Origin of the sequence: Paenibacillus crassostreae (genome assembly GCF_001857945.1) — a bacterium.
GTDB lineage: Bacteria > Bacillota > Bacilli > Paenibacillales > Paenibacillaceae > Paenibacillus_AQ > Paenibacillus_AQ crassostreae.
Genome location: NZ_CP017770.1, coordinates 1557134 through 1614804 on the forward strand (window position 1 = coordinate 1557134; position 57671 = coordinate 1614804).

The window sequence follows — 57671 nt, forward strand, 5'->3', positions numbered from 1 at the left end:
CAGCCCCTATGCCTGTACCAACGGTAACATATATACAACTATCCAGGCCTTGTCCAGCACCCCATAAATGTTCACCCAAGGCTGCACCATTCACATCTGTATCGAATCCTATGGGTACATTAAATTTTGATTTCATAAATTCCACAATATTATATTGACTCCAAAAAGGCTTGGGTGTTGTTGTTATACATCCATATGTAGGGCTACTTTTAATCGGATCAATGGGTCCAAATGAACCTACACCAATAGCATCTATTTCTTGTCCAGTAAAGAAAGATTCCACTTGAGCCATCGTCTCATCAGGTGTTGTTGTTGGAAAACTGATTCTTTCTTTAATTTTACCATCTTTCGTACCTATCCCACAGACAAATTTAGTTCCACCAGCTTCAATCGCTCCTAATAACCCCATGGTTTATGCATCCCCTTTTATTTAACTATGAACTACCTCCAGTTTTACCAAAAACCAACGTATTGCTCAACAAACGCCCGGCTGGGGTCAATACTTTCCCGCCTCCATAAAGTGCTGAAGAAGCTCCTCCATCTAAGTTCATGGCATGTTTAGCTCCCATCTTTAACATTACATCTGCCCACTGCTTCATTGTTGCCCCTTGGACAGTGGCAATGATAACTGAACCATCTGGCATAATGGCGATTCCGCTTCGCGCAGCCGTACTGCTTAGAATTTTCTGATCTTTGAAACCTTCACTGGCTGGAGATAATGCAACCTTTCCATCCTTCACAAGTCTAGGTCCCGCTCCCACTGCTGTAGTAACATCTTCCCAAGCTATAGCTTGTCCCTTGTCATTTTCATAAGTAATATTCATCTCGACAACCGCTCCAACCTCGAAACGTTCTGTCATCGATTTCATGGTACCAAGACATACTAGAACATATCCATTCTTCGGAATAAGGACATTATCATTCACTATCTTTTTCACCACGATACCGTTCTCTACCACAACAGCAATACCACCCTTAAACCCAACTCGACTTCCACGATTTTCGGTATAAAGAATGCTTACATTAGCATTAACTGCAGGAGTACGATTTACAAAAGTTACATACCATCCGCTCGGACTCCCCTTTGATCTTGTTACTTTACCCTTAATACTCATTCTAAGATGATCCATAAGTGCGGTCCCATCAGCTTTAAAACCAATAGTCGTTCCATAATGTCCCACATGAGCAACTTTTCCATCTACAATAAGGTTACCATATGGATCTGGTGGCCCACCATAAGCTTCAAAGAAAGTTCCGTTTATTGCAGCTTCCGCACGATATGACTTTACAATCGCATTAAAGTCCTGCGTCAATCCAACGTCTCCCTTGGCAAGACCAACGCTTACTGGTGTCCCCTTCGGAATAGCAACAGTATTCACATTAAAACTTCGTCCACTGACCGTTACCTTTTTAACACTATTTTTGATAATAGGTTCAGTTGATGCATAAGATGTATTCAAATTCCCTGTCGTAATATAAGATACTGATATTACGAAGACTAGTAAGCCAATAATGAAGTGTCTTTTCTTTGATTTAATCCATAACATACTCACTTAAACCACCGCAACTCCCATCAACTGACATAAACTCTTCATCTCTAGTTCTTCAAATTTAGAAGATACTCGATCATTATCCAATTCAAATAGACAGCCCTCGATTGAGCATTCGACAGGTACACTGCAATGAATCTCTGCGAGCTTACGTGATAAATGTAGCATATCCAGATCATTCTCTATCTTCGTACGTACACTTGTGGAGAGGCAATCTAAGTTATCAAGAATTCCCTCAATAGACCCATACTCCTGCACAAGCTTCAACGCCGTCTTCTCTCCTATCCCACGAACACCAGGATAATTATCGCTTGTATCTCCCATAAGAGCCTTTACTTCAATAATTTGGCGAGGGTTGAGCTGTTTTTCTTCGTATAAAGATTCTGGCGTATATACTTTATAATTGCCCTGTCCCTTTTTCATAATAATAACACTTGTAGATGGACTCACGAGTTGGAGCATATCATGATCTCCAGTTAGTATCATGACATTCATTTTTTGACTGATTTGGGTAGCTAAGGTTCCGATACAATCATCTGCTTCGAAGCCTTGATAGCTAATATTAGGTATTCCAAAACTCTCTATGACATCTCGAATTAATGTGAATTGAGGTATAAGATCATCTGGTGCTTCTGAACGGTTCCCTTTATATGCTGAATATTCCTTTGCACGAAAAGTAGGACCACCTAAATCCCAACAACAAATAACATGGCTTGGATCATAGGTCTGTACAGCATCCCAAAAATAACGCACAAATCCATAGATAGCATTCGTAGGTACGCCATCTTTGGTTCGACGTATATAGCCACTGGTAGCCGACGCGAAATATGCTCTAAATAATAGAGCCATCCCATCTACTAGCATTACAGATTGTTGATTATTGCTATTCACTCTTTTACCGCTCCTTATATAACCTGACTTCCGCGAAATTGGCGCAGATACCACTAGTATATCATAACTCTACAATAGCCTTATTAACTATTAGTTACCCCACACTTCGGCATATTGCTCTTCTTTATATCCTACGGTCACATGCTCTCCGTTACTTACAATAGGGCGCTTAATCAATCTACCATTCGATGATAGCAAAGCAATTTGTTCATCTCGACTCATATTCTGTAGCTTATCCTTCAATCCCATTTCCTTATATACTTCTCCACTAACATTAAAAAATTTCTTCAAATCAAGGCTACTCTTCTCGATTAATACAGTTAATTCAGAGACAGTTGGAGGTTCCTCAAAAATATTGCGCATCTCTAGTTCATGTCCCTTAGATTGTAACCATTTCACTGCATTTCGGCATGTCCCACATTTCGGGTACTGATATATTAAAAGCTTACTCATGTATATTATTCCTCCTTAATCGAATCACCACGTAACTGATTACGAAGTATTTCCATATCCAATGGTAGTGGTGCAGTAAAGGTCATTGACTCATGCAGAATAGGATGTATAAATGTTAATTCATATGCATGTAATGCCTGACGCCCTATACTCCTATCCAGTATCACTACTTCATCATCACAATGATCTTCCAGTTCGATATCAAGCATATTGTAGATAGGATGCCGATAAAATGAATCTCCAATCAATGGACATCCAATCGAGGTCATATGAACACGGATCTGATGAGTTCGACCACTTTCTAACTTCAATCGAACCAAACTTGCTTGTTGATATTTCTCTAATAACCAATACCGTGTCAGAGAACTATAACCTGTTGGCGTAACGATTCTCCGATGAGGTTCTGTAGGATCTCTATCAATAGGACCATCGATCAATCCCTCAGAGAGACTTGGAATATTATGAACTAATGCTAAGTAGTTCTTATCCACTGTACCTGCGATCATCTGCTCAGATATATGCTGATGCACATATGGATTCTTCGCAATCACCAAGACCCCGGTTGTCTCTCGATCCAATCTATGAACGGGTCGGAAGCGATATGCCTTCCCTTGCTCTAGCCAATAATGAACAACTCCATTCGCAAGCGTATCCACATAATGACCATGCGTAGGGTGTACAATTCTCCCAGCTTCTTTATTCACAACTAATAAATGATCGTCCTCAAATACAATTTCAAATGGAATAGCCTGTGGCAGGATATCTTCTGAAGATTCCTGCTCCATCCGAATTTCAACCACATCCCCATTCCTTACGGGTACGCTAATATAAACTCTCTCCCCGTTCACCATGATTCCCTTCTCGGTATATTTCAACCTTGATAGCAATTTACGGGAAATGTTTAACTTTTTCTGTAATAGTTTTTTTAGGATCCATCCGTCTTCTTCAATGGTAACTACGTGTGTAATTGGATTATAATATTGGCTCATATTTTATCTTTTGAATACCTTAGCACTACGAACATATTCAATGTCCGCTACTTCCTTGCGTGCATTAACCGTTCTAGCAATCACGAAGAAATAATCAGATAACCGATTTAAATACTTACGTACACTGGGGTTAATATCCTTCTCCTTACCTAAAGTAACTGTTCTGCGCTCTGCCCTGCGACATACTGTACGGCATACGTGGAGTGTAGAAGATAGTATATGCCCCCCAGGTAAAATAAAGCGTTCTACCGGTGGATTTTCCTTCTCACAAGTGTCCACCCATAACTCCAATCGCTCAACTAATTCAGGAGTTACTTTATATTTACTTTCGCTTAAATTCACGAAAGCCAAATCTGCACCACAATCAAATAACTCATGTTGAATTTCTAACAATTGTTCCCTTAGGTCAGCGAATATCTGATCATCACCCATGAAACTGATTGCTTGTCCAACAAAACAATTCAGTTCATCTATCGTTCCATAAGCCTCTACCTGGTTATCATCCTTAGCTACGCGTCCTCCAATTACAGAAGTTTGACCCTTATCCCCAGTTCGTGTATATACTTTCACGCTTTTCAGCTCCTTCATATTATAAGAAGTTAGACTTATTCATTTTACTATATTTCTCTAAGTGATGTTTCGAATGAACAATCTATTCTATCATCGCTTTCAGCAATTTAATAGAGTCCTCCATGGAATCTGTTGACACAGGAATCGTAGCATACATAACTTCTCGTGTGTAATTCAAATCTTGAAATACTTTCATTTCAGAAATAGGTATAGCGAATAAATGCGTCTCCATAGCCACATCATCAGTGTTCGAATCTAGGACACCCGCTTCAAATACTCCTGTTGGGTACTTTTCAGCGTCAAAATTCTGATCAAGCACGACATGAGTTCCATCCATTGCATATAACTTCATTACATCTTCTGGGAGAATAAAAATCTCATGTTCACGAGCTGCATATTCAATCAATATTTTTTGTTCATTGTATATCGGTGATGTAGATACCTTGATATTAAACTCTTCACCAAGCTTTTCTTGTAATTTCTGTGTTAAAGGCTCTCTAATTTCAGAAGGATCTAAGAAGTCATCTGTTATAAATATGGAGACACTCGAATTATCCTTTCCACAACCTGCTAATACCATCAAGGCCATTCCAATCAATAGTATTTTTCCAATCAATTTCATTATGTCCTCTCCCATCTCTAATTTATTCAATATATCATATTGGGTCGATAGATCAAAAAAAGAGGCTCTTTTAAAAAGAGTCTCTTTTTTTGATCAGTCTATTTTTTGGATGAGAAGTATCTCATATATTCATTGATTTTCAAATCTAGTAAACTACTAATGTTGATGACAATATCTGAAGTGAACGATTGCTCTTGAACGAATAGTTGTTCCATCTGTTTACGGAGAAGACTAATCTCATCTTTCAACGTAAACTCTCTTTCTAAAGAGTCAATCGTTTCGCATGACCATTTATTACGGTTCCCTTCGGCGATATTACTTCCCCGATATGTGGGTATGTCATAATCAGCACAAAACAATTCAAATCCCTCCTTAGATAGTTCATATTTGCTTACAAAGGGAAATTATAGCATATCTCATTGTTAGAAACAGTGATTTTTTTGTAAAAATAAAAAATAATATTTTATATGGTTCTATCCCTTTTTCAAGTGATCAACAAAACCGCCTATTCTTTCTAATGCTTCGCTTAGTTGAGCTACTGATGTTGCGTATGAGCAACGAAGAAAACCTTCGCCTCCAAGTCCAAAAACATTGCCTGGAACAGCTGCAACTTTAGCTTCGACGAGCAATCTTTGTGCGAATTCATCGGATGAGAGCCCTGTTTCTTGAATACTAGGGAATGCATAAAAAGCCCCTTGTGGTTCATGACAATCTAGTCCAATATCACGGAAACCTTGAACAATCAGTCGTCTGCGTTGGTTGTAGGATTCTACCATGCGATCTTTTTCCCTTAATCCATTGGTCAAAGCTTCTAAAGCTGCCACTTGGCCCATCACAGGAGCACACATAACTGTATATTGATGTATTTTCAACATAGCTGCAATAAAGTCCTCATGTGCACATACATAACCCATTCTCCAGCCTGTCATAGCAAAGGCTTTAGAGAATCCACTCACCAGTAAAGTACGTTCTTTCATTCCCGGAATGGAGGAGAAACTAACATGTTTACTGTCACTATACGTAAGCTCTGCATAAATTTCATCTGAAATAACAATGAGATCATGTTTCTCAATCACTTTAGCAATAGGCAACCAATCCTCATATGTCATGATTGCTCCTGTCGGATTGCTTGGATAACATAACATTAATATCTTCGATTTCGGAGTTATCTTCGCTTCTAGCCCCTCGGCTGTTAGTTTAAATCCATTCTCAGCATTTGTCTCAATACCAATAGGGATTCCCCCACCGATAGTTGTGATCGGCGAATAGGAAATATAACATGGCTCTGGAATAAGTATCTCATCACCTGGGACAATCAATGCCCTAAGAGCTAGATCTATTGCTTCACTCCCCCCTACGGTGACTAATATCTGGTTGGAGGGCTCATATGCGACATTAAAACTATCATATAAATATTGACCAATAGCTTCTCGAAGTTCAGGTGTTCCTGCATTAGATGTATATCCGGTCCGTCCCCGCTCTAATGAATACACACAAGCTTCACGTACATGCCATGGTGTCACAAAGTCAGGCTCACCTACACCCAGTGTAATAATATCTTTATTTGCAGATACAAGGTCAAAAAACTTACGAATGCCCGAGGGAGCGATATCTCTAACGAGCGGTGCTAAATAAGACTCCATTGATTTCTTCTGCACTTGTGCACCCTCTTCATTCAAGATCATCACATTCACTCCTTCATGGTGAGATCATAAGACGGGGTTCAACTTCTTGATCCTCGTATATAATCCCAGCTTGTTTATATTTTTTTAGAATAAAGTTAGTTTTCGTAGAAAGAACTGAATCGATTGTCGAAAGTTTCTCGGATACGAAGTTCGCTACTTCTCTTAAGTCATGTCCTTCAACTTCAACTAGCAAATCATACGCGCCAGACATTAAATAAACAGATTTCACTTGAGGATATAAATATATTCGTTCAGCAATTCCCTCAAACCCACGTCCACGTTCAGGGGTAATCTGAACCTCAATTAACGCTGTCACTTTCTCATCTTCGACCTTGCTCCAATTTACAACGGCAGCATATTTCACAATGACATGATCACTTTCAAGTTCATTTATCGCTGTTACGATTTCTGCCTCAGTAGCACCTATCATCGTAGCCATCAAAATCGGTGTTCTTCTAGCATCTTCTTTCAACAGGTCCAATACCTTTAACTTTAAGTCATTAAGTTCCTTCATAAGTCAGCCTCCAGTGCTTGCTTTTCGTGGGCACTGATAATGTTACAATGGATATACCCGCAGAAAAGAGATTAATACATATATTACAATATTTTTATGTTTATGCATAGATAAACCGCTCCACCTAAGCTTGTACGAAATAAATCAATTAATATCCTACTTACTTAACCCTTCAATGAGTCTTAAACGGTCTGCTTCACATAGTGTATTATGGACATGAAAACAACCAGAACATACATAGATATCTACTGTAAAAGGTGGTTGCAGGACAGCTGACTGGAGAAAGGATACCTTAGTCGGTTGGAAATTAGAATCCGTTATCTGCTGCTGACCCGTAAGCAACATATATTCGTGACAGATAGGGCATTCTGGAACTTCTTCTTGTTGGTCTAATACCTTTTCAACCATCTCTTCATAATTCATCAAATCATGACTGCTCTCATATTTATCAAGTGCACGAAATGCTACAGGAGCATTGATGATATCCTGCTCCCAGAATGGTTCGATCGACGTTGGTTCATCATACGTATGAGACAATTTAGGTGTAGCTAACTCATCCTCTTCTGTATCAATATCTATATTGAGTGTACGATATTCATTCAATTCATTCTGGCAATGCGGACATTCAGATTCAGGACCTAATTCTTCATCCCATACAATTTCCGTCTGACACCACGGGCATACTGTTGTTTCCATGTTATTGTCCCCCTAGCTATTCTTCAAATAAATAATACCCGCTACAAAAAACAGAACAGCAGCGACAAATAATATGCGCGCCAAATTTTTCATAGGCATAATCCTCCTACTGCTGTGTATTAATGCAACTCAGCTACCGTTACACCATTCCCACCTTCACCATAATTACCTAAACGATAGTTTTTGACATGTTTATGTTTACGAAGATACTCTTGAATACCACTTCTTAATATCCCTGTACCCTTACCATGAATAATATAGACCTGACCTAGATTCCCTAAGAAAGCTTCATCAATGAAACGATCTACCTCCATCAACGCTTCTTCCAGATTGTCCCCTCGTAGATCCAATTCTGTTCGTACATTCTCATCTCGAGTACGCTTAACCATTGTAACTTGCTTCTTGATTTGCGGTTTATCAGACTTGTTAGCACTTAAGAGTTCTAAATCATCTAGACTTACCTTCATTTTCATTATTCCTAATTGTACAAGTGCTTCTTTGTTTCCAGTTAGCTCTACAACATGTCCCTTTTGATTGAGGCTATATACCCTTACCTCGTCCCCGGCCTCAATTGTTCGAACTTTAATTTGATTCTTTGCTGTGCTTTTCTTTCGCTGTTTGGGTTCCGCATCATCCAATTGTTTACGCGCTGCGATCAACTTATGTTCTTTGACCGAGGCACCTTCAGCCATCGCAAGCTCCCGTAATTCAGAAATAATTCTTTCTGCCTCTAAACGAGCTTTATCAATTATTTCTTGGGCATTAATTTCCGCTTTCTCCAGAAGCTTATCACGCGATTGTTCCAACTTCGCAAGTTCCCGTTGATGCGTACTTCTTAATACTTCCATTTCCATTCGTAGCTTCTCAGCTTCTACTCGTTCATCCTCAGCACGGTGTCGATTCTCTTCTAAAGAGGCAATCATATGCTCGACCCGCATATCTTCTTCCTTCACTTCACCCCGAGCGTAGTCTAATATATTCTGCGGTAATCCTAATCGTTCACCAATAGCGAATGCATTACTCCTGCCGGGTACGCCAACGAGTAAACGGTAAGTTGGGCTCAACGTAGTTACGTCAAATTCCATACTCGCATTAATAATACCTTTACGTTCATAAGCATAAGCCTTTAACTCACTGTAATGTGTCGTGGCGACCATCCTACAGTTATATCGATGGATATGCTCTAGAATAGAAATTGCAAGAGCTGATCCTTCCGCTGGATCTGTCCCAGCACCTACTTCATCAAGTAAAATAAGGCTCTTGGGTGTCATCTGCTTCAATATCCGAATTATGTTAGTCATATGACTAGAAAATGTACTCAAATTCTGTTCGATACTTTGTTCATCACCAATATCTGCAAAGATGGCATCAAATACACATAACTGGCTTTCTTCTTCTGTTGGTACAAATAATCCTGACATTGCCATCAAACTTAATAGTCCAATTGTCTTCAATGTCACAGTCTTCCCGCCTGTATTAGGGCCTGTCACGATAATTGAAGTATGCGAATTACCTAACTCCACATCAATGGGTACAACTTGATCCATAGGAATGAGTGGGTGTCTTCCCTTTCTCAACTTCAAGTATCCACGATCATTCATTGTTGGCATCGTTGCTTTCATTACATGAGCTAATCGCGCTTTAGCAAATATGAAATCCAGTTGACCTACCAGATCGATATCGATAATTAATAGGTCCGCCTGATCACCAACAAGGGCTGTTAATTTCTGCAGGATTACTTCAATTTCACGCTCTTCTCGCATATGTAGTTCTTTCAGTTTATTGTTCATTGCCACAATAACCTCTGGTTCAATAAAGAGTGTTGCACCCGAACCCGATTGATCATGAACAATTCCACCGAAATGAGACCGGTACTCTGCCTTAACAGGTATAACGAACCGATCCCCACGTATCGTCACAAGTTGGTCCTGAAGCATCTTAGAGACTGACGACGAACGAATCATCGAGTCCAATTTCTCACGAATACGAATCTCACCAGATCTCAGCTCTCTTCGTACTTGTGCGAGTTCTGAACTTGCTGAGTCCATAACTTCGGCACTATCATCTATGCATAACTTAATGGCATCTTCAAGAACTTTCTGTTCTGAAATTCCTTCACTAAGTGCATTCAGAATATTCACTTCTTCATCTTCGTGGATGTTCGTAATGAAGCGTTTAATTCTTCTAGATCCATAAGTTGTATTACTCACAGCAAGTAATTCATGAGGATTCAAAGTCCCTCCTAACTGTGCTCGCTTCACGGCATCTGAAATATTGGTAATCCCACCAAATGGAGGTGTCCCCTTTAACCGATCTACCGTATAGGCTTCATCTGTAGCTTTCAATAGTTGTATTACTGCTTCTATATTCGTCACAGGCTTAAGTTCTTCAACCATCTGTTTACCCATGCTTGTCTGAGTGTAACCTGAACATTTATTTAATACCTTGCGATATTCCAATTTCTGTAAAATCTTGTCATCCAAGAGTGTTCACTACTCCTTTCAATCTTCACTTTATTATAACGAAAGCACTTCAAATTCGCTATTCATGAATCTTCATATGAATAAGTTCCCCATAATTGAACACAATAACTCTTGCATAACAATGAGATCATGTGTAAAGGAGGCCGTTACATGCATTTCCTGGGTCATGTCGTTAGATTCATTGTAGCCGCAATTGTATTAATGATTGTGGGTTGGATCGTTCCACAATTTTCAATTGGAGGGTTCTGGAGCGCTCTTGTACTCGCTCTAGTAATCGCCTTGTTAAGCTGGGTTATCGAGGGAATATTCGGTAAACGAATAAATCCGTTCGGTCGAGGAATCGTTGGATTTCTAGTGAGTGCTGTGGTCATTTATATTGCCCAGTTCATCGTTGGCGGGGTCGAAGTAACCGTACTAGGTGCCTTACTCGCTGCGCTGGTCATTGGAATTATCGACCTTTTCATACCGGTTGCAACGCCTTATGATGCAGCTCGCGAGAATAGATAATTCCTTTATCAAGTGTGACCCTCATTTATCGATTCTTTATTTCGATCTTGAGAATCCATTCCAGATTAGCCCCTGTTTATAACAGGGGCTTTCCTGTATTAAGAAAACAATATAAAAATCTATAATAAACTTTCATTCTTTTATACGTTTTGTTCACTAAACATTCAAATCAAAATGTGCAAATATAGTTTATATAAGCTATGATATTACTATATTTGTCACATTATTGTCTTTGAAGGAGAACGGAATATGAGAAAAGCACTTGTATTTATTATGAGTTGTGTATTACTGATTGCCTTGACTGCTTGCGGCGGTGGAAAAGAAACCTCCACAAATTCCTCTAATGATGCGGTTACTGACACTGGAATTGCTCCAGCTGAGGAAATAGTTATAAAGGCCGTAAATTATAACTTCGACCAACAAGAATATCACATTAAAAAAGGTGTACCTGTAAAGATCGTATTCGAGAATGAAGAAGGTAATCATGGAGTAATGATTCCTGGATTGAATCTTCAACTATCCACTAAAAAAGCTTCTGCAGTTATCACACCCAATGAAACAGGTGAATATGAAATCATCTGCTCCGTATTTTGCGGAACCGGCCACGGTGGTATGGTATCTAAATTAATCGTAGAATAAAATACTACAATCCCCCATGATTAGTCCTTCCTTCACATGGGGGATCTTATTTATGTCTTTATCACTATTAATCTTGTTCAATCAGTTCAATCCACTCATTATATTCCGTTTGCAATTTTCTATACTCTTCATCAAGCTTGGAATGATCTTCTTTAAACTGTTTTGCCTGTTCTAGTTGCATATCATATTCCACCTGTAAAAGTCGATATTGATGAGCCATTAACTCAAAGGATTCTCCAATTTCACGCAATTCTAGATCGACGGTTTCTTTTCCTGAACGAAGTTCTTCTTTCTTCTGCTCTGTGGCTGCGATCTCCTGTTGCCAAAGTTCGAGTTCCTCCTTCAGCTTCTGTTCCTCTTCGACCCATCCTAAACGTTGACTTTCCATTTGCTGATATTGTTCCTTATAGTTCTCAAGAGAACGCCGCACGGCATTAAGCTCTTCTTGTTTCGTTGCTTCGAGTACAGCTGTTTCTGTTACTTTCACCTGTAACTCATTCAATAATCGTTCCCTCTCTGCCTTTTCCTCGGTCAACATAACAATCTCTAATCTAGCGTCCTCGTCACGCTTCTGTGTATTACGATACGCCTCTTGTACTTCCTCGTACTGTTGCTGAAGATGCAGTAATTCACTCTCAGCTGACTGACGGCTATTAAGTTCTAACACAACTTGCTCTTTCATGATGCTTAATTCATCATGAAGTTGTTTCATCCCAACTTCAAGTGTCTCATTCTGTTCATTCGTCTCTACAATACGTTGTTCTAAATCAGCAATTTCTTTGTTCCTTGTATCTGCTAACATCTTCCATGATTTCACTTCTGCCAGTAACTTATTTACTTCTCCTTCAAGTTTACGGGACGAAGCCGTTTGCTCATCAAGAGACTTTTGAATACTCTGGCATTTCGTTTCCGATTGCGTTAAGTTTGCTTGCAACGTATTAACATCATGATTTAATTTGACAACCTGATTTTGTAGGGTAGCTTGTTCATCCTTCGAAGTTTGTTCTCTTTGAAGGGATTGTTTATGTTTCTCATTCAATTGTACATGAGTTTCTTGGGCATCTTTCAGGCCCTTCTCGGCTTGACTCAACTTCGATTGTAGTTGAGCATTGCTATTTCGAAGGTCGTTTAATTTCTTCTCCACATCCTGAAGGGATTGTTTGTGCTTATTCTCTTGATTATTATGGTTGTCTGTTAGTTGTTGATTCTTAAGTGTCTCTTGACTAAGCAAAGACTTGTTATGATCAAGTTGTTTCTCTAATTCAGATTTCACACGCATGAACTCGGCTTGAAGTTCCTCTTTATCCTTCATCGCTATAGCGAACTGCTCTTGCTGACTAATAAGTTGCTTCCCCTGTTCAGCACGACTCTCTTGAAGTTGTACAATCTCCGATTTCAGTTCGCTCCGCTCACCAGTAAGCATCTTTAACTCATTGCGGACTTCCTGCATTTGGATAGCTTCTTCAGCCATATGTACAGCAGCGAGAACCGCAATTTTTGGCGTATCCAACCGGGAGTGATTCTTAGAAATAGTATTCATTCGTTCGTCGACATATAACGCAATCTTTTTCATATAGTCAGAACTACTTCCAACAATTTTATAAGAAGTCCCGTAGATTTCCACGGTAACGCTATTACGATCGGGTAAATTCACTGTTGTTCCCTCCTTCATATGTGTGTTGACTCTTAGATGTCTTATTTATTTTGAAATGTAAGAAAGTATAAGTTTTACGCTATACTTTATGACTTATATTTCTCGCTTAAACACTTACCGTCCTTATAAGGACGTCGAAGGCGTTTATGCTTGATGAAGCAAGTAAATTTTATCAGTTTTCCTTCAGGAAAAAAAGTCACATCAAATCTTTATGTCTAAGGATTCGATGTGACTATGTTCTATTCCTTCTATTTTCTTAATTCCGCAGCAAAAGATTGTTCCAATGCCGTTACTACTGTAGCATGCACCGTCGTAATTTCTTCATCGGTTAATGTACGCTCTTGATGGCGGTATACAAGTGAAATGGCGATACTCTTCTTGTTCTCACCTAATTTGCTTCCTGTGAATACATCAAATACCTGTACAGTCTGTAGTAATCCACCTGCTACTTCGCGGATCTTCGATAGAAGTGCTCCTGCTTCAATATTAGCCTCTACAACTACAGCTATATCACGCTCCACAGAGGGGTATCTCGGTAATTCCTGATATTTCACCTCATAATTAGTGTAATCATACAGAGGTTGTAGCAAGATTTCAGCAACATACGTATCTTCTAAATCACGATCAAGTTGTAATTGAGGATGCACCTGACCTAGTGAACCTAATAAGATTTTCCCACCACTATTGTTCTCTAGATAGATTGATGCTGAACGTCCGGGATGATAACCTTCAGGCTGATTGGCTACATAAGTGATCGCGTCTTGTAGTCCAAGGAAATTAAATAATGTTTCGAGCGTTCCCTTCAGATCGAAGAAATCCGCCTTCACCGGATTCACATTCCATTGCTTCTGCCCTATATTACCACTTAGTAGTAAAGATAGCACCGGTAGCTCTTTTGGCTGTGTAGTCAAAACTTTTTCCTTGGATAAGAAGATACTCCCTATTTCAAACAATGCTAAATCTGGATGCTTCCGATTCACATTATAAGTTGCAGCATCTAGTAATTGAGGAATAATACTTGTACGTAATACACTACGTTCTTCACTCATAGGCATAGACAGCTTAACTGGGTTATTATTTTTCGATAATATAGGGAATATACCTGTTAGATCTGGATGAGTGAAAGAATAGCTAATTAATTCCTGCAATCCACCATTCGCTAACAATCTTCTAATATCACGACGTAAGGCTTGCGGCTTACTATATGCTCCTGGTGTTGTAGGACCTTCAATCGGAGTCGTCGGGATATTATCATATCCGTAAAGTCTTGCAATTTCTTCCATAAGATCAACATCACTAGTAATATCACCGCGGCGAGTTGGAACACTGACATCGATAACCCCATGAGCCGTTTCTGCACAATCGAAATGTAGACGATCAAATATCGTCTTTACTTCCAACATCGATAATTCCGTACCTAGAATCCGATTCAATTTATCTAGACTCAATGCAATGATTACTTCTTCAATAGGAGCACCTACAGATTCTACAATACCTTGATGTATTTCCCCACCTGCATATCGTTCTATAAGTGCAGCAGCTCTGTTCAACGCAGGAATAATCGCACCTTGATCAACTTCCTTCTCAAACCGTAGACTCGCTTCTGAACGAAGACCTAATTGACGAGATGTTTTACGAACGACCCCACCATCAAAATGAGCCGATTCCAACAAGATATTCACTGTTTGTTCTGTCACTTCTGTGTTCGCTCCACCCATAACTCCTGCTAACGCTACGGGTTTTACGCCATCGGTAATAAGAAGCATATGTGGTTCCAACTTACGTTCTTGTCCATCTAGCGTAATCAACGTTTCGCCAGCTTTTGCAAGTCGCACATCAATCGAACCATTATGCAACTTATCTGCATCAAAGGCATGAAGTGGTTGACCATATTCAAGCATGACGTAATTCGTAATATCTACGATATTATTAATGGGACGCACCCCCGCAGCCATAAGACGATTCTGCATCCACTGCGGTGATGAAGTGATCTTCACTCCCGAAATATATCGAGCCGCATAATGATTACAACATTCTGGAGTACTAATATGAACTGCAATATGATTAGAAGCCGCATCGCTTATTTCATGAGTCTCATTTATAGGATTAGCAATATGAACTTCACGTCCTAGAATAGCTCCAACTTCATATGCTGCACCGTGTATACTTAAGCAGTCCGAACGATTAGGTGTAAGATCGAACTCAAGCACATAGTCATCTAAACCAAGCACATCACTAATCGGTGTGCCAATCTCTACAGCATCAGGTAGGACTAGTATTCCTTCCTGTTGGGCTTTTGGAAGTAACTTATCATTAAGTCCCAATTCCTTGGCAGAACAGATCATTCCTTGTGATAGTACTCCACGAAGCTTCGCCTTTTTAATCTGCATGCCATCTGGCATTTTAGCACCAATCAGCGCAACCGGAACCTTTTGGCCCACATCGACATTCTTAGCACCACACACGATCTGTAACTCTTCTTCCTGACCTGCATTGACAATACATACATTCAATTTGTCAGCATCAGGGTGCTTCTCCTTACTCACTACATAACCAACAACGATCTTATCTACGCCTTTATTGCGATTCTCTACTTCATCTATTTCTATACCTGCACGTGTAATTTGTTCTGCTAACTCCTCAGCCACTACGTTCTCTAATGCAACGTAATCTTTCAGCCATTCCATAGATACCTTCATGATGATCCCCTTTCTTCTTCCAAATTAGATCCTAGCGAACTGTTTCAAGAAAGCCATATCACTATTGTAGAAATGACGAATATCGTCAATACCATATTTTAAAATCGCAATACGTTCCACACCCATACCGAATGCAAATCCACTATATTTCTCTGGATCATAGCCACCTGCTAGCAATACTTTCGGATGTACCATACCACAACCTAGAATTTCTAACCAACCTGTCTGTTTACACATACGGCATCCACTTCCACCACACTTCACACAGGTTACATCTACTTCAGCACTTGGCTCGGTAAATGGGAAGAAACTTGGGCGAAGTCGAATTTGTGTATGTGGTCCAAACATTTCTTGTGAGAATTGCTGTAATGTCCCCTTAAGATCACTCATACGAATGTTCTCACCGATCACAAGACCTTCGATCTGATTGAACTGGAAGGAGTGTGTCGCATCATCATCATCACGTCGGTAAACTTTACCAGGACAGATTATTTTGACAGGAGATTTTCCATTCATGCTCTGCATCGTACGCATCTGCACTGGAGAAGTCTGTGTGCGCATTAACAATTCTTCTGTAACGTAAAAGGTATCTTGCATATCACGGGCTGGATGATCTTTTGGAAGATTAAGTGCTTCAAAGTTATAATAATCGGTTTCAACTTCTGGTCCTTCTGCAACACTGTATCCCATGCCAATGAATATTTCCTCAATTTCTTGAATAACCTTATTTAGTGGATGAATGCCCCCTTGAGGCATGCTTCGACCAGGTAACGTCACGTCAACTTTCTCAGCTTGCAACCTTTTCTCTGTTTCTTCCTTTTGATAAGCATTCTGTTTCGCCTCAATGACATTCTCAATAGCTGCACGAACCTCATTACCAACTTGACCAATCAATGGTCTTTCTTCTGCACTTAAAGTACCCATTCCACGCAAAATCTCAGTCAATGCACCCTTCTTGCCTAAGTATTTCACACGAAGATCATTCAGGCTTTCTGGTCCGGTCACCTCTTGTAACTGGGCTAGTGCCTCATTCTTCAAAGCTTCTAATCTTGCTTTCATAGCCTTTCAAGCCCCCTTAATTCATTGTTTTCAGTATATTTCAAACAAAAAAGGCCTTTCCTCCCGAAAAAAGGGACGAAAAGACCGTGGTACCACCCTTGTTAGAAGTCATGCATCTGGCTCCATAATATCTCTTATCATTACTGAGCAAAGCATAACTATCTCACTTTAAACGATGTAACGGATCGTGAACCGGTACCCTCTACTTAAGTTCAAGGAACTGCTCCGGAGGGAACTTCAACAGCCTGTTTCTATAGAAACGCTCTCAATCAAACGGCGCTTCCTCCCTGTATAGAGGTACTGCTTACTTTACTCCATCATGGCATTTCATTCATAGCAATCATATACAACAATTATAGCATAATTGAATCTACTGGCAAGCTTCTAGGACATTTTCAAGTATTATTAATGAAACTATTTTGTTGGCACATCATCATTATCCTTTAACGTATTACCTGCTCTTTTATTAAAAGCTAATTCAAAAAGGCCAGTAGCTGATAAACCTGCTAAGCCTCCGCCCCATAAACGTTCAACTGTCTGCAACTCCGTAAATGGGTAAAATGCTACTCCGAGTAGTATTCCAATGATTACCCCTACCAAAGGTATAATATTCTTAGGGACACTTATTGTTATTTTGACAAGTTGAACAACCGCCATCACAAATACAGCTAGTACCGAAGCAAACGCCAAGACATCATTTAAATTCTGATTCATCATCATTGATCACTACTCCTTAACAAGGATATGGAAATTCACTACAATTCCAATTGTGATAATAGTCCATGTGATGAAATTCTATTATTATATGTTTATTTTCTTCTAGAATGTTATTCACAAAAAAATACTTTTTACAATAAGAAAAAACCCTTGGATTACCAAGGGCTTGGAAATTTAATTTATGAAGCGGGTGATGGGAATCGAACCCACGCTATCAGCTTGGAAGGCTGAAGTTCTACCATTGAACTACACCCGCGAAAGGTCGTATCGGGACGACACGATTTGAACATGCGACCCCCTGGTCCCAAACCAGGTACTCTACCAAGCTGAGCTACGTCCCGTTGCTATCCTCATTCTCCACCAGAAGAATATTATAAAGGCAAAAAGTAATATATCATGATCATGGAATCATTGCAACTATTTTATAAAAAGGCGTATCAAATGATATTCTCATTTGATACGCCATAAGTTATTTCTTTTCAATTGTTACTTCTGGTGACATTAATTTATCATAGAATTCTCCCGATTTATCTTTGTCTTCTGTTGCTCTTAAAGCCATTGCTGAACGCGGATGTTCATCAAGTGCTCCTGTAACCATGTAAGGAATGATGTAACCCCACTCTTCCTTCTCACGTAAAGGAATCATAAGTTGTTCAATCACATCTAACACAGGACGAAGGTTGTATGTTGTATTCTTTAATTGTGATACAAGTAACTCTGTTGGGCAATTCCCTGCGGCACGACCCATTCCATAAACTGAAGCATCTAACAATTCAACACCAGCTTCTGAAGCAATCAACGTGTTCGAGAATGCCAGTTGAAGGTTATTGTGTGCATGAACACCTAAACGTTTATTAGGTAAATGCTTCTGGAATTTCTCTACTAAGAATGCAATATCCTTATGATCCAAACTTCCGTAAGAATCCACAATATAAACAACATCAACGGCACTATCCTTTATCATTTCAAAAGCCTCAATTAGTTCATTCTCCATTACATTAGATAGAGCCATGATGTTCAATGTAGTCTCATATCCGCGATCATGGAATGTTTGAACGAGTTGAAGAGCCTTGTCCACATCTTTTACGTAACAAGCTACGCGGATAAGATCAAGCATACTCTCTTTACGATCTAGAATATCATTCTCATCCACACGCCCAATATCGACTAAAGCGGATAATTTCGTAGTTCCTTTTTGCGGAATGACTTTTCGGAGGAAATCATCATCTAAGAACCGCCAAGGACCTGCTTGGTCTGCGCCCTTAAGTAATTTAGGAGAATTCTTATATCCAATTTCCATATAGTCAACACCGGCTTTATTCAATCCAGCATACAACGTTTGGACAAACTCTACACTGAAGTCCCAATTGTTAACTAGGCCTCCATCACGGATAGTACAATCTACTATTTTACATTGATTCATCTTCATACATCTGACTCCTCTCAACTACGCAATATTAACTCATCATACTTGAATGAAGAACTCCATGTAAAGAGTGAGCTATATTATTTAGTCTCCAAGTGTTCACAATCCGCTATTTACTCTTTATCCAGCCTTCAATAGTATGCTGTATTCGACGTTCGTCAATTCTTTTATTTCCATAACGGACGTCATTATAGAGTGAAGTCATCTCTTGTACTGTAGAAGTGTTAGTTATGACTCCCTTCCCTTTCGAAGTTTCAATCATGTCAGCAACTTCATTAGGCGTATACGAATTCGAATAGGCGAAGCCTTGTTGTATTGCATTTTTGACCATACTCTTGTAATAATAACGAACTTGACCGTATATATCTTCAGGTGGAGAGCTCTTCTTACGCCATAATGGACGTAAACGTCGCTTATTCTCAATCTTCTCAACTTTATCCATGAAAGAGATATTGTCACTTACTTGAGTCTGATATGATCCGACCCTCTCCCCGAACTTCGCAAACAATGCTTCTAATTTTAAGGCTATCAACCGTAATAACTTGTACAAAGCATATATAACAAACAATGCGAAGATTACTCCGACAATCCAATACATCATATTCATCCAGATCGATGGACCCGTTTCTTTCACCGGATCACCATCCATCAGGAATAGATCTGGCATAATGTCTGGTTGAGTGCTGATATTATCATTAGTAGGCTCAGTTGGTCGGGATAAAATAGAATTCAGCCAATCTGTAAAATGGTTCCATAACCAGTAAAAACCTTGGCTTAATTGCGTAAATGCTCCAAACACCAATATGAATGCTAAAGTGATGATACTCCATTTACGATTAACTCTAGCAAAACCTCTTAGCGGACCTTGTTGAATACTATGATTTAGTGTTTCTTTTCCGACCTGCACAGCATTGATACGAAGTAACCATGAACAAAGCGAGATAACACCCGCCATATATAATACACCTGCCTCAATAGCAGCCGGGTTCAGTTTCGAAGAGAACATGGAAAGTACCAATGTGCATCCAATACCTATTAATTGATACTGTAAAGGAAATGCTATTCTCCAATTTCGAGTAGAAAGCCTACTCCCCCTAAATGAGGCAATCATCACCAATAACCATATGATCCAACCACTTATGCTCGTGTTGCCATTCCCTGAGATCATTAGGATCACTACACCTGTAAGCAGAATGCAGAACCATCTCACCCATCGACGACTCTTCATTAAGAGAAGTGAAATCGCAATCCCTAATATTCCACCGATCCACATCAATCCAACTATATTCAAAGAGGATTGGTCTAATATAACCTGACTAATAATTAGAATTACAGCATAGAAAGCTAACATTTCCAATAATAAAGTCATTGATATTCTACCCAAGTTGCCTAGCATACTTCTCATACTCATGCGATGGCCTCCTTACCTGATGACATCTCTGCATGAACTGGAAGTACCATGACAGAATTGCCCCGAGAACGAAGATGCCATATTTGTTCTTCTATTTGTTCAGACACATGACCTGTAATTAATAAGTAATCCCACGTTTCTCCTTCAGTTCGCAAGATTAGCTCGTCTTTTAAAAATTGCTGAAAAGGCTGAAGACATTTCATCTCAACTTCTGCCATTGCCTTAAGAATTTCATCTAAATGGGCTTTCCCATACCCAGGCTCGATACGTATGGCTTGAGTGGATTTTTGACCATGCATTGCATTATGCCCAAATCCCACTCTCATCCCCTGTTGAATGAGATAAGAAGCTGTTGTTGCAGCATAAGATAACGCTCGCTCCACCATATCTGGATCAGATACCATATTCCACATTTCCGCATTGACTTGAACGTTAACGTACACAATGACCTCGGGATCAGCCGTATATCCTTGTTTATACACTTGTAGTTGTCCTGTTCGCGCACTTGCTTTCCAATGAATTCGATTCATCGGATCATTCCCTGAATATTCCCTCGTACCTAATATAAGAAATGGATCCTCTACCACCCATCGGGACACTTCTAATTCTCCCTGCCAAGTTCGATAGGATGAAGGCATATCATCTATAGACAGCAACTTTGGATAGACCCATAGCGAAGCATTCATAGGCACTAACTTCGTGTTGGAGAATAACCCGAATAAATCACCGCCTGACATAGATACCGTCTCTAAATTATACACGCCTCGGCTCTGAGCAATGAATGGATGATATCTTGTAATTTTACTATAGGGTTTGAGTGTAAAGACACTTCTATGATTCTGATATATACTGCCTTTGCTGATCTGCATGACCTCTCGGGATAGAAATGAAAAGCTTGCAGGTAGCATAGCCTCTAGGCGAAGCCATATAACGGGTAACCTTTTTTCATTTAAAATGACCTCTATCATTTCTAAGGAATCACCAGCATAGCAATGATCCTTGTTCAAATGACGTGTATAAGAAATACGTCGTAACACGGGTACCCCAAATAACAGCCCTTGAATAAGGACGACCAATATCCCAGCAAAACATAACCATACGAAGGCCATAGGTTATTTCACACTGCTTTCTAATTGTTCTTCGCTTGGTACGGGAACCTGAAGCAGTATTTCCTGTAGGAGCGATTCCGCTCTTCCTTCCTGCTGTTGAAGACGATTTCTAAATACTAGACGATGGGATAATACACTTGGAACCATATATTTGATATCATCTGGAAGAACATATTCCCTGCCTCTTACTGCTGCAAAAGCTTGTGCTGCTCGAACTAAGGCTTGAGTTCCTCGTGGGCTTACTCCTAACGATATATCCGAATGTTTTCTTGTTGCTTCCGCAATCTGAATAATATAATGAAGGAGATCATCCTGAACCTTTACTGCCATATACGATGACTGCGCTTCTACAATCTCCTGCTGAGTGACAACAGAAGTCAATTTGGAGAAACTCTCAGAAGTGGTTGTACGCTTCAATATTTCAACCCCCTCATTCTCAGAAGGATAACCTAATTTCATTTTTAACATAAACCGATCCATCTGTGCTTCCGGTAGGGGGAATGTACCTTGATTATCTATTGGATTCTGTGTAGCTATAACAATAAAGGGACGCCCAAGAATATGAGTTTCACCATCCACACTTATTTGACGTTCTTCCATACATTCAAGTAGACTTGCTTGTGTTCGAGGGGTTGCTCGATTTATCTCATCAGCCAAAACCATATTCGCAAATAATGGACCCGGGCGGAAGACAAAATCTCCCTCTTTTTGATTATAGAAATGTATACCTGTTAAGTCAGAAGGTAATAAGTCTGGAGTGAACTGAATCCGTTGAAATGAACATTCCATTGAATTTGATAACGTTTTCGCTAATAATGTTTTCCCTGTTCCAGGAACATCTTCTAGAAGCACATGTCCTGAAGCTATTATAGCTGTCAGGAGTAACTCGACTGCATCTTCTTTTCCAACGATTACTTGACTAATATTGGCCTTCACTTTATTAGCAAGTTCTTGAATTTGTTGAATTTCCATTACATCCATCTCCTCTAGTAACCGTTTACAATTCTAATTACTTATACTCACATTATGAAACAATAACATCTATGATTATATCATTCAACTGACGATGTTTCATCTTATGAAAGTAAAGAGGAGCTGGATCAATAATAGAAGTGAAATTTGACAGAATGTTACTTGAATTAATGTTTGAATTTAGTAAAAGGCAATGTAATCATAAATTGTGTTCCTTTGCCTAGTTCACTCTCTACAGAAATAACCCCTCCATGATTTTTAATAATACGATAACTAACAGAGAGGCCCAATCCTGTTCCACTCTCCTTAGTTGTAAAAAAGGGATCAAACAATCTCGACAATGTGTTATTATCCATCCCATTTCCATTGTCTCTTATATGAATTCTCACACTTTTGTGTACTTCCTCGATATGTATTTCGATTATTCCAGCATCATCATGTCCAATTTCTTCGATGGCATCCATAGCATTTTTGATAATATTAAGAATGACTTGCTTAATTTGTTTTACATCAACCGAAATATAAGTCGATTCATCAGGCTCATACAATACAATTTGACAACCTTTCATTAACGCTTCACTCTCTGTTAATAGGACTGTTTCCTTCAATAACGAAGAGACATTGATAATCGTTGTTTGAGGTGCTGATGGTTTTGATGAATTCAGGAATTCACTAATGATGTCATTGGCTCGATCGATTTCTGCTAATATTATTCTGGCATATTCATCTTTACCAATCTGTAGTAAATGAGGTCGTAATAATTGTATGAATCCTCGTATAGCAGTTAATGGATTTCTAATCTCATGTGCAATTGAAGCAGAAATTTTACCTAACATGGCTAACTTGTCATTCTGATATGCGGTCTCTTCTATTAATTTATAATCAGATACATCCTTAGCACTTATTAAGTAATCCCCATCCATTTGATCTCCATACGTTATTGAAAGAAGCCAATGACGTCCACGTTCATCGCAAAATTCATGATGCCCTTTGCGTTGAAAGATCGTTTCCTTGTAAATTCGTAGTAACTTCCTCTTGTTTGAGCGACCTAATTGAGCATGTCTTAATATCTCAGTTATTGAGCATCCAATTAAAGAAGAACGAGAAATTCCAAGTAGTCTGGCCATTTGTACATTAATAAATGTTAGCATCCCATAACTATTAAAAAGAATAATCCCACTATCTAGATGTTCTAAAATATTCTCATATTTATCCTTAACCAGTTGTGTTGACTGGAAATCTTGAAGGGATTTCAATAATTTTTCTTGGATTTCACTCATCTCAATTCTCCTTTTTCCCCAGAATGATGGACAAGCAAGTAACTTTTATACTTTATTTTTTCCAGATATTTTCATATATTAATCATAGACAATCTATAGGAATAACGTCAATCGGAGAAAGTGTCGAAAAAGAGAAGATAAAGGGTTGCTTCAAAAAATTTACATTAAATCAGAAAAAAAGGCTTCCGCACAATGCGCAAGCCTTAATAAAGATCTATATTTTAAATAATAATGTTACGATTTATGTTGAAGTCGAATTTTGCGTTGACTCATTACTGCAAGTCTTGTCTTAAGTTCTCTTTCCCACTTCTCATCTTCAAGTTGCTTCGCAATACCAAGTAGATCCAAGGCCATATCAATCTGGCTTTGAACGATACTGTTGGGGTCCTCTGTTTCACAGTTCACGACATTCTCAAATATTGCTTCTTCATCATCTGTCACATAATCTTGAAAATCAACTTCGAATGCACCATCACCATGTGCATATTCTGCAAGGATTTCGTATTCATTCTCAACTTTATAATGAACCTCTACCCGATGACAAACCGGGCACACTAACAGGGGAACATTATGGACTTGAGTGCGATAATGCTTTAGAGTCCCCCTTGTACCAACCATACTCGCTCCACAGCAAAAACTCATTATCGTTCACCCTCCTCAATTTCGTCATTCGTCCTATAAAATATTCGTTCAAATAGATAACAATTCCTCTTTTTAACAAAAATCCCCCTTAACCTGCATTCAATAGCAAGATAAAGGGGATTTATATATGGTCGCATATTTTCAAGTTATCAAAAATTACGTTGATTCCCACAAAATTTGAACAAGATTCATGGTATCATTCGGTTTAATCAAAGTCAAGATTATTCGATAGTTATATTATTATCATCTTAATTTGATTATTTTTTCATTGCAGCCAGGATTAAATCACCCATTTGACTAGTACTAATCGCTTTACTCTTATCTACAGCGATATCACTAGTACGATGACCAGCGTTCAATACTTCAGATACAGCAGCTTCAATAGAATCAGCAGCATCCGCATAATTAAATGTTAAACGGAACATCAATGCAAGTGACAAGATAGTCGCAATCGGATTGGCGATTCCTTGTCCAGCAATATCTGGTGCAGAACCGTGTACGGGTTCAAACAAGCCATAACTTCCTTCTCCCATGGAAGCTGATGATAACATTCCGATAGATCCTGTTAACATAGCTGCTTCGTCACTCAAGATATCACCGAACATGTTCTCTGTAACAATAACATCAAAGCTAGATGGACGACGTAACAATTGCATAGCACAGTTATCTACCAGAACATGCTCTAATTCTACATCTGGGTAATCCGCAGCTACACGATTTACAACTTCACGCCATAGACGAGATGTTTCAAGAACATTTGCTTTATCTACCGATGCAAGCTTTTTACGTCTTTTCTGCGCAATTTCAAACGCTTGCCGAACAATCCGTTCTACTTCCATCACATTATAAGAACATGTATCAACAGCTTCCTCACCATTTGGACTTTGGCGTCTAAATTTCTCTCCAAAGTATATACCACCAGTTAATTCACGAACAACCATCAAGTCGGTACCTTCAAGAACTTCTGGCTTCAGTGTTGAAGCATCCTTCAAACAGTCAAAAACGACAGCTGGACGAAGATTCGAGAAAAGTCCAAGTTCCTTACGAATGCCAAGCAACCCTGTCTCTGGACGTAGATCGCTGGGATTGTTATCCCATTTAGGTCCTCCAACAGCTCCAAGTAAAACAGCATCCGCTTTCTTACAAATATCTAATGTATTTTGTGGAAGTGGAGTTCCTAATTGATCAATCGCAATGCCACCAAATAATGCATGCTCAGTTTCAAAAGAATACCCAAATAACTCTTCTGTACGCTTCAATACCTTTTCAGCTTCTGCAACAACTTCAGGTCCTATTCCATCTCCAGAAATAACGGCTATTTTTTTAACTTCTGACATCAATATCGCTCCTTTTTTATCATCTGCACTGTTTCATTTCACCTATATATTGTTTTATCATACTTTCTATTGATTTGACAAAGATATAGAATCTATGACTTTGATAGTCTATACCTATAAAGATTAAAAAATGCAGATACTGTTCATGATGAATCATGACAGTCCTGCACTCTTTTAAAGTTTTACATATTGAAACTCTATTATTAAAAATTCACATTTTCACGATTACTAAATGTTTTACGTTTCTCAAGCAATTGATTTATTGCATCAACATAGGCACGAGCACTTGCCTCCAATATATCCGTACTAAGTCCACGACCCTGTGCAGAGACATCATTCTGAGTGAGTAATACATGTACTTCACCAAGCGCATCCTTACCATGTGAAACAGATTTAATAGAATAATCAGAAAGAGTCACTTCTTCTTGAGTTGCCTTATCGATTGCATTATATATTGCATCCACAGACCCATTACCTTCTGCTTCCTCAACAATCACTTGATCTTGTTCTTTCACAATACGGACTTTTGCAGTAGGAACTGACTCATTTCCGTATGTTACATATAACGTTTCAAGCTTGAATACTTCTATTGTATCTACAAGCTTCTCTTCTAGAAGAGCAAGTAAATCATCATCTGATACTTCTTTTTTCTTATCAGCAAGGTCTTTAAATTTAGCAAAAGCTTCATTTAACGGCTCATCATCCATCTCAAATCCTAAATCAATCAACTTTTCACGAAAAGCATGGCGGCCTGAGTGTTTCCCTAGAACGAGTTTACTCTCTTTCAGCCCAATCGATTCAGGTGTCATGATTTCATAAGTCGTCTTCTCTTTAAGCATACCATCCTGATGAATTCCTGATTCATGTGCGAAGGCATTCGCTCCAACAATGGCCTTGTTGCCTGGAACAACCATTCCTGTAAGCTTACTAACTAAACGACTAGTCCGAGCGATCTCAGTTAGACGAAGTGATGTCGTCGCATTAAAGAATGGCTCTCGTGTCGCTAGAGCCATCGCGATTTCTTCAATAGCTGTATTCCCAGCACGTTCACCAATCCCATTAATCGTACCTTCAATTTGGTCTGCACCATTCTGAATAGCCGCTAATGTATTGGCCGTTGCCATGCCGAGATCGTTATGACAATGCGCGCTCAATTGAACCTTTTCAATATCAGGAACATTCTCTTTCAAGAACTTGAATATCGCACCATACTCGGAAGGATTCAAATAACCGACTGTATCTGGAATGTTAACAACAGAGGCGCCTTCTTTGATTGCCATGCCAACCATCTCAGCCATGAAATCATATTCAGTACGTCCCGCATCTTCAAGGGAAAATTCTATCTTTGAGAAATACTTACTAGCATATCTTAGAGCAGATTGTGCAGTTTCAAGAACCTGTGCCTTTTCCATCCGTAGTTTATGCTTTCTATGAATGGGTGAGGTCGCTAGGAAAATGTGAATGCATGGATCTTGAGCACCCTTAAGAGCTTCACGAACAGCATCAATATCTGTTTCGCGAGAGCGACTAAGTCCGATAACAGACACATTCTTAACAGCTCTGGCCACAGCATTAACCGCAGCAAGATCCCCAGGGGATGCTGCAGGAAAGCCTGCTTCCATCCGATCGATACCTAGTTTCTCCAGTTGATATGCAATTTCTACCTTTTCACGAGTATTCAAGTTTACACCTGGAGATTGTTCCCCATCCCTTAGTGTGGTGTCAAAAATATAAATTTTCCGCATGACCGCACCTCCTTAACATATATACAAATCTAATAAAAATATCCAATGCGGATCACGCAATTGTGCACGACCGCATTGGAATACCTTCTTTACTTTATCCCTCCAACGCCTTAAAGCATAAGGTTGTGGAAGAACCTGATCTCATTTTTTGATTATGAGATTTATTTTTTGATCCAATGCATCATTTCGCGAAGTTGAGATCCAACTACTTCAATTGGATGATTAGCTTCATTACGACGTGTTGCATTCATGAAGGCATTGTTTGATTGATTCTCAAGAATAAAGTCACGAGCAAATTTACCTTGTTGAATATCTGTCAATACAGCTTTCATTGCTTTTTTCGTTTCGTCAGTAATTACGCGTGGGCCTGTAACATAATCGCCATATTCAGCTGTGTTCGAGATAGAATCACGCATACTTGCCATTCCACCTTCATAAATCATGTCCACGATCAATTTCATTTCGTGTAAACATTCGAAGTAAGCCATTTCAGGTGCATAACCAGCTTCAGTCAAAGTTTCAAATCCTGCTTTAATTAATGCTGTAACTCCACCACATAGAACTGCTTGTTCTCCGAATAGATCTGTTTCTGTCTCTTCACGGAAAGAAGTTTCAATAACTCCTGCACGTGTACAACCAATTCCTTTAGCATAAGCTAATCCGATTTCTTTCGCTTTACCTGTTGCATCTTGCTCGATTGCAATCAATCCAGGAACGCCAAATCCTTCTTCATAAGTACGACGAACCATATGACCAGGTGATTTAGGTGCTACTAGAAGTACGTCATTTCCTGCTGGAGCAATAATTTGTCCAAAATGAACGTTAAATCCGTGTGAGAACATCAACGTTGCATCTGATTTAAGATTGGGTGCGATTTCATTGTTGTATACAGAAGCTTGTGTTTCATCAGGCATAAGGATTTGAATAACATCGGCACGACGAGTTGCTTCAGCTACGGAAAGAACTTCAAAACCGTCATTTTTTGCTTTGTTGAAAGATTTACCTTCACGAAGACCGATAACTACACTCACTCCGCTATCACGCAAGTTTTGTGCTTGTGCATGTCCTTGGCTACCATAACCAATTACCGCTACTGTTTTTCCTTTCAATACGTTCAAATCTGCATCTTTTTCATAATAAGTTGTAACTGCCATTTTATAAGTCCTCCTTTAATTTTAAAAGAACCCTCTTCATTTTTTTAAAAGAACGGGTGTATCAAAGATCCAAACCATTCATTCACTTGAATCTCTCAAACACCCGCTCTTTATAAGTGGGTATCTCATTTATTCCATAAATATACTAAGCATTACCACGAGTCATTGCCGTAACTCCAGTTCGCGATAGCTCACGAATTCCATAAGGTGTTAATAATTCAATCATAGCATCAATCTTGCTAGAATCCCCAATAACTTGAACAATTAGACTATTTGAGCCAATATCAACAACCGATGCACGAAACGTATCTACCACTCCAAGAATCTCCGGACGTTCAGACGTTTCAGCTTTTACTTTAATTAGAGCAAGTTCGCGACCTACCATCGGTTTAGAACCTAGATTAATAACCTTAATAACATCAATCAACTTGTACAACTGTTTCTCGATCTGTTCAAGCGTGTGTTCATCACCCAGTGTCACAATGACCATACGTGATAAACCAACTTCTTCAGACTGACCTACTGTAATACTTTCAATATTGAACCCTCGTCTACCAAAAAGTCCAGAAACTCTCTGTAGTACACCAGGTTGGTCATTCACAAGTATAGAAATCGTATGTCTCATAGTCATATTACTCATCCCCCATCAACATTTGATCAATGGTCGAACCCTGAGTAACCATCGGATATACATTCTCAGTCTTACTAACAACGAAATCCAATAGAACCGGCCCCGGTGTAGCAAGTGCTTCTTGCCATGCAATCCGCGCTTCCTCTTTATTCGTTGCACGAAGTCCCTTCACGCCATAAGCTTCTGCTAATTTTACGAAATCTGGACTTCCTGCTAGATCGATATGGCTATAACGATTATTATAGATTAATTCTTGCCATTGTCGTACCATCCCGAGTACCTGATTGTTGATAATGACAATTTTAACAGGAATATTATTAATGGCACAAATCGCTAATTCCTGAGAACACATTTGAATACCTCCATCTCCGTTTATGGAGATAACCAAACGATCTGGTTGTGCCATCTGTGCTCCGATAGCTGATGGAAGGCCATATCCCATTGTTCCAAGTCCACCTGAAGTAATCCATGATCTCGTGTGGTTAAATTTGTAATATTGTGCTGCCCACATTTGATGTTGACCTACATCGGTTGTAACAATCGCTTCACCATTGGTTGTTTCATTCAACATTTCGATAACCCATTGAGGTTTTAACACTTCATCTGAGTCAGTATATCTGAAAGGATAATCGGATTTCCATTGTTGAATCAGCTTTCTCCATTCATCCGCTTGTTCTGTCCGTTTAACTAATGGGTTAAGCATTTCAAAGACAGTCTTCACATCACCAACAATAGGAATATCTACTGCTACGTTTTTACCGATCTCCGCTGGATCAATATCAATGTGTACAATCTTAGCATGAGGTGCAAAACCATTTAATTTTCCTGTTACACGGTCATCAAAGCGTGCTCCAATATTGATTAGTAAATCACATTGTTGAATGGCATTGTTCGATGTGTAAGTACCGTGCATACCTGGCATTCCCGTCCACAACTCATGACCGCTTGGAAAACCACCTAATCCAAGGAGAGTTGTTGTAATCGGAATTTCAGTTCGAGTTGCAAATTCAAATAATTCTTCATGAGCCCCAGAGTAAATTACTCCTCCGCCTGCTAGGATATAAGGACGTTTAGCTTCACTAATTGCTTGTACGAGCTTATCTATTTGCAACTTATTAGGTACCGTACGCGGATTGTAGCCTCGAACATTAATACTATCATCGGGTTTGAACTTGATCATTGCTGCTGATACATCCTTAGGAATATCAATCAATACTGGACCTTTACGTCCTGTATTGGCAATATGAAATGCTTCATGAATAACTCTTGGCAAATCTTTAACATCTCTTACCAAGTAGCTATGCTTAGTAATTGGTAATGTAATACCGGTAATATCTGCTTCTTGGAATGCATCCGTTCCAATTAAAGTCGTAGCAACATTTCCAGTAATAACTACAAGGGGGACTGAATCCATATATGCAGTAGCAATCCCTGTTACTAGGTTCGTGGCTCCAGGTCCTGATGTTGCAATACATACACCCACTTTGCCGCTTGCACGTGCATAACCGTCTGCTGCATGAATAGCTCCTTGCTCGTGGCGTGTCAATAAGTGTTTAAATTCTTTGTAGTTATACATCGCATCATAAATGTAAAGTACTGCGCCTCCTGGATAACCAAACACACAATCAACACCCTCTAGAAGAAGGCTACGTAGCAATATTTCTGAGCCTGAAATGACTTCCGGACTCATCCATTTCTTTCGTAATTGCTCAATCGACAATAGTTCAGTGTTTTGTTCGTTCATCAGTCATCCTCCTATCAAGTTTACGTATCCTATATCTCGAAACAAAAAAACCTTTCATCCTCCACAACAGACTTATCTCTGTGTGAGGGACGAAAGGTTTTCTCTTCCGTGGTACCACCCATGTTTGCCCTGTATTTCGCAACACAAAGCCTTACCAAGTATAAATAAATATACCTGTAGTCTATAACGTGGACCAGTCGATTCTCCCTAATAGGCATTCCTACTTTTCAGGAGAACAGCTCCGAGGTGAGCTCGTATAAAAGGGGTTTTGGTGGAGGTTGCAGCAAATCCTCTCACTCTCTGATCAAAAGAGCCCTTTAAACTTCGTCCTCTTCATTGCCGATTTCATATACTCGTTAAAATGTTACAAGTATTATATGTCTCATTCACCTGTATAGTCAAGACCCATATTTTTTAATAATTATTCAGTCTCGTAGATAGACTTCTTTCATTCTTAAATTTCAGCACACAGTCCTCTATCTGACACATATGATGATATGAATTAAATTCATCCTAAACCGCTTAACATAAGGAGGATATGCTATATGATTCGCTATCGAAGACCCAAACAAGATGATCCCACTATCCACCATTTAATCAATACTGAGCTTGTCCCATTATCTAGTGTGACCACTGCAGAAATTATTGAAATTAAAAAAAATATCCCAAAACGACTCACCCATGGTGTAACTCTTGTGGCTTCCACCAATTACGATGATGATCCTCTAGGATTTGTCCACTTTATGCTACATGGCGACTTGTTGTATATCGATATGTTGGCGGTTGCACCCGCTGCGCAGCGTAAATGTTGGGGTAATTTACTTATGGCTCATGCAGAACGCTTTGCGCAGTCACGTGGATGCAAACGATCCAAGGTCATGGTAGATATCATCAATACAAATGGACTTTCTTTTTATAAAAAACTCGGATACGCTGTATCCAAATTACACACATCTCCACAATACTATGAGTTGGAGAAACGGCTATAATATTAGCATCCCCTAGAAGAAATATCCTGGAGGATATCCTCCTCCGCCCCCATAACCATATCCGTAGCCACCATTATATCCATTGCTCGCATAAGGATTATATCCCCCAGATCCGTATCCAGCCACATAAGGCGCTGTTCCGATAGCTAATAAATCAAATAATACCAATGGAATAATGGCTTTAGTATGCACCTTTTTCTTAGAATAATGCTGCAAGATGAGACGATTCCCAGAAATCCTCAATAATTTTCCGGTAACGAGAGTTCCGTCCTTTTTAGTAGCAACAATGTTCTTCCCTACACATTTCTGTGCCTGAGCCTTCGTTACAGAGTATTTCATGTAGTCCTCCTCCTCCTCAATTCCAATACATTGTATTCTAAGAATGTATAGATTGCTTGTTCTTTAGCCTGATTACTAGAATCAACGAATTTGCCTATCTGCGGTAATATAAGGAATCAAAAAAAGCCGCATCCTTGTATAGGATTACGACTTTAAGTGACCTGAATATAGTTCCTTATCTCTTCCCTGGGTCATAAGGTTCACCAAGTGCTGTAGGAGCATAAGATCTTCCTACTGCAGCGACTAGTACAATGACCGTTAACACATATGGGAGCATATAGATAAATTCCTGAGGAATGTTCTGTGACCAATCAAATAATCGCACATAACTTCCAATGGCTTGAGAAAATCCAAAGAACACAGCCGCACCGAAAGCACCTATTGGATTCCATTTCCCAAAAATCATTGCAGCAATTGCAATAAATCCTTGTCCCGAGATCGTGTTATGAGCGAACATACTGGTCGTAGTTAATGTAATCGCAGCACCACCTAGAGCTGCTAAAGCTCCACTAAGCATTACTCCCATATAGCGCATTCGATTAACCTTGATTCCAACCGTATCCGCAGCACTTGGATGCTCTCCTACTGCACGTAACCGCATGCCAAATGGTGTTTTGAAGATAACGTAATGTACTACGAATACCAAAATAACCGCAATGTAAGTCGTCGGATAATGGTGGAATAATACGTCTCCTAGAAAAGGAATATCTGATAATCCCCAAAAATTAGTTTTCTCAAAAACCTCTATTAGGAGTGGGGTCTCACCTTGTCCATCAAACAAGAGTCTGACTAAATACAACGTACTCCCCGCTGCTAAAAAGTTAATTACAATACCACTGATCGTCTGGTCTGCTTTAAAAGTTATAGAGGCAACCGCATGAATAAGAGATGAGAGAACGCCTAATATTATCGCTGCTAACAGCCCTATGTAAGGTGAGAGAACTCCCATCCCTGCAGTCTCAGCATAATAGGATCCCACTGCTGCTGCGAATGCACCAAAGGCCATAAATCCCTCAATACCTATATTGATTACACCAGAACGTTCTGAGAAAATACCACCTAAAGAAGCAAAGATAAACGCTGTTGCAAAGACAAGCGTTGTGTTGATCAGTTGGCCGATCGTCGTTACCCAATCCATTTACAACACCTTCTCTTTCTTGCGTTTAAGATATATAGGTTTAAGCACCCAGCGTACGATTCCTTGTGCAGCAATAAAGAAGATGATTGAACCAAGCACAATTCGAATAATCTCTGGAGGCACTCCTGCGCCAAAGCTCATGCCTGAGGATCCATATGTTAGGGTTCCAAACAAAGCAGCACCCAGCAATGTTCCTAATGGATGGTTCATACCAATTAATGCTACGGCTATTCCATCAAATCCAACGCCTGGCGAACCCGTAAAAATAGCCTGATAGTGGAACACGCCAAGCACCTGAAATGCACCACCTAGCCCTGCGAAGATACCACTGATAAACATTGCTTTCACGATATTCCGACGTACGTTCATCCCGGCATACTCTGCAGCATGATTATTGTGACCTACAGCTCTAAGTTCGTATCCCTGTTTACTCTTCCACATGTACACATAAAAGAACACAGCAGCTAAGATCGCGATCAAAGTACCCCAGTGCATACGTGCATTATCCATAAATAAAGATAACCATTCAAGTGAAATTGATGCCGTTGGTTCTATATCCATGGATCTTTGTTGACCTTTGATTAGCAAGAAATTGTTCACAATATAATTACTAAAGTACAACGCTGTCCAATTCAACATGATGGAGACAATAACTTCATTTACGCCTCTTTTAGCCTTCAGATATCCTACAATACCAGCCCATAAACCACCACACAGACCCCCAGCTATAATAGCTAATGGTGCATGAATGATCGCTGGCAGACCCGTAACTTTAATTCCAATAATAGACGCAGCTGTCATACCAATAATATATTGACCTTCTGCACCAATATTGAATAGTCCGGCACGATAAGCAAAGGCTACGGCAAGACCTGTCATCACCAGTGGTGTTATTTCGCGAATAGCCTCACCAAAACCATAGGAATCACCAAACACCGTCGTAAATAGAGAACTATAAGCAAGTATTGGATCATACCCACCTGCCAACATGATCAATGCACCTGTAAGCAGGCCGAATATTACAGCTATAACTGGGATAATAAGACTATCTACATTTAATATCTTCATCAATTTATTCATTCTTAATGTCCCCCTGCCACCGTACTACCTGACATCATTAAACCTAACTCTTGATCATTCGTTTCTTCAGGAAGTACATCGCCTACAACTCGACCTTCATATAGAACTACAATTCTATCAGCGACATTCATGATCTCATCCAGTTCAAAAGATATAAGTAATACAGCTTTCCCTTGATCTCTTTGGGATACTATTTGTTCTTGAACGAATTCGATTGCTCCTACATCTAATCCTCTTGTAGGTTGTGCAGCAATAAGAAGTTCTGGGTTTTTATCTATTTCCCGGGCTATAATCGCCTTTTGTTGATTACCACCTGATAATGAACGTGCTTTGGTATCAATACTCGGTGTTCTAACATCAAATTGTTTAACCAAACGTTCAGCTTGTTCAGTTATCGCTTGTTGATTTAGAAATCCACCCTTGGTAAAAGGTGCTTTGTAGTATGTTTCTAGTATCATGTTTTCACTAATGCTGAAATCAAGTACCAATCCGTGTTTATGGCGATCTTCTGGAATATGAGATAGCCCATGTTCAGACATTTGACGTGGATTTTGATTCATGATTTCTAACCCTTTTAGCATTACTGAACCACTATCGACTTTTCTTAAACCCGTTAATGCTTCAATGAGCTCACTTTGTCCATTCCCATCAACACCTGCAACACCTAGAATTTCACCTGATCTTACTTCCAAAGATAATCCATTTAGAACTGAGATACCTTCTTTATTCTTCAACTTCAAATCCCGAACTTTTAGTATAGCTTCTCCAGGATTAGCAGGCTTTTTATCAATTTTAAATGAAACATTACGTCCGACCATCTTTTCCGCAAGAGCATTGGGATTGGTGTCAGTCGTTTTCAATGTATCTATAACTTTTCCACGTCTTATAATCGTTACGGTATCTGATATACGCATAATTTCCTTTAGCTTATGTGTAATAAGTATGATAGATTTGCCCTCTTCGACCAATCTACGCATAATAGTCATAAGCTCAGTGATCTCCTGCGGTGTTAACACTGCAGTCGGCTCATCAAATATTAGAATATCCGCACCACGATATAACGTTTTTAAAATTTCAACACGTTGTTGCATACCCACTGAAATCTCAGAGATTTTAGCATTGGGATTCACCTTCAACCCATATTGATCAGATAGATCCTTAATTTTAGCCGTAGCCGTCTTATAATCTACATGTAAGCCATATTTCTTTGGTTCCATACCTAGAATAATATTTTCTGTAACCGTAAAGGGTTGTACAAGTTTAAAGTGCTGATGTACCATACCAATGCCAAGCTCAATTGCTTTATTCGGATTATCAATGATAACCTGTTCACCATTTAATTCAATACTGCCTTCATCAGGTTGATATAATCCAAATAAAATATTCATTAATGTGGATTTCCCCGCGCCATTCTCTCCCAGTAACGCATGGATTTCTCCCTTGTGCAACTTTAAGCTAATGGAATCATTAGCAATAATGCCTGGAAAGCGTTTCGTAATTCCCTTCAGTTCAACTACTGGGTTTGCTGAATCCATGAGATCACCCTTTATTTCTTATTTTAACGAAAGGCTGGCACGTAAGAACAAGGCCAGTCATAATAACTAGCCTTGTCATTTGTAACCTTAATGTATATCTGATAGTGATTCACTTTTCAATTAGACTATTCTTGTGGAACAGTAATTTCTCCACTAATGATCTTCGCTTTATATTCTTCAACTAAAGCTATTACATCAGCCGGAACATTCTTGTCAGAAGTTTTAGCAATACCAACGCCATCTTCAGCAAGACCAAGTTCTACAGTACCACCTTTGAAAGTTCCATCAACAACTTCTTGTGACACTCTCTTCACGGCTGCATCTACGCCTTTAACCATGGATGTAAGTGTAACCTCATCACCAAATTCCAATGATTGATCTTTATCTACGCCAATAACCCAAACCTTTTCACCTTGTTTCACACGTGAAGTTGCTTCGTTAAATACGCCAGTTCCAGTTGCACCAGAAGCGTGGAAAATAATATCTGAACCATCATTGTACATTGTTGCTGCTGCTACTTTACCTTGGTCAGGTTTATCAAATGCACCTGTGTAGAATACATTTACTTTAGCATCTGGATTAACTGCTGCTACCCCAGCCAAGAAACCAACTTCAAAACGTTTGATAACTGGAATTTCAGATCCGCCCACAAATCCAATTTTATTAGTTGTTGTCATTTTACCAGCTACGACACCCACCAAGAAAGCTCCTTCATTCTCTGCAAAAGTTACAGACTGAACGTTTGGAGAATCTACAACAGCGTCAATAATCGCAAGCTTCGATTCAGGGTTCTGATCAGCTACACTCTTGATATCTTCTCCAAGATCGAATCCAATCCCCCAAGTAAGATCATATCCACCTTTTACATATTTATTAAGGTTAGGTGTATATTCTGTCTTATCTTTACTTTGTAGATATTGTACATCAGCACCTGTTTCTTCTTTAATTGCAGTTAGTGCTTCCCAAGCAGATTGGTTAAACGATTTGTCGTTTACTCCACCTACGTCAGTAACCATACCAATCTTAATTGTTGATGTAGGTGCTGCATTATTACCAGTTGCCGCTTCACCCGTTGCGTTATTTTCATTCTTACCACAACCTGCTAGTACAACAGATAGTGACAATGCTAATACCAAAGATGTATTTAGTATCTTCTTCATTTATTTTTCCCCCTTTTAGTATGTATCCTTATATTACCCATTCTCCGCACCTAATTATATGTATTAGAAAGACTTTTGTCGAGGTTTGTAAAAATAGGTTAAAAAGGATCCTTCTTTGATCAAATTATACATTTATCATCTAGTAAAATCCAGCATTTTTCTGGTCTGATGTCAACTTTACTATTGTGCATTCACATTGAAAACGTTGTCATTGCAAATTTATCACAATTTAAATTTTATTGGCGTTATATTTCATAACATTATGACAAGGAATTAACTATTCTATCGTTGAATATCTATTTTCCCCAAAAAAAAAACCGCCATATGCTAGCGATTTTTTTATTTAAGTTTTTACTACGCGTTGACCTTTGCTTTAGCAACGGATGCAATTGAGTTGAATGCATTGATATCATGAACAGCTAGATCAGCAAGCATCTTGCGGTTAATATCAACACCAGCCAATTTCAATCCATGCATTAATTTGCTGTAAGACAATCCGTTCAATCTTGCAGCTGCGTTAATACGTACAATCCACAGTCTGCGGAAATTACGTTTTGTTTGACGACGATCACGGTATGCATAAACAAGTGACTTCATTACTTGTTCATTTGCTGTTTTAAAAATGCGATGTTTCGATCCAAAATAACCTTTAGCGAGTTTCAATACTTTCTTATGTCTACGACGAACAACGAATCCGCCTTTTACTCTTGCCATATTAGTAAACCTCCCAAATAAATGTTGTTAATTACTTCAAATTAGACAAACCTTGTTTCAAACGTTTAACGTCCCCTGGTGCCATCGTAGGGTTTGTGCCAAGCACGCGTTTTTGACGCTTGGATTTATGAGACAAAAGATGGTTTTTGAACGCTTTATAACGCATTACTTTACCTGTTCCAGTAATTTTAAAGCGGCCTTTAAGACTGCTATGTGTTTTCATTTTAGGCATTATAGTTCCTCCTCGGTATTATTGAGCTTTAGGAGCCAAGATCATAATCATACTGCGACCCTCAAGTTTAGGGAAACGCTCTACAGATGAATACTCAGCTACTTCTTCTTTCACACGTTCAAGAATCTTTTGGCCAATACTTGCATGTGCAATTTCACGCCCGCGGAAACGCACAGAGCATTTAACCTTGTCGCCTTCTTTTAAGAATTTAACGACATTGCGAAGCTTGGTTTGATAATCATGTTCGTCAATATTTGCACGGAACCATACTTCTTTGGTATCCACGATTTTCTGGTTCTTACGAGCTTCTTTTTCTTTCTTCTGTGTTTCATAACGGAACTTACCGTAATCCATGATGCGGCACACCGGCGGTTTTGCCTGAGGCGCTACATTTACCAAATCGAGATTAAGATCCGTTGCCATCTGCAGCGCTTCACGTATCGGCGTAATTCCGATTTGTTCACCCTCTGCCCCCACCAAGCGGACCTCTTTGGCCCGAATTTCGTCATTGATCATATGTTCCTTACTGATAACCGTCCACCTCCAAATATAATTTATTTCCACTCCCAAGCATAAACGCCTTCGGTGTCCTTATAAGGACGGTAAGTGTTTAAGCGAGAAATATAAGACATAAAGTATAGCGTAAAACTTATACTTTCTTATATTTTAAAAAACAAATAAAGGGATGCTGGTTCAATCTACCAGCATCCCTATTGATCAATTATTCATGAAATTTAGAATTCATAAATTATTGGATCAAATACCAGCCAACATATATTGGTCAGGTGAGAAGCTGGTGCCTCTACTTAAATCCAAATATTCACTTAACACGCTTGAATAATATATCATGCACAACTAGTAAAGTCAAGAACAAACATTATGCTTGCTTACTCTGCACTACCTCTTCCATTCTGACAACTCGAGTATGTTCCGTATGGCTCCATTGTTTGTTGTTCTGTGTAAAGAAGGCATAGAACGTAATAGGATACCAAGAAATCAAGTAAACCGGAAACAAGATGAGATATTGATATACCTTTTTAAAGGTTATCTTCTCTAAAATAAGTGCAGCAAAGAAGGTTAATATATTCGCCGCTATGGCCACACCACTTAGCCAAAATGGTAAATAGCCATATAAATTAGCGATGTTCGGGCCATTAAATATAGCCACATCCACCCACATCGATGCTGTCATTAGAAAAGTTAGTAGCACAATATATACATTGACACCGTACAAAGCTAAGTCCAACTTAACCAAGCTTCGTTCTTTAATACTTTGCCATAAGAGTGGAAAAAAGTATTTACGGGCCACTGTAAAATGGCCTTGCATCCAACGGAGGCGTTGTCTCGAAGAAGCTTTAAATGTAAGTGGCTTCTCATCGAACACTTTGGCATCGTAATTAAATTTAGGATATACATTATTTTGAACGCTACGCATCGTAAATTCAAGATCCTCTACCAAGCTCGTAGCTCCCCATCCCATATCCTTCAACAGTTTTGTTTCGAAACACATCCCGGTACCACCCAAGAAATTGGCCATGCCCATATTATGGCGAGAAAGCTGCCAGAGACGATTGATGTACCAATAGGAAATACCATATGCTGCTGTAATCCATGAATCTTCTGGGTTCTTCGTATCAATATACCCTTGAATAACGCGTGCACCTGAGTTCAAATCATCATTCATTTCCGTCAAGAAATTAGGTGCAGCTAAATTATCAGCATCGAACATGACTACTGCATCATACTGGCGCGGCATATTCCAAAGTTCTTTCAACATCCATTCAATGGCATAACCTTTACCACGAAGATTTGAGTTTGTACGTACACAAGCTTTCATTCCATGCTCACGAACGATAGCTGCAGTACCATCAGTGCAGTTGTCACAAATGACAAATACATCATATAACTCTTTAGGATAATCGAGTTCTTTCAAATTCTCCATAAGCGCTCCAACAACCTGTTCCTCATTGTGTGCAGCAACTAGAACAGCAAATGACTTAGTAGCTGGGAAATGTACCGTTTTCTTCTTCCTACGAAGACCAAATAAAGAAAACACGAACTGGTAAATACCAACCACTGCCAAAATAACCTGAATTGCAATAAAAATAACATCTATCATGTTTCTTTAACCCCCTTTTTAACCCTTAGCATCATTTATTAATGCTTTTTAATGTTTCTATCTCTATTTTTTCACTGATGTACATGACCTCTGTCTTTTATCTTGTACTTTCTACCCTTTTTGAGCATCTTATTATAAAGCAGTCTTTATATTGTATGATCTTCAATCATTTGTCAAAACGACTGTAGATCATTCTGAGCTAATAATAAGATAAGATTCGCTCCTTTTCGCTACAATAGGGTCACATTCTTATCATCATAAGGTTTAATTCTTATTTTCAGCCATTTACATATTATTTTATTCGAATCAATTTCATAATTACGTAAACGATTATGAAAATGATTCTCGTAACCCCCTTTATTATAATATCAATAATAAAATATGAGGTGGCCTTCTCACTATAGACGTTGTGAACACCAGAAAAGTTGATTGGATTATTACAAATTCATTTCTAATTGTGTTTGAACCATTGTAAGGTTTAATTAGAGGCAAAGTCAAAAATCAAAAGTCTTTGCTATAATCGAATATGATACAATAGGTAAGCTATCAGCATTCACACTAAGACATACCTTCAAATAAATGCCATGGCCTTGAGCCATAGGGGAGATATCACATGAAACAACTCACCTATAAATTTATAAGATTAGATCAACAGATATTTCAATGGATAAACCGTAGGCTCCATCATCGTTTTTTAAATTTCTGGTTATATTATCTCACCCATTTAGGTGGGGCAACATTTACTATTACGGTTAGCATACTTACTTGGGCATTTGCACCACTTCCATGGAGTACTACTGGTGCTCAGGCTGCTATTGCACTTGCTATAAGTCATATACCTGTTTCAATTGTAAAGAAGTTGTATCCGAGATTGCGCCCTTATATTGCTATTAAGGAGACGAATACATTCCGTAATCCTCTAAGTGATCATTCGTTCCCATCCGGTCATACAACTGCAGCTTTCTCCACAGCATTCCCTTTCATGCTTGCTTTTCCTGAATGGATGCCAGTATTCTTAAGTCTTAGTACAATTGTAGGTTTCTCTAGGATTTATCTTGGTCTCCATTACCCATCAGATGTTCTCGCGGGTGCCTTTATCGGTTCATCCGTGGCCTATATCACTGTTGCATTATGGACCTGAAATCGCTATGGTTATATTATGGAAAACCTTGCAGGAATAGGTGAGTGTAAATTGACTAAAAAAAGAGTATTGTTGTTATCTGAAGGTTTTGGTGCAGGGCATACTCAAGCGGCTTACGCACTCTCTAGCAGTCTACGAAAACTGTCACCTGATGTGAATACGAAGGTGATGGAACTTGGAAGTTTCTTGAATCCGAGAGTTGCCCCTTTAATTATTACAGCATATAAAAAAACGATTACTTCTCAACCAAGGTTGATAGGGATGATGTATAGACATCAATATAAAAAATCACTTAATCGCTTTACAATGTTAGCACTACATCGTATTTTTTATACCCATACCCAAAATATTCTTAATCAACTCCGACCTGACATTATCGTCTGTACTCACCCGATCCCAAGTGCTGTTATTTCTCGGTTGAAACGACTAGGTGTCAATATACCATTATGTACTGTCATAACAGATTATGATGCCCATGGCACATGGATAAGCTCTGAGGTAGATCGCTTTCTAGTATCTACTCCAGAGGTTAGGAACAAGCTATTGAACCGAGATGTACCGTCGACCAAAATCCAAGTCACTGGTATTCCAGTCCATCCCAATTTTTGGGAGCGTCCTAGTAAGGAAATGATCCGCGAGAAATTTCACTTAAATAATTTGCCTACTGTCTTAGTAATGTCTGGTGGATGGGGAATCATTAATGATGAAGTAATTAATGACTATCTTGTACAATGGAGCAATCATATTCAAATCATATTTTGTCTTGGGAATAATGAAAAGTCTCTGCAAAAGATGGAATCTAACCCTCAATTCAATCATCCTAATATTCATTTGTTCGGTTTCGTACGAGAAATTGACCAATTGATGGAGATTTCAGACGTACTTGTCACAAAACCTGGTGGAATGACATGTTCTGAAGGTTTATCCAAAGGAATCCCCATGCTCTTCCATCTTCCTATCCCTGGACAAGAGGAAGAGAATTGCCAATACTTCACTGCACAAGGATTAGGAGAAACTATTTCTTCCGTAGCTGTCATGGAGTCATGGATACACAAGTTAATACATGAATATCCCGAAATCAGCAAACGTAGACAAGAGAATCTTGAGACCATTGCCAAGTACTATCCGATGCAAAGTGCACAAAGCATTATAGAAATGCTAGCACTAAACAAGGTGCCCTCATAAGAGGGCACCTTGTTTAGTTGTTTCTATTGTTAGAAAAAGAGACTACGATTCAATATCTGGCTTATTTTCCTGTAAACGATACTTTTTCAATCGATCTTCTTGATAGCGCTGTAACGAATGTTCGCCAACCAACACTTCACAACGATGAATATCCATACCTTTACCTACAAATTTTGATTCATACTCTGTCATAACATTCCATTCTTGAATGCCCTCACGATGCAGGTTAAGTGAAATATTACTCATTTGCAATCCAACATCAGCAAATGAATTTAAAGAAAACTCGAATAGTGATTGTGAGTCTGTCTTAAGATGAATCTCCCCGTTTGAATTTAGAAGAGACACATACTTCTCTAGAAAACGCGGATGTGTCAAGCGACGTCTTGCATGTTTAGCTTTTGGCCACGGATCACTAAAATTAAGATATACGCGTTCTAATTCACCAACTTCAAACACTTCTTCTGCAAATTCAACATTAGCTAATGCTAATCGAAGATTCGGCGGTAGATCAATATTACGTTCAGACCATGCATGAAGTGCCTTCTCACTAGCACGTCTTACTAACTCATCATACATATCTATACCAATGAAATTAACATCGGTATTCTTATAACTCATCTGACTAATAAATTGGCCTTTTCCCATTCCAAATTCAACATGAATAGGATGGTCATTACCAAATAACGATGCCCATTTTCCCTTATATTCTTTAGGATCCAATATAACGAGTTCTTTCTGTGCCTCTAGACTTTCTCTTATACCTTTTCTACCACGTAAACGCATGTTTTCCCTCCGCTTTCCATTCTATGTGGACTCATATCAAGAGATCATTCCCGAATTCATCACTATTGCAATATTGTGCCGAAGTTACAACCAAAAGTAAAGAGCCATTCTTGCTTCTTATTCATTTAAGCAAAGAAAAAGAATTCTGATCACCTAAATAAATTAGGAAAATACAGAATCCTCAATCTATATATATGGAATTGGGGTCCAACAAATTTACGATCCGCAGACAGTTGCTTGGCTAATTCTTCTGGATATCAAATGTTTTCTCAAAAGCACTACGAATTTTCCTTTGGGCTGTTGCTTTCACTTCATGATTACCATTAAACTCTACACCTGTTAATGCAAGAGCCTCATCTGGTGTTAAATCAACTGCAATAACGTTTTTTTCGCCTAGCTGGGCTGTTGAATTCAAATGAATCACCTCACGGGTTTAATATGTTCCCTGACGCCATAAAATATGAATTCTTATTTCTAAATACCCTGTTTTTTGGTTTATGACGCAATATAATTCTAACATATTATGTAAATTATCTCAAGATTATAATATGCCTGCTCTATACGGATCAGACGTTGCTCACATTACTTTTCCTCTTCTTTTTGCTATAATAAAACACGTACGTTTTATACAAAGGATTTCATAAAAGGAGCACCTCATGAATCAATCGACTACAGCTAACCCATTATTATGGGGAGATAAAAGATTTCATACATGGAATTACGAAATGCATCAACAATTTAACGATAAGGTATTCAAAGTTATGCTAGATGCTGGCTTCACCTGCCCTAACCGAGACGGGTCAATCGCTAAAGGCGGATGTACCTTTTGTAGTGCAAGAGGGTCAGGAGACTTTGCAGGAAGCAGACGTGATGACCTGATCACACAATTCAATACGATTCGTGACAAGCAACATGTGAAATGGCCTAATGCACAATATATCGGTTATTTCCAAGCCTATACCAACACTTACGCACCCGTAGAAGAGTTAAGAGAATACTTCGAGTCTATTTTGGAACAGCCAGGTGTTGTTGGATTGTCGATTGCAACTCGTCCTGATTGTTTACCTGACGACGTAGTTGAATATTTAGCCGAGCTTAACGAGCGAACTTATCTATGGGTCGAAATGGGATTACAGACGATCCATGATTCCACATCTGAACTTATTAATCGTGCTCATGATACGCAATGTTATGTAGATGCAGTTGAGAAACTACACAAACACAATATTCGCGTATGTACACATATTATTTACGGACTCCCCCAAGAGAGCCATGAAATGATGCTGGAGACAGGTAGAGCCGTTGCTCATATGGATGTCCAAGGTGTAAAGATCCACTTGTTACATCTAATGCGTAAGACACCGATGGTTAAACAATATGAAGCTGGTCTCTTACGGTTCTTAGAGAAAGATGAATACGTAAAACTAATCGTTGATACCTTAGAAATCATGCCACCTGAGATGGTCGTTCATCGCCTTACAGGAGATGCACCAAGAGATTTACTTATTGGGCCTATGTGGAGTCTCAAAAAGTGGGAAGTACTGAATGCTTTTGATGACGAACTCAAAGCTAGAGATACTTGGCAAGGTAAATTCTGGAGGGAATCATAAAATGGGCTTTCTCTCCGTACTCAGCTTTGCTCATAAGATCGTTTCCGAACGAATCCAACCCGGAGATGTTGCTGTAGATGCGACAATAGGAACGGGAGCAGACACGCTTTTTCTAGCTAAATCAGTTGGTCCTAAAGGACTTGTATTTGGATTCGACATTCAAGAAGAAGCCTTATCACTTACTCAACAAAGACTACATCAACATACAGCCACTTCAATATCACCAGTCACCTTGCTTCTTCGTAGTCATGCAAGTATGAGGGAAGCACTGCCATTACATTATCATGGTAAGCTAGCAGCTATTATGTTCAATCTAGGGTATTTACCGGCAACGGATTCTAATAAAGAAATTATTACCGAAACGGATAGCACTATCACAGCACTTGAAACAGCACTTGAGCTACTACGTCCTGGTGGCGTACTAACCGCCGTGCTATATCCCGGACATCCTGGAGGGGACTTGGAGGCAGTGTCCGTTAGACAATGGGCTTCCACGATCCCCCAATCCGTTGCTCAGTCAATCATTTACCAACAGTTACAACGTGCAGATGCACCTTACACCATAGCTGTAGAGAAAAAATAAAGCACCTAAAATCGAAGGGATGATTTCCTATGATAAAACCTTATCCATTACAATTTCAACCTGAATTTAAAGAGCGTGTCTGGGGAGGTCGAGCGTTAGAACAGTTCGGTCTTGATATCCCTGAAGGTCATATTGGAGAAGGCTGGATGATTGCCGACCATCCGAATGGCACAACGACTGTAATGAACGGTGATCTTAAAGATCTAGGATTAGATCAAGTTCGCGAACAATTTGGTCAAGAGTGGTTTGGTAGTAAAGGCTTCTCTGAGATCAATGGCCGTTTCCCACTTCTAATAAAGCTACTCGATTGTAATGATGACTTATCTATACAAGTTCATCCAACAGATGATTACGAAGGACTACCCCAAGGTGAATTGGGTAAAACTGAAATGTGGTATGTACTTGATGCCAAACCAGGTTCCAAAATCATATACGGTTTAAATAATGGTGTTACACGTGAGAGCCTACAACTAGCAATAGCAAACGGAACGATTACAGATAGTCTTAGGGAAGTCCCCGTAGAAGCTGGAGATACGTTCTATATCCCTTCAGGTACGGTTCACGCTCTTTGTGCAGGTGTAGTCGTCGCAGAGATTCAACAGAATTCAGACACTACATATCGCTTATATGACTATAACCGTCCCGGCCTTGATGGAAAACCACGTGATTTACATATTGAAGATTCATTAAACGTTATTGCTTATGAAGGTTCAGGGGCTACCATGATGAAGACAGATACAGCGATTCCGGGAGAATGGCTTCAACTAGCAAAATCACCTTATTTCATCGTAGAAAAAGGTATCGTATCTGGTGCATGGTCATTGACAACCACACCTGCAAGCTTCGCTATTCTTGTCATTTGCGAAGGGCAAGGTAGACTGAATTGGGATGGCGGATCGCTAGACTATAAAGCGGGTCAATGCTTCCTATTACCTGCGAATTTGCTTCAGTATACACTAGAAGGAAATGCGACAGTCCTTCGTTCTTATCTGCCTTAATATTATTCGTTGAAAATATCTTTTCATATGGTGAGGAGGTATGTAAATGCAAAAGAACTCATTTACGCTTATTAATCAGCAGGCGATGACCCTTCACATCTATGAATGGCTTCCTGAGATTTCAATTCCAATCAAGGGTCTTGTTCAAATTGTTCACGGGATGGCTGAAACGGCAGATCGATATACCAGAGTAGCCTCAGCCCTGTGTAACGCTGGATATGCTGTCTATGCTCACGATCAACGTGGACATGGTAAGACCGCTAAGTGCATGAAAGATTTGGGTGACTGCGGAGAAGATGCCTTTAACGGGATGACCAATGATATTATCGAAGTAACGACATACCTGCAAAAGAAATATCCTTCTATGACCCACTATCTGTTCGGTCATAGTATGGGATCATTTTTAACACAACGAATTATAGAGCAACATGCAGAAGCCTATTCGGGATTTATTTTATCAGGTACGAATGGTCCTCGGTCTAATCTTGGTATTGCCAAAAACATCGCTCAGGTCCTCCTTAAATTTCAAGGAGCATCTCACCATAGCTTGCTATTAAATGCTATTGTATTCGGAAGATACAATCGAAGAATAAGCCCTGTACGCACTCCATTCGACTGGTTATCGCGAGATGAAGCTGAAGTGGACAAATATATCCAAGACCCTTATTGTGGTGAGGTATGTACAACGGGATTCTTCCGAGACTTTTTTGGATTATTAAAGGACATTCAACATCCAAGTGGATATCATAATATAACGAAGAACAAACCGATTTATTTATTCGCTGGTGATATGGATCCTGTTGGATCTTATGGAAAAGGTGTCACTCAACTCCATAAAATCTACCATGATTTAGGGGTCGTTGATCTTGAATGCCGACTCTATCCTGGTGGAAGACATGAAATGCTGAATGAAATCAATCGAGATGAAGTAACTACTGATCTTCTGGACTGGATAGAAAAACATACCAAATAAAACAACGGCTGAGTAATCCCATTAGGGACAACACAGCCGTTGTTTCATTCCTTATCTAACTTTGTGATAATGCGATATGTTCTAGTTTTTTCAAATACCAACGAGGTTGCTCACTCTCATCTTGTTGATACAGAACGATTAACAATGTTTGTTGATCCAAGCTATCAGATTCCATATCTACTTCACCCTCTAGCAATTCAGCCAAATCAAAGGGGAGTACATCCAGCACGGCATGCTTTTGTAAGCCTCTCTCATCTAATTGAAGTGCTGCAAATTCAGGTGATACATCTTCAGGATGTTCAATTAGTTCCTTCATGAATCTTGACCACATGTCCTTAGAAAGTCGAGAATCCCACCAAATTTTACGTGGTTTATATTTATGATTCAAGAAATAATCTAACTTCATCAGGCCTAATATCGTATCCATTCGACGAACCCCTCTATGCTCAAGGAACATTTGAAGACGAAGGAATAGATCTTCGAGCTGATGTCCTATCTTCTGCCAACCTTGTCCTTCCCAGTAATCACCAAAATCCTGAAAAAAGTCAAACGGAGAATCAAATTCATTCTTCATCAGATATTTCAATGTATGATCCATCCGATGGGCATTCCAGTACTTCTCCAATACATCCTCAAGCCGTTTTAAATGAATAATATCTGCAAAAGAAAGTTTGTTACTGCTTAAGATTTCATAAGGTGCGTATTCCATATATTTATACTCATATTTAGCTGCATCATTACGAAGTCCCGTTCCTCGCAGCATTTTAAGAAACCCTAATTGCAATTCTTCCGGTTCCATCGCGAATACATCATTAAAAGTTGTACGGAATGTATCATAATCCTCATCAGGCAATCCAGCGATAAGATCGAGATGCTGATCAATGTTACCGCATGCTTTGATTGTATTAACCGTACGAGACAGCTTCGTAAAATTCTGGCGACGCTTAACCAGTTCATTCGTAATATCATTCGTTGATTGCACACCGATCTCGAAGCGGAAGATTCCGGCTGGGGCATTATTAGCTAAATAATCTAGCACCTCGGGCCGCATAATATCTGCCGTAATCTCGAACTGAAATACACAACCACGATGATTCTCAATGATAAATTCGAACATCTCCATCGCATAGCTACGATTTATATTAAATGTACGATCGAGAAATTTAATGATCTTCGCGCCGTTATCGATCAAGTAAAGAATATCTGCCTTCACTCGCTCAATATCGAAATAGCGTACCCCAACTTCAATACTAGATAAGCAGAATTGACAGTTAAATGGACACCCTCTGCTCGTCTCAAAATAAACAATACGTTTACTTAGATCAGGAATATCCTCTGCAAAACGATAGGGTGATGGGAGTATATTCAAGTCCGTCTTCGGACGTGGAGGATTGATTATAATCTCTTGCTCCTTGCGATATGTTGCCCCATAGACGAAGTGAAACTTCCGATCTCCTTCGATGGTCTGCAGTAGATGATGGAACGTCTCTTCTCCATCGCCCATCACAATGTGATCCACATTCTGAATACGCTCCATCCAATGCTTACTATCATAAGAAACTTCCGGTCCTCCCATCACAATGGTAACTTCCGGCATGACTTGTTTCACAATATCGATCACTTTGATCGTCTCTTCAATATTCCATATATAGCAAGAGAACCCGATAACATCAGGTTTTCTTTGAAATAGATCAGACACAATATTCATTACGGGATCCTTAATCGTATACTCCGCAAGTTCAATGTCGAATTCTTTCTCGCTGAATGCTTTTAACAACCTAATCGCAAGCGACGTATGAATATACTTGGCATTTAATGTTGATATGACGACTTTCATGCTTCACACATCCTTATCTATTCGTAATCATCGATGAAATCTACTTGATTCTGGTTCTGAAAAAAATCTAGGAATGGCTTGCCATATTTACGGAACTTCACCTCACCTACACCTTTAATCTTCAGTATTTCTGACTCTGTCTGCGGACATACCACACTCATCTCACGAAGCGTTGCATCATTAAATATGATATAGGAAGGTACACGTTCCTTACCGGCAAGTTCACGACGAACAAGTCTTAATTGTTCGAACACTGTTTCATTAACGGCCGATGGTGAATCATCTCGTGTTCTTGTTCTGCTATAACCACTTAATCCAGCCGTCTTCGTTCTGGAAGGACGTGCTACTCGTTGCATAACTTGACGTTGCCCCTTTAGTACGTCAGCTGCTAACGATTGAAGCTTTAATACAGGATATTGCCCTTCAGAGAGAGCTAAATAGCCATCTGAAGCCAATACATTAATCACATCTGAGATTTCCTTCTCTGTTCGATTAGACATCGTTCCATACGTCGGCATACTTTCAAAACCGTACTGTAATACTTTCTTATTCCGCGATCCCTTGAGCACAGAAGCTACCATCGATACACCAAACCGTTCCCGCATCCGATGGATACAAGAGAATATCTTTTGCGCATCCACGGTCATATCGATTAATTCTCGATCATCCGTACAAGAACTACATGTTCCGCAGGGTTTGTCTTCATGAGCCTCACCGAAATAATCTAACATCGCATTGCTTAAACAACGATTGGTATAACAGTAATCCATCATCTGCTGAAGCTTACGATAATCATTATGTTTACGCTCGTCATCCTGCTGATTCTGTTCAATTAGGAACTTTTGAGTCATGATATCCTGTCCATTGAATAAAAGGATACATTGACTCGGCTCTCCATCACGCCCGGCGCGACCAGCTTCCTGGACATATGCCTCCATATTCTTCGGCATATTATAATGGATGACGTACCGTACGTTAGATTTATCAATCCCCATACCGAAGGCATTCGTCGCAACGATCACCCGGATATCATCGTATAGAAAACCTTCCTGACTAGCAGCGCGTTCATTATCAGTCATTCCGGCATGATATCGACCTGCAGAAATACCTGCACCTTGAAGGCGGTCATATAGTTGATCAACTTCCTTCCGTGTAGCCGCATAGATAATCCCCGTCTCATGTGCATGTTCTGCTGTATAGGCCATAACATACTCACGTTTGTTCTCGCCACGCAGAACAGTCATAGCGAGATTATCTCGTCCCAAGCCTGTAACGAACACTTGCGGCTCCCGAAGTCGTAGCAACTTCACAATATCGTCCATAACTTCTGGCGTAGCTGTTGCGGTAAAAGCCGCTACGATCGGTCGTTGTGATAGTCCCTCAACAAATGGCGCTACAGCCAGATAACTTGTACGGAAGTCATGCCCCCACTGTGAAACACAATGCGCTTCATCTACTGCTATACAAGAGATCGGTAAATGAGACATTTCTTCACGAAACCAATCCAACTCCAGACGCTCTGGAGCTACGTACAACAGTTTCAAATCACCCTGTGCAGCAGCACGGATGCGATCATTAACTTCTTTTCCACTAAGCGTACTATTAATAAATGCTGCAGGAATGCCTGCTGTTATCAGCGCATCGACTTGATCCTTCATCAAGGAAATCAATGGTGAAACAACTAACGTAAGTCCTGGCAACATCAACGCTGGAATTTGATAACAGATGGACTTACCTCCACCTGTTGGCATAATACCCAACGTGTCTCTATGATTTAGTACGCTTGATACTATGTTTCTCTGTCCCTCACGGAATTCTGGATAGCCATAATATTTCTGTAGATAATCCTGTGCTCGATCCAAAGTCATTGGTTCCATTGTCATTACTTAAACTCCTAACTATATTACTGATTGCTTATTCTTGGCATACCGATATTAATCATCATCCTATTATACAACTTTACTGAGCTTTAATCATTGGGAAACCTAAGTTAACGGGTGTGACATGCTCATTCATGGCATTGCGCAAGTACTCATGGTATTATTGGACAGTAAACTACATAAGGACGGAGAATTCATGAAATGAAAAATAAACAACGTTCTGGCCAAGGCCAACAACCATCATATAATAAAGCGAAAACGAATGTACAAGGTAATCGCAAGGGTAAATCAAGTCATCTTGTAAATAAATCCACATCATCACATCATGACAATCAATCACTTATCAAGCAGTATCCTGTTCATGAAGTTAGTGAACTGCTGGTCTTTTTAGTGAGTACGCTATCAAATGAAGGCCGTAATTCCATTAAATCAATGCTTGCACGTGGGCAAATCCTAGTGAATGGTCGACCGGAAACAGCTTATAACTTCCCCCTTCAACCCGGCAATACCGTGACCGTTTCTAAAGGTAAGATCGTGGAAGAAATCCCCCTTATTGGACTCCGCATTATGTTCGAGGATGATGATATTATTGTTGTGAATAAGGAAGCAGGATTACTATCTGTGGCTTCAGCCAAAGAGAATGAGCTAACGGCTTATCGCCAACTCACAGCACATGTACGGGAAAGCAATCCAAACAACCGTATATTCGTCGTGCATCGCCTTGACCGAGATACATCGGGTGTGATGATGTTCGCCAAGAATGAGGAAGTGAAGCAGACTCTTCAGAACTCGTGGCAGGATTCGGTCAAGGAGCGTACTTATATTGCATTAGTTGAGGGGAAAATAAAGAAACCTGAAGGAACGATCAAATCATGGCTTAAGGAAAGTAGCACTCTAAAAATGTACTCTAGTCCTTATCCCAATGATGGCCAAGAGGCCATTACACATTATAAAATGATCCAATCCAACAACTATTTCTCTCTACTAGAGGTGAACCTCGAAACAGGACGTAAGAATCAAATTAGAGTCCATATGCAGGATATAGGCCATCCTGTTGCAGGCGATAAGAAATATGGTGCGAAGACAAAAACCATTGGAAGACTAGGGCTCCACGCACAAATATTAGCGTTTGAACATCCTACTAAAGGTGAGGTTATGACTTTCAAAACAGACATCCCTAAAACATTCCTTCATCCTTTCCGACTATCTCCCACAACATAAACATACCGTGAAGATTAATAACCCAATTTCTAATCATCCTATTGGACATTAGAAATTGGGTTTGTTTTTAATGGATATTTTTTCATGTGAGAAGCATTATCAATTAGGTTAAGAGTATGATACAATATGTGGAATCCACTTGGAAAAAGGAGTCGAACATATGAACACTATGCCTATGCAACATGCCTCTTTGCAGATTGATGATTATTTAGACCTATTAAATTTCGCTAAAAAAGTAGAAGATATCAAATGGCAAAAAGAGATTATTCGTAAACTCGAAAGATTAAACAATTCTACCTTTTCCCCTATAGTATACAATTTAGAATGCAATCCTATTAACTACAAATAAAGAGTCTAATACCATAACCCTATTAGGTTCTTATATTTAGATTAAAATGAGGATGTCCATATGCCATATTAATGGCTTATAGCACATCCTCGTTTTAATATGAACTATTTACACCTACTCACCGAATATAACAGGTCCTTCCCACTCTAACATCCCGCCTGACATATTAACCACCTGATACCCTAGTTGAGTAAGATATTCGCATGCTCTAGCACTGCGGGCACCACTTCGACATACCACAATCGTTAATTGATCTGAGTCAAGTTCTGTATGACGTTCCTGTAGAGTCCCCAATGCGATATGTTTCGCTTGCGGAATATGCCCCGATTCCCACTCATCATCTTCACGAACATCAATAATATCTAATTTCACACCTTCATCTATCTTTGACTGTACTTCTTCAACATCCCATTCTTGAAAAGATGGTTTACTCATATATATCACTCCTATTCATTCATTAGAAACTGCTGTATCAACTCATTCATAGTAACAGAATTCACTCCACATTCCAAAAGAGGTAGACCACGGATGGCCTACCTCTTCCAGTCTAACGTATAGTCTTACCCTTCAAGTAACAATGACTCTGGATCTTCTAGAAGATCCTTCACTGCAACTAAGAACCGTACAGCTTCGCTGCCGTCAACGATTCGATGATCATAAGAAAGTGCGATATACATCATCGGACGATTCTCCATTCTCTCCTGATCAATTGCAATCGGGCGTAGCTGAATCTTGTGCATACCCAGAATACCTACCTGAGGAGTATTTAGAATTGGAGTGGATAATAAAGATCCGAATATCCCACCATTCGTTATTGTAAAGGTACCCCCTTGTAGTTCTGAAATATTCAATGAGTTATTCCGTGCTTTTCCTGCAAGTTCACCAATCTGCCGTTCAATCTCAGCGAACCCTAAACGGTCAGCATCACGTACAACAGGTACTACTAGTCCCTCTTTAGCAGAAACAGCTATTCCGATGTCGTAGTATTTCTTAATAAGAATATCTTCTCCATCAATTTCTGCATTAAGAAGAGGAAATGCTTTCAGTGCACCTACCACTGCCTTTGTAAAGAATGACATAAATCCAAGAGTTACATCATGCTTATCTTGAAAAGCCTGCTTCCGCCGCTTACGGATATCAAGGATGGCAGTCATATCTACTTCATTAAAAGTAGTCAACATAGCTGCCGTTCTTTGTGCTTCCACTAAGCGCTTAGCAATTGTAGCACGACGACGCGACATCTTCTCACGGACAGTTGGCTTAGCACTTACAGTTCCAATATCTTTTGCTGATAGGGATTGAACAGGTGTAGAGGGTACGGGAAGACTCACTCCGCTAGAACCTTCTTGTCCAGCAACTGGTTGGTTAGACTGGTTTCGTGGAGTAGTTTCTGCATGATTACGAACATTATCTTGATAAATACGTCCCTTTGTATCTCGTTCCTGCACAGTCTCTAGTTCGATACCACGTTCACGTGCCAATTTCCGAGCTGATGGAGAGGCTGCCAAGAATGAGGCTCCTTCTGCAACTGCTTCCTGTTCAGATGCTTTAGTAGAAGCAGGCTTCTTCTCCTGAATTCCTTGTTGCTGCTTCTTGTCATCAACAACGGTTTCTCCTAAAGTTGATACTTCAGCTGCAATACCAGCTTCACCACCTGATTGAACCCGTCCAATCACTTCTCCAATCTGTACGGTGTCTCCATTTTGTCGAAGAATCTTCTCAATGACTCCATCCTCTTCTGAACTGATCTCTAAATTAACCTTATCTGTTTCAAGTTCTAGCAGGATATCGCCTAATTTCACAGCTTCTCCTTCTTTCACATGCCATTTGTAGATGGATCCCTCAGTAATTGATTCTCCCATTGCTGGAACAATAATGTTATTCAAATCATCTACCTCCTCTATACAAATTAGGGTTAATTACTTTGGGACTGATTTAAGCGAAGTGCCAATGAAATAATCTGCTGTTGCTCAAATAAGTGAACTTTCTGATATCCACTAGCTGTACTAGAACGCTCAGGACGACCATTATAAGTAACCGGAATCTTCTCCTGAACAGTAGCCCGAATACGTGGTTCAATATAACGCCATGCTCCCATATTCTGCGGTTCCTCTTGTACCCATACAATTTCCTTGAGTATAGACAATCGGTCTATAACCTGCTTGATCTGCTCCTCAGGAAATGGATAAAGCTGCTCTACACGAATAATATGCAGCCATTCTGGACGCTTCTCAGTTTCATTATCAAGAGCCTCTTCCAGTTCAACCGCAATCTTTCCGGTACAGAGAATTAGGCGCTCAACACGTTCTGGGTTTACCCCTAATCCACTTTGCTCCAATATTGGATGGAAAGTCCCGTTACTAAATTCTTGAGCGGGTGAAGCAACTCTAGCATTACGAATCAAACTCTTAGGGGACATAATGACCAGAGGTCGCGCTTCATCAGTCTCAGTCAAGGCAGCTTGACGACGTAGTAAATGGAAATATTGAGAAGAACTAGTCAGATTAGCAACTGTCCAGTTATCATCACCTGCTAATTGTAGAAAACGTTCAAGTCTAGCACTTGAATGTTCAGGACCTTGACCTTCATATCCATGTGGCAGTAACATAACTAAGCTTGAGCGCTGTGTCCATTTAGAACGCCCCGCCGAAATGAACTGATCCATAATAACTTGAGCACAGTTAGAGAAATCTCCATATTGCGCTTCCCAAATCACCAGCGTTTCTGGTGAAAATACATTGTATCCATACTCAAATCCCAATACCGATGCTTCGGACAACGGACTATTGTGAATCGCAAAAGATGCCTTCGCTTGTGGTAACTCATGGATTGGGCAATACGTTGCACCTGATTCCGAATCATGTAATACAAGATTTCGATGAGCAAACGTCGCGCGTTCCACATCCTGCCCACTAATTCGAATAGGTTTACCATCTGCTATTATTGTAGCAAATGATAATGTCTCAGCGAGTCCCCAATCTACTTTTTCCCCTTCAGCAAGAGAATTCGTACGACGTTCAAGTATCCGTTGCAATTTAGGATATACCTTGAACCCATCAGGACGCTTCAGTAGTCCCTCATTAATCTCCTTCAGCTGAGCTAAAGGTACTGCAGTACATACGTTCTCTATACCCTCTGGTACGAGTACAGCAATACTCTGTTGAGTAGCATTCCTTACATCATCTCGTTTCATTTGATCATAAGCTTCATTCAATCGATTTAGAACACTTTCCTTTAGTTGCTCTGCTTGTTCTTTCAGAACCAAGCCTGCTTTAGATAAATTAGAACTATAAATAGCACTTACACGTTCATGTTTTCTAATTTTTTGATATATTAACGGTTGCGTTGTGTCTGGATCATCCGTTTCATTATGTCCATACCGACGATAACCGACAAGATCAATCAGGAAATCCTTTTTAAAGCGATCACGATAAGCACAAGCCATACGTACAGCCGCTATACAAGCTTCAGGATCATCAGCATTCACATGAACAATTGGAATCTCATATCCTTTAGCAAGATCACTAGCATAATGAGTAGATCGTGAATCCTTACTCTCCGTTGTAAAGCCTAAATTATTATTTACGATGATATGGATTGTACCACCATTCTGATATCCTGGTAGTTTCGTAAAGTTCAGTGTTTCCGCCACAATTCCTTCTCCAGGAAAAGCTGCATCCCCATGAATCAGTATGGTTGATGCTTTATTCACATCTTGTAGTGGGTATCCAGGTTGCGTACGATCCTCCTGAGCTGCACGAGTAAACCCCTCTACAACTGGATTCACAAATTCTAAATGACTTGGATTATTGGCTAACGTAATTCTAGCTTGTAAGTGATCTCCTTCTCTAAAAAGACGGTTAGCACCTAGGTGATATTTAACATCACCTGTCCAACCATAGTTAATACCCGTCGATCCTTCTGAAGGGAACAACTTTTTATTAGGAGAATGATGGAATTCTGAAAATATATTCTGATACGGTTTGCCTAACACATGTGCTAGTACGTTTAATCGTCCACGGTGTGCCATCCCCATCAAAATATGCTTCGATCCACTATCTGTTAAAGCAATTACCATTTCATCTAGCATAGGAACAAGGACATCATTTCCTTCGATAGAGAAACGTTTCTGCCCGACAAAGGTACGGTGAAGGAACTCTTCGAATTGTTCCACTTGAATTAGACGTCTTAAAAGGGCTGTCCGTTCTACTAATGTTAATGAATTGGATGGTGATTCCGCATGACGGTTCAACCAAACACGTTCCTCTTCCTCATGAACATGACTAAACTCATAAGCAATAGTTCCTGTATATATTTCACGCAACTTCACAATAGCATCCCATCCATTAGGTACATTCTCAGGAGCATGATGCCAAATCAAGGATGATGGAAACGCTTTTAAATCCTCTTGTGACAAATTATACCTTTCTGGTTCCAATAAACTAGTATCTGAATCAGGTCGAATGCCAAGGGGATCAATATCAGCTGCTAGATGTCCATATGCGCGAATATTCCATACTAATTTCCCAGCATCTACACCTTTCTTTAACAGGTTCCGATCCCATGAAATACGTTCAGAAGGCTTTTGAGGAATGCTTACTTCATCAGCCACTGTTGGCGGTGCTC

The 57671-nt window shown here is 39.5% G+C and carries 54 protein-coding genes, 2 tRNA genes and 1 other annotated feature (2 of these 57 running past the window's edge); of the genes, 11 read left to right on the forward strand and 45 right to left on the reverse strand.

The features are described 5' to 3' along the window. From LPB68_RS07460 to LPB68_RS07515, 12 genes are all read right to left on the reverse strand, one after another. Nucleotides 1-409: the start of an ROK family protein gene (locus tag LPB68_RS07460; RefSeq protein ID WP_068654179.1), read on the reverse strand. The gene continues 473 nt to the left of window position 1, outside the view; the window shows 409 of its 882 coding nt (coding positions 1-409); its start codon is at nt 407-409; its stop codon lies off the left edge, out of view. Nucleotides 410-434: 25 nt separating this feature from the next. Beyond that, on the reverse strand, nt 435-1547 hold the full coding sequence (locus tag LPB68_RS07465; protein WP_068654258.1) for a phosphodiester glycosidase family protein: 1113 nt from the start codon (nt 1545-1547) through the stop codon (nt 435-437). A gap of 6 nt (nt 1548-1553) precedes the next feature. After that, a complete protein-coding gene (locus tag LPB68_RS07470) occupies nt 1554-2441 on the reverse strand; it encodes a 5'-3' exonuclease (protein WP_099458632.1) in 888 nt (295 codons plus the stop codon). A 90-nt stretch (nt 2442-2531) separates the two neighbouring features. After that, nucleotides 2532-2894 (reverse strand): arsenate reductase family protein, encoded by a 363-nt coding sequence (locus tag LPB68_RS07475; RefSeq protein ID WP_068654181.1) that lies wholly within the window; start codon nt 2892-2894, stop codon nt 2532-2534. Between the two features lie 5 nt (nt 2895-2899). Then, entirely contained in the window at nt 2900-3883 is a 984-nt protein-coding gene (locus tag LPB68_RS07480; RefSeq protein ID WP_068654183.1) for an RluA family pseudouridine synthase, read from the reverse strand. Between the two features lie 3 nt (nt 3884-3886). After that, nucleotides 3887-4453, reverse strand: a complete 567-nt coding sequence (locus tag LPB68_RS07485) for a cob(I)yrinic acid a,c-diamide adenosyltransferase (protein WP_068654185.1) — start codon at nt 4451-4453, stop codon at nt 3887-3889. 82 nt (nt 4454-4535) lie between these two features. Beyond that, complete coding sequence (locus tag LPB68_RS07490; protein ID WP_068654186.1) at nt 4536-5075, reverse strand: hypothetical protein; 540 nt, start codon at nt 5073-5075, stop codon at nt 4536-4538. 98 nt (nt 5076-5173) lie between these two features. Beyond that, nucleotides 5174-5434 carry an aspartyl-phosphate phosphatase Spo0E family protein gene (locus LPB68_RS07495; protein ID WP_068654188.1) on the reverse strand — a complete coding sequence of 87 codons (261 nt, stop codon included), beginning with the start codon at nt 5432-5434 and terminating at the stop codon, nt 5174-5176. A 114-nt stretch (nt 5435-5548) separates the two neighbouring features. Beyond that, nucleotides 5549-6760, reverse strand: coding sequence for an aminotransferase class I/II-fold pyridoxal phosphate-dependent enzyme (locus tag LPB68_RS07500; RefSeq protein ID WP_099458633.1), 1212 nt, complete (start codon nt 6758-6760; stop codon nt 5549-5551). A gap of 13 nt (nt 6761-6773) precedes the next feature. Beyond that, nucleotides 6774-7274, reverse strand: a complete 501-nt coding sequence (locus LPB68_RS07505; RefSeq protein ID WP_068654190.1) for an Lrp/AsnC family transcriptional regulator — start codon at nt 7272-7274, stop codon at nt 6774-6776. Nucleotides 7275-7430: 156 nt separating this feature from the next. Next, nucleotides 7431-7970: a hypothetical protein gene (locus tag LPB68_RS07510; protein ID WP_068654192.1), complete on the reverse strand. Its 540-nt coding sequence runs from the start codon at nt 7968-7970 to the stop codon at nt 7431-7433. Nucleotides 7971-8089: 119 nt separating this feature from the next. Then, on the reverse strand, nt 8090-10453 hold the full coding sequence (locus tag LPB68_RS07515) for an endonuclease MutS2 (protein WP_068654195.1): 2364 nt from the start codon (nt 10451-10453) through the stop codon (nt 8090-8092). Nucleotides 10454-10603: 150 nt separating this feature from the next. Here LPB68_RS07515 and LPB68_RS07520 point away from each other — a divergent pair, with 150 nt between their 5' ends. Both LPB68_RS07520 and LPB68_RS07525 read left to right on the forward strand, forming a co-directional pair. Then, nucleotides 10604-10960 (forward strand): phage holin family protein, encoded by a 357-nt coding sequence (locus LPB68_RS07520; RefSeq protein ID WP_068654197.1) that lies wholly within the window; start codon nt 10604-10606, stop codon nt 10958-10960. 249 nt (nt 10961-11209) lie between these two features. After that, nucleotides 11210-11599 carry a cupredoxin domain-containing protein gene (locus tag LPB68_RS07525; RefSeq protein WP_068654199.1) on the forward strand — a complete coding sequence of 130 codons (390 nt, stop codon included), beginning with the start codon at nt 11210-11212 and terminating at the stop codon, nt 11597-11599. 67 nt (nt 11600-11666) lie between these two features. On the opposite strand, the gene LPB68_RS07530 is transcribed toward LPB68_RS07525, so the two are convergent. The 17 genes from LPB68_RS07530 to ilvB all read right to left on the reverse strand — a co-directional run bounded on the left by LPB68_RS07530 (nt 11667) and on the right by ilvB (nt 31179). Further along, nucleotides 11667-13253 (reverse strand): cell division protein ZapA, encoded by a 1587-nt coding sequence (locus LPB68_RS07530; RefSeq protein ID WP_068654201.1) that lies wholly within the window; start codon nt 13251-13253, stop codon nt 11667-11669. 248 nt (nt 13254-13501) lie between these two features. Then, a complete protein-coding gene (gene pheT / locus LPB68_RS07535) occupies nt 13502-15952 on the reverse strand; it encodes a phenylalanine--tRNA ligase subunit beta (protein WP_068654203.1) in 2451 nt (816 codons plus the stop codon). Nucleotides 15953-15976: 24 nt separating this feature from the next. Continuing rightward, nucleotides 15977-17011, reverse strand: coding sequence for a phenylalanine--tRNA ligase subunit alpha (gene pheS / locus LPB68_RS07540; protein WP_068654205.1), 1035 nt, complete (start codon nt 17009-17011; stop codon nt 15977-15979). A 68-nt stretch (nt 17012-17079) separates the two neighbouring features. Then, nucleotides 17080-17341 (reverse strand) — a binding site (T-box leader). Nucleotides 17342-17425: 84 nt separating this feature from the next. Continuing rightward, nucleotides 17426-17728, reverse strand: a complete 303-nt coding sequence (locus tag LPB68_RS07545) for a holin (protein WP_068654264.1) — start codon at nt 17726-17728, stop codon at nt 17426-17428. A 185-nt stretch (nt 17729-17913) separates the two neighbouring features. Then, nucleotides 17914-17984, reverse strand: a tRNA-Gly gene (locus tag LPB68_RS07550). 11 nt (nt 17985-17995) lie between these two features. Then, a tRNA-Pro gene (locus LPB68_RS07555) sits at nt 17996-18069 on the reverse strand. 128 nt (nt 18070-18197) lie between these two features. After that, nucleotides 18198-19157 carry an aldolase catalytic domain-containing protein gene (locus tag LPB68_RS07560; RefSeq protein WP_068654207.1) on the reverse strand — a complete coding sequence of 320 codons (960 nt, stop codon included), beginning with the start codon at nt 19155-19157 and terminating at the stop codon, nt 18198-18200. 106 nt (nt 19158-19263) lie between these two features. Continuing rightward, a complete protein-coding gene (locus tag LPB68_RS07565; protein WP_068654209.1) occupies nt 19264-20565 on the reverse strand; it encodes a hypothetical protein in 1302 nt (433 codons plus the stop codon). Beyond that, a complete protein-coding gene (locus LPB68_RS07570) occupies nt 20562-21674 on the reverse strand; it encodes a DUF58 domain-containing protein (protein WP_068654211.1) in 1113 nt (370 codons plus the stop codon). Before LPB68_RS07570 ends, LPB68_RS07565 begins: the two co-directional genes overlap by 4 nt. A gap of 3 nt (nt 21675-21677) precedes the next feature. Then, complete coding sequence (locus tag LPB68_RS07575) at nt 21678-22646, reverse strand: AAA family ATPase (protein ID WP_068654213.1); 969 nt, start codon at nt 22644-22646, stop codon at nt 21678-21680. A gap of 167 nt (nt 22647-22813) precedes the next feature. Further along, the gene (locus LPB68_RS07580) at nt 22814-23926 is read right to left on the reverse strand and encodes an ATP-binding protein (protein WP_068654214.1); all 1113 of its coding nucleotides are present in this window, start codon (nt 23924-23926) and stop codon (nt 22814-22816) included. 234 nt (nt 23927-24160) lie between these two features. After that, the gene (locus tag LPB68_RS07585) at nt 24161-24568 is read right to left on the reverse strand and encodes a hypothetical protein (protein ID WP_068654216.1); all 408 of its coding nucleotides are present in this window, start codon (nt 24566-24568) and stop codon (nt 24161-24163) included. A gap of 257 nt (nt 24569-24825) precedes the next feature. After that, nucleotides 24826-25905 (reverse strand): 3-isopropylmalate dehydrogenase, encoded by a 1080-nt coding sequence (gene leuB, locus LPB68_RS07590; protein ID WP_068654218.1) that lies wholly within the window; start codon nt 25903-25905, stop codon nt 24826-24828. Nucleotides 25906-26108: 203 nt separating this feature from the next. Further along, nucleotides 26109-27650 carry a 2-isopropylmalate synthase gene (locus LPB68_RS07595; protein ID WP_068654220.1) on the reverse strand — a complete coding sequence of 514 codons (1542 nt, stop codon included), beginning with the start codon at nt 27648-27650 and terminating at the stop codon, nt 26109-26111. A gap of 161 nt (nt 27651-27811) precedes the next feature. Beyond that, nucleotides 27812-28804, reverse strand: a complete 993-nt coding sequence (ilvC, locus tag LPB68_RS07600; protein ID WP_068654221.1) for a ketol-acid reductoisomerase — start codon at nt 28802-28804, stop codon at nt 27812-27814. A gap of 145 nt (nt 28805-28949) precedes the next feature. Next, a complete protein-coding gene (gene ilvN, locus LPB68_RS07605) occupies nt 28950-29435 on the reverse strand; it encodes an acetolactate synthase small subunit (protein WP_068654223.1) in 486 nt (161 codons plus the stop codon). A 1-nt stretch (nt 29436) separates the two neighbouring features. Continuing rightward, on the reverse strand, nt 29437-31179 hold the full coding sequence (gene ilvB / locus LPB68_RS07610; RefSeq protein ID WP_068654225.1) for a biosynthetic-type acetolactate synthase large subunit: 1743 nt from the start codon (nt 31177-31179) through the stop codon (nt 29437-29439). A 545-nt stretch (nt 31180-31724) separates the two neighbouring features. On the opposite strand from ilvB, the gene LPB68_RS07615 reads away from it, so the two are divergent. Beyond that, on the forward strand, nt 31725-32168 hold the full coding sequence (locus tag LPB68_RS07615; protein WP_068654228.1) for a GNAT family N-acetyltransferase: 444 nt from the start codon (nt 31725-31727) through the stop codon (nt 32166-32168). Between the two features lie 12 nt (nt 32169-32180). On the opposite strand, the gene LPB68_RS07620 is transcribed toward LPB68_RS07615, so the two are convergent. The 9 genes from LPB68_RS07620 to LPB68_RS07660 all read right to left on the reverse strand — a co-directional run bounded on the left by LPB68_RS07620 (nt 32181) and on the right by LPB68_RS07660 (nt 40485). Continuing rightward, a complete protein-coding gene (locus LPB68_RS07620; protein WP_068654230.1) occupies nt 32181-32507 on the reverse strand; it encodes a hypothetical protein in 327 nt (108 codons plus the stop codon). Between the two features lie 175 nt (nt 32508-32682). Then, a complete protein-coding gene (locus LPB68_RS07625) occupies nt 32683-33645 on the reverse strand; it encodes an ABC transporter permease (protein ID WP_068654232.1) in 963 nt (320 codons plus the stop codon). Then, complete coding sequence (locus LPB68_RS07630; RefSeq protein ID WP_068654234.1) at nt 33646-34725, reverse strand: ABC transporter permease; 1080 nt, start codon at nt 34723-34725, stop codon at nt 33646-33648. A 2-nt stretch (nt 34726-34727) separates the two neighbouring features. Continuing rightward, nucleotides 34728-36260: an ABC transporter ATP-binding protein gene (locus LPB68_RS07635; RefSeq protein WP_068654235.1), complete on the reverse strand. Its 1533-nt coding sequence runs from the start codon at nt 36258-36260 to the stop codon at nt 34728-34730. Nucleotides 36261-36385: 125 nt separating this feature from the next. Next, on the reverse strand, nt 36386-37420 hold the full coding sequence (locus LPB68_RS07640) for a BMP family lipoprotein (protein WP_068654236.1): 1035 nt from the start codon (nt 37418-37420) through the stop codon (nt 36386-36388). 354 nt (nt 37421-37774) lie between these two features. Continuing rightward, entirely contained in the window at nt 37775-38134 is a 360-nt protein-coding gene (rplT, locus tag LPB68_RS07645) for a 50S ribosomal protein L20 (protein WP_068654238.1), read from the reverse strand. Between the two features lie 31 nt (nt 38135-38165). Beyond that, nucleotides 38166-38366: a 50S ribosomal protein L35 gene (rpmI, locus tag LPB68_RS07650; RefSeq protein WP_068527635.1), complete on the reverse strand. Its 201-nt coding sequence runs from the start codon at nt 38364-38366 to the stop codon at nt 38166-38168. A gap of 18 nt (nt 38367-38384) precedes the next feature. Next, nucleotides 38385-38882, reverse strand: coding sequence for a translation initiation factor IF-3 (gene infC / locus LPB68_RS07655; protein ID WP_068654240.1), 498 nt, complete (start codon nt 38880-38882; stop codon nt 38385-38387). Nucleotides 38883-39243: 361 nt separating this feature from the next. After that, nucleotides 39244-40485, reverse strand: a complete 1242-nt coding sequence (locus tag LPB68_RS07660; RefSeq protein ID WP_068654266.1) for a glycosyltransferase family 2 protein — start codon at nt 40483-40485, stop codon at nt 39244-39246. A gap of 613 nt (nt 40486-41098) precedes the next feature. Here LPB68_RS07660 and LPB68_RS07665 point away from each other — a divergent pair. Both LPB68_RS07665 and LPB68_RS07670 read left to right on the forward strand, forming a co-directional pair. After that, entirely contained in the window at nt 41099-41626 is a 528-nt protein-coding gene (locus LPB68_RS07665; RefSeq protein WP_068654268.1) for a phosphatase PAP2 family protein, read from the forward strand. A 51-nt stretch (nt 41627-41677) separates the two neighbouring features. After that, on the forward strand, nt 41678-42811 hold the full coding sequence (locus LPB68_RS07670) for an MGDG synthase family glycosyltransferase (RefSeq protein ID WP_068654270.1): 1134 nt from the start codon (nt 41678-41680) through the stop codon (nt 42809-42811). Nucleotides 42812-42853: 42 nt separating this feature from the next. On the opposite strand, the gene trmB is transcribed toward LPB68_RS07670, so the two are convergent. Next, nucleotides 42854-43594 (reverse strand): tRNA (guanosine(46)-N7)-methyltransferase TrmB, encoded by a 741-nt coding sequence (gene trmB / locus LPB68_RS07675; protein WP_068654272.1) that lies wholly within the window; start codon nt 43592-43594, stop codon nt 42854-42856. A 241-nt stretch (nt 43595-43835) separates the two neighbouring features. Then, nucleotides 43836-44009, reverse strand: coding sequence for a hypothetical protein (locus tag LPB68_RS23105; RefSeq protein WP_198402101.1), 174 nt, complete (start codon nt 44007-44009; stop codon nt 43836-43838). 241 nt (nt 44010-44250) lie between these two features. On the opposite strand from LPB68_RS23105, the gene mnmL reads away from it, so the two are divergent. Genes mnmL through LPB68_RS07695 form a run of 4 tightly spaced genes read left to right on the forward strand, consistent with a single transcriptional unit; the run spans nt 44251 to nt 47758 of the window. Further along, nucleotides 44251-45204: a tRNA modification radical SAM protein MnmL/YtqA gene (gene mnmL / locus LPB68_RS07680; RefSeq protein WP_068654275.1), complete on the forward strand. Its 954-nt coding sequence runs from the start codon at nt 44251-44253 to the stop codon at nt 45202-45204. 1 nt (nt 45205) lies between these two features. Continuing rightward, nucleotides 45206-45787, forward strand: a complete 582-nt coding sequence (gene mnmM, locus LPB68_RS07685; RefSeq protein WP_068654277.1) for a tRNA 5-(aminomethyl)-2-thiouridylate-methyltransferase MnmM — start codon at nt 45206-45208, stop codon at nt 45785-45787. Nucleotides 45788-45816: 29 nt separating this feature from the next. Next, entirely contained in the window at nt 45817-46785 is a 969-nt protein-coding gene (locus tag LPB68_RS07690; RefSeq protein ID WP_068654279.1) for a type I phosphomannose isomerase catalytic subunit, read from the forward strand. Nucleotides 46786-46831: 46 nt separating this feature from the next. Beyond that, nucleotides 46832-47758: an alpha/beta hydrolase gene (locus LPB68_RS07695; protein WP_068654281.1), complete on the forward strand. Its 927-nt coding sequence runs from the start codon at nt 46832-46834 to the stop codon at nt 47756-47758. Nucleotides 47759-47813: 55 nt separating this feature from the next. Here the strand turns inward: LPB68_RS07695 and LPB68_RS07700 are convergent, their stop codons facing one another. After that, on the reverse strand, nt 47814-49595 hold the full coding sequence (locus tag LPB68_RS07700; protein ID WP_068654283.1) for a B12-binding domain-containing radical SAM protein: 1782 nt from the start codon (nt 49593-49595) through the stop codon (nt 47814-47816). A gap of 17 nt (nt 49596-49612) precedes the next feature. Beyond that, complete coding sequence (recQ, locus tag LPB68_RS07705; protein WP_068654285.1) at nt 49613-51478, reverse strand: DNA helicase RecQ; 1866 nt, start codon at nt 51476-51478, stop codon at nt 49613-49615. Between the two features lie 198 nt (nt 51479-51676). Here recQ and LPB68_RS07710 point away from each other — a divergent pair, with 198 nt between their 5' ends. Beyond that, complete coding sequence (locus LPB68_RS07710) at nt 51677-52696, forward strand: RluA family pseudouridine synthase (RefSeq protein WP_068654287.1); 1020 nt, start codon at nt 51677-51679, stop codon at nt 52694-52696. A gap of 160 nt (nt 52697-52856) precedes the next feature. Continuing rightward, complete coding sequence (locus LPB68_RS07715; RefSeq protein ID WP_068654289.1) at nt 52857-53045, forward strand: hypothetical protein; 189 nt, start codon at nt 52857-52859, stop codon at nt 53043-53045. Between the two features lie 114 nt (nt 53046-53159). Here the strand turns inward: LPB68_RS07715 and LPB68_RS07720 are convergent, their stop codons facing one another. The 3 genes from LPB68_RS07720 to LPB68_RS07730 form a co-directional block, all read right to left on the reverse strand. Further along, the gene (locus tag LPB68_RS07720; protein ID WP_068654291.1) at nt 53160-53480 is read right to left on the reverse strand and encodes a rhodanese-like domain-containing protein; all 321 of its coding nucleotides are present in this window, start codon (nt 53478-53480) and stop codon (nt 53160-53162) included. Between the two features lie 125 nt (nt 53481-53605). Next, nucleotides 53606-54931 carry a 2-oxoglutarate dehydrogenase complex dihydrolipoyllysine-residue succinyltransferase gene (gene odhB / locus LPB68_RS07725; RefSeq protein WP_068654293.1) on the reverse strand — a complete coding sequence of 442 codons (1326 nt, stop codon included), beginning with the start codon at nt 54929-54931 and terminating at the stop codon, nt 53606-53608. Nucleotides 54932-54960: 29 nt separating this feature from the next. Beyond that, nucleotides 54961-57671, reverse strand: partial view of a 2-oxoglutarate dehydrogenase E1 component gene (locus tag LPB68_RS07730; protein ID WP_068654296.1) — the 3' portion only. Its footprint extends 145 nt past the window's final position; the window shows 2711 of its 2856 coding nt (coding positions 146-2856); its start codon lies off the right edge, out of view; its stop codon occupies nt 54961-54963.

Bases quoted from the DNA above. Each gene is read 5' to 3' on its own strand.
- LPB68_RS07545 (WP_068654264.1), bottom strand. From the start codon at position 17,728: ATGATGAATCAGAATTTAAATGATGTCTTGGCGTTTGCTTCGGTACTA.
- LPB68_RS07715 (WP_068654289.1), top strand. From the start codon at position 52,857: ATGAACACTATGCCTATGCAACATGCCTCTTTGCAGATTGATGATTAT.
- LPB68_RS07630 (WP_068654234.1), bottom strand. From the start codon at position 34,725: ATGAATAAATTGATGAAGATATTAAATGTAGATAGTCTTATTATCCCA.
- pheS (WP_068654205.1), bottom strand. From the start codon at position 17,011: ATGAAAGCAAGATTAGAAGCTTTGAAGAATGAGGCACTAGCCCAGTTA.
- LPB68_RS07465 (WP_068654258.1), bottom strand. From the start codon at position 1,547: ATGTTATGGATTAAATCAAAGAAAAGACACTTCATTATTGGCTTACTA.
- LPB68_RS07560 (WP_068654207.1), bottom strand. From the start codon at position 19,157: ATGAAGATGAATCAATGTAAAATAGTAGATTGTACTATCCGTGATGGA.
- leuB (WP_068654218.1), bottom strand. From the start codon at position 25,905: ATGTCAGAAGTTAAAAAAATAGCCGTTATTTCTGGAGATGGAATAGGA.
- LPB68_RS07640 (WP_068654236.1), bottom strand. From the start codon at position 37,420: ATGAAGAAGATACTAAATACATCTTTGGTATTAGCATTGTCACTATCT.
- mnmM (WP_068654277.1), top strand. From the start codon at position 45,206: ATGGGCTTTCTCTCCGTACTCAGCTTTGCTCATAAGATCGTTTCCGAA.
- LPB68_RS07585 (WP_068654216.1), bottom strand. From the start codon at position 24,568: ATGAGTTTTTGCTGTGGAGCGAGTATGGTTGGTACAAGGGGGACTCTA.
- LPB68_RS07710 (WP_068654287.1), top strand. From the start codon at position 51,677: ATGAAAAATAAACAACGTTCTGGCCAAGGCCAACAACCATCATATAAT.
- mnmL (WP_068654275.1), top strand. From the start codon at position 44,251: ATGAATCAATCGACTACAGCTAACCCATTATTATGGGGAGATAAAAGA.
- LPB68_RS07720 (WP_068654291.1), bottom strand. From the start codon at position 53,480: ATGAGTAAACCATCTTTTCAAGAATGGGATGTTGAAGAAGTACAGTCA.
- LPB68_RS07510 (WP_068654192.1), bottom strand. From the start codon at position 7,970: ATGGAAACAACAGTATGCCCGTGGTGTCAGACGGAAATTGTATGGGAT.
- LPB68_RS07695 (WP_068654281.1), top strand. From the start codon at position 46,832: ATGCAAAAGAACTCATTTACGCTTATTAATCAGCAGGCGATGACCCTT.
- LPB68_RS07480 (WP_068654183.1), bottom strand. From the start codon at position 3,883: ATGAGCCAATATTATAATCCAATTACACACGTAGTTACCATTGAAGAA.
- LPB68_RS07570 (WP_068654211.1), bottom strand. From the start codon at position 21,674: ATGGCCTTCGTATGGTTATGTTTTGCTGGGATATTGGTCGTCCTTATT.
- LPB68_RS07690 (WP_068654279.1), top strand. From the start codon at position 45,817: ATGATAAAACCTTATCCATTACAATTTCAACCTGAATTTAAAGAGCGT.
- LPB68_RS07615 (WP_068654228.1), top strand. From the start codon at position 31,725: ATGATTCGCTATCGAAGACCCAAACAAGATGATCCCACTATCCACCAT.
- recQ (WP_068654285.1), bottom strand. From the start codon at position 51,478: ATGACAATGGAACCAATGACTTTGGATCGAGCACAGGATTATCTACAG.
- LPB68_RS07595 (WP_068654220.1), bottom strand. From the start codon at position 27,650: ATGCGGAAAATTTATATTTTTGACACCACACTAAGGGATGGGGAACAA.
- rplT (WP_068654238.1), bottom strand. From the start codon at position 38,134: ATGGCAAGAGTAAAAGGCGGATTCGTTGTTCGTCGTAGACATAAGAAA.
- ilvC (WP_068654221.1), bottom strand. From the start codon at position 28,804: ATGGCAGTTACAACTTATTATGAAAAAGATGCAGATTTGAACGTATTG.
- LPB68_RS07525 (WP_068654199.1), top strand. From the start codon at position 11,210: ATGAGAAAAGCACTTGTATTTATTATGAGTTGTGTATTACTGATTGCC.
- LPB68_RS07520 (WP_068654197.1), top strand. From the start codon at position 10,604: ATGCATTTCCTGGGTCATGTCGTTAGATTCATTGTAGCCGCAATTGTA.
- LPB68_RS07665 (WP_068654268.1), top strand. From the start codon at position 41,099: ATGAAACAACTCACCTATAAATTTATAAGATTAGATCAACAGATATTT.
- ilvN (WP_068654223.1), bottom strand. From the start codon at position 29,435: ATGACTATGAGACATACGATTTCTATACTTGTGAATGACCAACCTGGT.
- pheT (WP_068654203.1), bottom strand. From the start codon at position 15,952: ATGAAGGTATCTATGGAATGGCTGAAAGATTACGTTGCATTAGAGAAC.
- LPB68_RS07620 (WP_068654230.1), bottom strand. From the start codon at position 32,507: ATGAAATACTCTGTAACGAAGGCTCAGGCACAGAAATGTGTAGGGAAG.
- LPB68_RS07475 (WP_068654181.1), bottom strand. From the start codon at position 2,894: ATGAGTAAGCTTTTAATATATCAGTACCCGAAATGTGGGACATGCCGA.
- LPB68_RS07575 (WP_068654213.1), bottom strand. From the start codon at position 22,646: ATGGAAATTCAACAAATTCAAGAACTTGCTAATAAAGTGAAGGCCAAT.
- LPB68_RS07700 (WP_068654283.1), bottom strand. From the start codon at position 49,595: ATGAAAGTCGTCATATCAACATTAAATGCCAAGTATATTCATACGTCG.
- LPB68_RS07625 (WP_068654232.1), bottom strand. From the start codon at position 33,645: ATGGATTGGGTAACGACGATCGGCCAACTGATCAACACAACGCTTGTC.
- LPB68_RS07500 (WP_099458633.1), bottom strand. From the start codon at position 6,760: ATGATCTTGAATGAAGAGGGTGCACAAGTGCAGAAGAAATCAATGGAG.
- LPB68_RS07660 (WP_068654266.1), bottom strand. From the start codon at position 40,485: ATGATAGATGTTATTTTTATTGCAATTCAGGTTATTTTGGCAGTGGTT.
- LPB68_RS07565 (WP_068654209.1), bottom strand. From the start codon at position 20,565: ATGAGTATGAGAAGTATGCTAGGCAACTTGGGTAGAATATCAATGACT.
- trmB (WP_068654272.1), bottom strand. From the start codon at position 43,594: ATGCGTTTACGTGGTAGAAAAGGTATAAGAGAAAGTCTAGAGGCACAG.
- LPB68_RS07490 (WP_068654186.1), bottom strand. From the start codon at position 5,075: ATGAAATTGATTGGAAAAATACTATTGATTGGAATGGCCTTGATGGTA.
- LPB68_RS07505 (WP_068654190.1), bottom strand. From the start codon at position 7,274: ATGAAGGAACTTAATGACTTAAAGTTAAAGGTATTGGACCTGTTGAAA.
- ilvB (WP_068654225.1), bottom strand. From the start codon at position 31,179: ATGAACGAACAAAACACTGAACTATTGTCGATTGAGCAATTACGAAAG.
- infC (WP_068654240.1), bottom strand. From the start codon at position 38,882: ATGATCAATGACGAAATTCGGGCCAAAGAGGTCCGCTTGGTGGGGGCA.
- LPB68_RS07580 (WP_068654214.1), bottom strand. From the start codon at position 23,926: ATGAGTGAAATCCAAGAAAAATTATTGAAATCCCTTCAAGATTTCCAG.
- LPB68_RS07635 (WP_068654235.1), bottom strand. From the start codon at position 36,260: ATGGATTCAGCAAACCCAGTAGTTGAACTGAAGGGAATTACGAAACGC.
- rpmI (WP_068527635.1), bottom strand. From the start codon at position 38,366: ATGCCTAAAATGAAAACACATAGCAGTCTTAAAGGCCGCTTTAAAATT.